Below are 57,396 nucleotides of genomic sequence, written 5' to 3' on the forward strand. Positions count from 1 at the left end.
GCGTGGGCTGACCCGGCGCGAGCCGCTCGGAGGTGGACATCGCTGCCGACGGCCGCTGCGCGTTCGGGCAGTTGTCGGTGTCCGGGGCGCGGTCGCGCACCGGTGGGACCCAGTTGCCAAACTCGTCAAAGTGGCCGGGGCCTGGGGTGAGCGCAGTCGTGGACGTCTCCTGCGCGACCGCCAGGTTCGGGGCGGCAGGCACCGCGATGGCTATCGACGCCACCGCCACGGCAGCGACACTTCTCCGTTGCACAAACACATCGCATGATCGTACGCGCTGCCTGCCACGGGCCCGCGGACGGACGCGCGGGCGGCGCTACTCGTCGTTCTGGGCGTAGCGGGCGGCGAGGCGCTCGATGAGCTCGTCGGTGAGCTTGTCGTCAGCGAGGATCGTATCGAGCATGTCGTTGTGCATTGCAATTGTGTCGGCGTCGGCGGGGCGGCGGTCCTCGGGGGCTGGGTCGTCGTCGTACGAGTCGCCGGCGAGGTCCACGCCCAGGCCGTCGAGGAGGCTCTCGGGTTCGGCGGGCTCAGTGGCGTCGCGAGGCGATTGCTCGGCCTTGTCCAGCATCGTCGGGTCGATGGCGGAGAATTCGTGGGTGAACTCCTGCAGGAAATCGTCCGCCTCCGTCTGCGCGGTGGCGCGGCGCTTGCCCTTGCGCACCTCGCTTTCGATGCGGCGCTGCAGCGCCTTCTCCATCTGGCGGTGGCGCCACGAGCGCACGCGGGTCGGCTCCAGCTCGCGGGCGACGGCGCGCGAGCGGTGCTCCGCCTTCTTGGCCAGGTGCGCCACCTGTACCGCGGTCTCATTCACCGGGGCGTACTCCGGGTTGGTGGACACGCGCCAATTCCCCCAGTAGCCGGCGAGGAACAGCGCGAAGCTGACGATCGGCCCCAGCACCATGCCCACGGCGAGGAACCCGGTCGCGTTGCCCAGCAGCATGATCAGCGCGCAGGCGACCGCCGGGATGACCGTCGGCTGGTTGTCGCCGAAAATGGACGGCTCGCGCCCGGTGACCACGTCGCGGATCATGCCGCCGCCCGTCGCCGTGAACACGCCCATCATGATCGTGGGCAGGATGGGGAGGCCGTACGTGATCGCCTTGCCCACGCCCGTGGCGGCCCACAGCGCCGAGACGAACGCGTCGCCGTGGCTTTGTAAGAGCTCCCAGGCCTTGCCCTTGAAGTAGGTGAAGCGGGCGATGAGCGCGCCCGTGAACGCCAAGATGAGGTACTCGGGTTGGTTCATGGCGGCGACGGTGCCCTGGTTGATCAGGACGTCGCGAAGCATGCCCCCGCCGAGGGCTGACAGCATGGCGATGAAGAAGAAACCGATGATGTCGTAGCCGCGGTGGCGGGCCAGGGTTCCGCCGATGATGCCCATGAGCAGCACACCGGAGACGTCGAACCAACGGTAGATAGTGGTGATAAGGGGATCGACCTGATCGGGGGTCATGGCGTGGGATGCCTGAAGCTTTCTAGAACTTGGAGAAGCGCTTGATCAGCTGGTTTTCCATCTCGGTCCAGGATTCCGCCTTATCCGTGAATGGGGCGGACGGGACGTAGCCTGCGGCCTCGGTGGAACCGAGCATGTAGGCCAGGTAGTCCTGGAAGCGCGGGTTGGCCAGCAGGAAGGAGTTGAGGGAGTCGTCCTTGGCCCAGTCGGCGGCGTCGGCAAGCAGCTCGTACGCCTTCGCCATCTGCTGGGTGTCCACGGTGTCGACACCCTTCGCGATGTCCTGCGCAAGCCCGTTGAACGAGTAGGAGTTGTCCGGGTGGACCTCCACCTTCAGGTCGCCGGCGTTGGCGGCGTTGACCAAGTCCGGCCAGGTGGACAGGGAGGCCAGGTCGTGCTCGTCGTTCTGCAAGATCCAGCGGCCGAGATGCTTCGTGGACGGGAACGTCATGATCTCGCCGTACTTGCCCATGAACACCGGGGCGGAGCCGAGGTAGGTGCGCAGGGTGTACACGCTCTTGCCCTGGATGGAGATCTTGACCGGGTCGATGCCGGCGTTGGCCCACACCGTGGCGTCGTACGGGTCCGCCGCGGCGGCCTGCTCCTTCGCCGCCGCCTCCTCGCGTTCCTTGTTCGCGGCGCGCGTTGCCTGGGCGGACTCGATCGCGGCGCGCGCATTATCGACGCTCGCAGCATCCAGCTCATCCGCCGACACCAAACGCACAGCGCCATCGAGCGACTCCACGACCCCCTTCCAGTTGGCCAGGATGACGTGGCCGAGCCCGGTCCACTCGTCCATGCCGTTCTCGCCCGCGTAGTGGTCGGCGCCGCGCGCCACGTTGCCCAGCACCGAGTGCGAGGCGAAGAAGATCTGCGCGTGCTCGGCGCTGGCCACGTCCGCCAGCGAGCGAGCAATCTGCAGCACGCCGCCCAGCGACGAGACGTTGACGTGGCTCGGGCGTCCCGCCAAGTACTCCGGCGCGCCGATGATGTCGAACGTGTGCTTCTCGTCCGGCACGACGCGGTCGTCGCCCTGGCCGCTAAAGTGCGCCCACTTCGGGTGGTCCGTCAGGTCGTGCTCGGCGTGGGTATTGATGTACGCCAGCAGCTCGGCCGGTGAATTAAACACCAGGATGGACTGGTCGTCTCCGAGGAACGCCTGCCACTCGGAGCCGTGCTCCTTCCAGGTCGGGGCCCACAGGGTGTAGAAATCGCCCAGGGTCAGTGAAATCTTGACGGGGAGGATCGCGCGCGTGCTCATGAACGCAAACTTTACTAAAGGTCGCCGCGCGCGACGCACCCAACCCGCTACCCCTCCCGGCTACGCCGTCGGACGCCAGAAGCCGCGGAACGGCATGCCGATGTTCTCGGTGCGCACCGGATTGAGCTGGACGGGGTCGCCCGCCTCGATCATCATCCCGTCGCCGGCGTACATGGCGACGTGGCCGTCCCACACCACCAGGTCGCCCTCCTGCAGGTCCTCGTACGCCACCTGCTGGCCGACGGCCTGCTCCGCTGCGGTGCGCGGGATGTCCACGCCGGCCTGCCCATACGCCCAGGAGGTGAGACCGGAGCAGTCGAAGCCGCCGGGCTGGCTGCCGCCCCAGGTGTACGGGGTGCCGATCTGCGACTTCGCCGCCTGCACCGCAGCGGACCCGGCCGTACTCGCAGGGCTTGCAGGGCTCACCGGCTTGCCGAGCTCCGGCGGGGTCGCCTCGCCCGCAGGGCCGGGTTCGCCGCCGCCGACGCTCGCCGCCATCGGCTGCGCCGCCGGGCGGGTTTCCGGCACCGGGGCGGTGGTGGGACGGATCGCGGCCAGGGGAGAGCGATCGACCAGCTCGCCGAGCGTGCGCTGCGCTTCCTGCGCGACCGGCGACGCCACCATCGCCTCCCGGGCTTGCATCGCCAGCGTCGTCTGGTTCAGCCGGTCGGCGAGGCCGTCGAGGTCATTGCCCAAGGTTTCCAGGATTGCGCCAGCCTTGAGCAGGCCGGTGATCACCACGGGCGCGGCGGCGGAGAGCTGCGCGAGCGGCCCGCCGACGGCAGCTGCGGCAGCAGCGGCGGACGCGTTGCGGACCATGGAGATGGCGGTGTCCACGAGCTCGCCCACCGCGGTGGCGACGAGCGTGGTGCCGGTGACGACGATGTCGCTGATCTCGTCGCGCTGCTCGGTCAGCGCGGTGACCGCGTCGCGGTAGCGCCCGGCATCCGCCCCGACGACGCTGGCGAGCGGGTCGAAGGCGGCGAACTGCGGGGTGGAAAACGGCGGGAGCGTCGGGAAAATCTCCGGGCAGGACGCGAAGATCTTCGTGGCCGCGTAAAGCGGGTCGATGCACGAGCCCCGCGCGGTATCGCGCACCGCGGTGAAGGTGGGATGTTGGGCGAACGCGGTCAGGGGCGATGGCGTTGCTGTGCTCATAGCGCGCCCTCCAGGGTGAGCCCCGTGGTCTCGTCCACACAGTGGGCTGCCTGCAGCGTGAGGTCCATGTTGCCCGCGATCCGGCGGGCGGCCTCCTGCAGCTCTTCGGCCTTGCCGTTGGAGCAGCGGATGGCGCCAGCGGTGGCGCGGGCGAAGTTTGCGAGCGGGCCGGTGGCGGGGATGGGCAGTTCGGACAGGGGCGCAAGCGATGCTGCGTCATTGCGCAGCGCATCGGTGTGGGTGCGGACATGTGTGGCGTCGAGTTCAAATACGTTCATGCAGTATTAGACGCAGCGAAGGCGCCCCCGGTTCCATCGAGAGCCAAAAAAGTGACAAATTTTTCGTCGCGCCCGCTGGACCTCGTTGTTTCGCGGTCGTTTCGCGCCAGTGGGTTAGCATGGAGAGTCATGGACATCACCGTTGTGAATCATCCCCTTGCCGCCTCCCGCCTGACCATCATGCGCGACGAGCGCAGCAACAACGCAGCCTTCCGCGCGGCGCTCGCGGACCTGGGCACCATGCTGATCTACGAGGCCTCCCGCGACCTCGAGGTGGAAACCTTCGACACCGTCACCCCGGTGGATACCGCCCAGGGGTCCCGGCTGAAGACGCCGCCAATCATCGTCCCCATCATCCGCGCCGGCCTCGGCATGATCGATCCCGCGCTGTCCATGATCCCGGACGCGCAGGTCGGCTTCATCGGCATGGCCCGCAATGAGGAGACGCACGAGCCGGTGCCGTACCTGGAGGCGCTGCCGAACGACCTGTCCGGCCAGCCCGTCTTCCTCGTCGACCCGATGCTGGCCACGGGCGGCTCGCTCATCCACGCGATCGACCTGTTGGTTGACCGCGGGGCGGACGATATTACCTGTGTGTGCATGGTGAGTGCGCAGCCGGGCGTCGATAAGCTGCAAGCTCACGGCGGTCCCATCCGGCTCATCACCGCGGCGATCGACCCGAGCTTGAACGAGCAGGCGTACATCGTGCCCGGGCTTGGCGACGCCGGCGATCGCCTCTACGGGCCGCGCAATATTGACTTTTAGCTCTGCGCTGGGCGTGCGCGCGTAGACTGTCAGGCTAAGCACACGCCACATCGAGAGAGCCGGAGGGACAATGGCAGACACGGCATCAATCGCGGCAGCCGTGGACACATGGGTCACGCAGCACCACGACGAGGTCATCGAGTGGCGCCGACATCTGCACTCCCACCCCGAGCTCTCCAACGAAGAGGTCCAGACGACCAGGTTCATCCACGATGTCCTCGTCGCGCACGGGCTGCAGCCCGTCCCCTTCCCGGGCACCGGGCTGTACGTGGACATCGGACCGGAGGGCGGCGAACGCCTCGCGTTCCGCGCAGACATTGATGCCCTGAAGGTCACCGAGCAGACCGGCCTCTCGTTCGCCTCCACTGAGCCGGGGGTCTCTCACGCGTGCGGCCACGATGTCCACACCACCGTTGCGCTGGCGCTCGCATGTGCGCTTGCCAAAGCACCCTTGCCCCACGGCGTACGCGTCATCTTCCAACCGGCCGAAGAGGTCATGGGCGGCGGCGCGCTCGACGTCATCAAATGGGGCGCGCTCGAAGGCGTGAGCACGATTTACGCGCTGCACACCGAGCCGAAGCTGCGGGTGGGGCAGGTCGGCGTGCGCACCGGGGCGATCACGTCTGCCTCAGACGTGCTGAGCGTGCGGGTGGAGGGGCCGGGCGGCCACACCTCGCGCCCGCAGCTGACCACGGACGTGGTCTACGCCCTTGGCGCGCTGGTGACGCAGCTGCCGGCGCTGCTGTCGCGCCGCGTGGACCCGCGCACCGGCACCGTGCTGGTGTTCGGCCACGTGGAGGCCGGCGACGCCCCGAACGCGATCCCAAAGGTCGGCGTGCTGGACGGGACGATCCGCACCGCGGACATCACCACCTGGCGCGGGCTGGAGGACCTGCTCACGGACCTGATCGACCTGGTCGTCGCGCCGACCGGCTGCACCTACCACCTGGATTACGTGCGCGGCGTGCCGCCAGTGCTGAACGACGACGCCGCCACCGCCCTCGCGGCCGCCGCCGGCCGCGCCGTGGACCCGCACGGGATCGTCACTGCCCCGCAGTCCTCGGGCGGAGAGGACTTCTCCTGGTACCTCGAGCACATCCCCGGCGCGATGGTCCGCCTCGGCGCGTGGAGCGGGAGCGGGGAGCAGTACGACCTGCACCAGGGCAACCTGAACATTGACGAGCGCGCCATCGCCGTCGGCGTGCGCTTCTTCGGCTCCGTGGTGGAGCAGTACTTCAACGCATCGAAGCCTTAGACGGGCCTGTACACTGGCGCACGAAAAATTCCGCTCGCATAAAAAAGGGGAGAGAAACTCGGTGTCGAAGAAGATCGTCATTGTTGGTGGAGGTCCGGCAGGGTACGAGGCCGCGCTGGTCGCGTCAAATTACGGCGCGGAGATTATCGTGGTGGAGGACCAGGGGGCTGGCGGATCGGCGATCCGGAAGGACGTGGTGCCGTCGAAAAGCTTCATTGCGGGCGCCAACATTAAGACGGACTTGCGTCGCGCCGACGACATGGGGCTCAACCACGGCCTGGGCGAGGCGCACCTGGCGCTGAGCGCGCTGAACAACCGCGTAGTGGCGCTGGCGGCCGAGCAGTCGCGCGACATTCGCGCCCAGCTGGACCGCGTGGGCGTGCGCTTTATCGACGGCCGCGCGCGCTTCACCGACGAACAGCACGGCCACACCACGCACAGCCTCGAAGTCGAGTGCGCCGACGGCACTACCGAGCACATCGACTGCGACATGGTGCTCGTCTGCACCGGCGCGAGCCCGCGCGTGCTCAAGGGCGCCGAGCCGGACGGGGAGCGCATCCTCAACTGGCGCCAGATGTACGACCTCATCGAGATGCCCACCCACCTCATCGTCGTCGGCTCCGGCGTCACCGGCGCGGAGTTCGTCTCCGCCTTCGCCGAGCTGGGCGTGAAGGTGACCATGGTGGCGTCGCGTAACCGCATCCTGCCGCACGACGATGCGGATGCCGCAGACGTGCTCGAGACCGTCCTGGGCAACCTGGGCGTGCAGCTGGAGAAGGACGCGCGCGTCGAGCGCGTGGAAAACACCGGCGGCGGCGTGGTCGTCCACACCACCGACGGGCGCGCCATCGAGGGCTCGCACGTGATGATGTCCATCGGTTCCATCCCGAACACCGCGGACCTGAACCTGGAGGCCGCCGGTGTGGAGACCACCCCGTCGGGCCACATCCACGTCGACCGCGTCTCCCGCACCAACGTCTCCGGCATCTACGCTGCGGGCGACTGCTCCGACCTCATGCCGCTGGCATCCGTGGCTGCGCAGCAGGGCCGCATCGCCGTGGACCACGCGCTCGGCGAGGGCGTGACCCCCCTGCGCATCAAGACCGTGGGCAACGCCGTGTTCACCCGCCCCGAGATCGCCGCGGTGGGCGTGACCGAGCAGCAGATCAAGGACGGGGAGGTGGCCGCCGAGGTGTACAAGCTGCCCCTGGCCACCAACGCGCGCGCCAAGATGCGCTCCCTGCAGCACGGCTTTGTCAAGATCTTTGCCCGCAAGGGCTCCGGCCAGGTCATCGGCGGCGTGATCGTCGCGCCGACCGCCTCCGAGCTCATTCACTCGCTCACCATCGCGGTGGCCAACAACCTCACCGTCGCGCAGCTGGCCAACTCCATGGCGGTCTACCCGTCGCTGTCCGGCTCCGTCACGGAGGCGGCGCGCCGCCTGGTGAAGAAGTCCGACCTGGATTAAACCTCACAGCGCCGGGAACGCCCGCTGCGGGCACCCGTGGCGCGGGCACGTCTCGCACCCCGGCCCGATCGGGGTGGCGGAGTCCGGCGACAGGTCGAGCCCGTCCGCGTAGACCATCCGGTCCGCGTGGGCGGCGTCGCACCCCAGCGCCACGGCGTTTTCCTTGCGCGGTTTCCCAAACTCCACCGCCGGGCCCTGCACCATCCGCGCCACCCACATGTACGTCCGCCCGTCGGGCATGACGGAGACCTGCCGGGTGACGCGGTTGGAGGTCTCAAACGCCCGATGTACCACCCACAGCGGGCAGGTCCCGCCGCGCTGGGAGAAGTGGAACGAGGTGGTGGACTGCCGCTTCGAGATGTTGCCCGCCCGGTCGGTGCGGATGAACACGAAGGGGATGGCGGTCGCGCCGGGCCGCTGCAGGGTGCCCAGCCGCTGGCAGGTGGACTCGAAGCCGGTGCCGAAGCGCGCGGAGATCACGTCCACGTCGTAGCGGGTTTCCTCCGCCGCCTCCAGGATGAGCGAATACGGCATGGTGGCGGCCGCGGCGAAGTACTGCGCCAGGCCGTGGCGCGCGAGTTGGCGGGCGCGGGGGTTGGCGATGGGGGAGGCGTGGGCGTCGAGAAGCTGCCCGTGCGCGATGCGCGCGTAGTGGTACGACAGCTCGAAGCACTGCTGGGCCTCGGAAAGGCCGGTGCGCAGGCGGATCTCGCGCGCGTCGGCGCTGGCGGCCGAGCGCTCGCCGCCGGTGTGCTGGTTGAAGCGGACGGTGTAGCCGAAGTCGCGGTCCAGCACGGCGGCGATGCGGGTGAGCCGCAGCTGGCGCGCGTGCAGCGGGGTGGCGAAGTCCTCTGCGGCCGTGTCCAGGTCGTGGAAGTAGTTGTTGTGCTGCTGGAAGAAGTCGCGCACGACGATGTGCGGGTTGCTGGCGGCGCCGGCGAGCATCCCGGGAAGGTCTTTGATGCCCTGCGCAACGGCGGGGTAGCGTAGCGCGATTTCCGCGAGCTCCGACTCCGGCGCGCCGGGCAGCAGCTCCGCGAGTTCGCCGGCGACGCGCTGCTCGGCGTCGGGGGAGAAGAACGTCGCGTCCAGCCCGAAGACCTGCGTGAGCTGCAGGAGCACGGTGACGGTGAGGGGCCGCTGGTCGTTTTCCAGCTGGTTGAGGTAGCTGGTGGAGATGCCGAGCTTGCGCGCCATGTCCACCTGCGTGAGCCCCTCGTTGGCGCGCAGCGTGTGGATTCTTGCCCCCGCGTAGTGCTTGGTCATTGGGCCTCCCCGCCGCTTCGGTGCGTTGAACTGTGGTTTTACAAAGTTTACAAAAACCGCGCACCCGTGACACTCCTTTTCACACAGCAAAATATGTCGTGCGACACATTCGCCCGCTTACTATGAGGTGCACCAAGTCGCTTATCGACGCCCACTCGCCCCCACACCAGCCGAGGAGTTGCACATCGAATGATCAACCACGAAGTCCGCACCCGGAAGTCCGCCGACGATTTCCCCATCGAGGAACACCTCGCCTACAAGGTGGCCAAAGTCGCCGCCGACCCGGTCGAGGTGCCGGCAGACACGCGCGAGATGATTATCAACCGCATCATCGACAACGCCTCCGTCGCCGTCGCCTCCTACGGCCGCCGCCCCGTCGCCACGGCGCGCGAGATGGCGCTGGCGCACCCGGTCGCCGAGGGCGGCGCGCAGGTTTTCGGCGCGGACGGCGCCTACTCCGCCGAGTGGGCCGCGTTTGCCAACGGCACGGCCGTGCGCGAGCTGGACTTCCACGACACCTTCCTCGCCGCCGAATACTCGCACCCGGGCGACAACATCCCGCCGATCCTGGCCGTCGCCCAGCACAAGGGGCTCGACGGCAAGGCGCTTATCCGCGGCATCGCCACCGGCTACGAGATCCAGGTCAACCTGGTCAAGGGCATCTGCCTGCACGAGTGGAAGATCGACCACGTCGCGCACCTCGGGCCGTCGGTGGCGGCCGGCATCGGCACCATGCTGGACCTGGACGTGGACACCATCTACCAGGCAGTCGGCCAGGCGCTGCACACCACTACCGCCACCCGCCAGTCCCGCAAGGGCCTGATCTCCTCGTGGAAGGCGTCCGCACCGGCGTTTGCCGGCAAGATGGGCATCGAGGCCGTCGACCGCACCATGCGCGGCGAGGGCGCGCCGGCCCCGATCTGGGAGGGCGAGGACGGCTTTATCGCCTGGATGCTGCACTCCCCGGAGCGCACCTACACCGTGCCGCTGCCTGCCGACGGCGAGGCCAAGCGCGCCATCCTGGAGACCTACACCAAGGAGCACTCCGCCGAGTACCAGGCCCAGGCGCCGATCGACCTGGCGCGCCGCATGAAGCAGACCATCGCTGATGCCGGCAAGTCCACCGCCGACATCGAATCCATCGTCCTGCACACCTCGCACCACACCCACTACGTCATCGGTACCGGCGCGAACGACCCGCAGAAGATGGACCCCACCGCATCCCGCGAAACCCTCGACCACTCCATCATGTACATGTTCGCCGTCGCGCTCGAGGACGGCACCTGGCACCACGTCAACTCCTACACCCCGGAGCGCGCCGGCCGCCCCGAGACCGTCGCCCTGTGGCACAAGATCTCCACGGTGGAGGACAAGGAGTGGACCCGCCGCTACCACTCGCAGGACCCGAACGAGAAGGCCTTCGGCGCGCGCGCCGTGATCACCTTCGCCGACGGCACCGCCATCGAGGACGAGATGGCTGTCGCCGACGCCCACCCGTTCGGCGCCCGCCCCTTCGAGCGCGACAACTACATCCAGAAATTCCGCACCCTCGCCGAGGGCATTGTCGCCCCGGAGGAGCAGGACCGCTTCCTGGCCGCGGTGCAGGACCTGGAACACCTCACTGACCTGTCCGCGCTCAACATCGCGGTCAATGACGACGCGAAGGCGGGCGCCCCCGAGATCCCAGGAGGCATCTTCTAAATGTTTGCACCAGAGAAGACACCGCGTGAGCGTCGGCAAGCATTGCGCGACTCGCTCACCTCGGAGACCATCACCACACTGCCGGGCGCGTTCAACCCGCTCACGGCGCGGTTGATCGAGGACATCGGCGCCTTCGAGGGCGTGTACGTCTCCGGCGCCGTGGTGGCCAACGACCTCGGCCTGCCCGACATCGGCCTGACCACCCTGTCCGAGGTAGCCAACCGCGGCGGCCAGATCGCCCGCGCCACCAACCTGCCAGTGCTTATCGACGCCGACACCGGCTTCGGCGAACCCATGTCCGCAGCCCGCACCGTCGCTGAATTCGAAGCCGCAGGACTCGCGGCGCTCCACCTGGAAGACCAGGTGAACCCGAAGCGCTGCGGCCACCTCGACGGCAAGGAGGTCGTGCCCCGCGACCTCATGGTGCGTCGCATCACCGCGGCGGTGCGCGAGCGGCAGGACGACAACTTCGTCATCTGCGCGCGCACCGACGCCGCCGGCATCGAAGGCATCGACGAGGCCATCGAGCGCGCGAAGGCGTACGCCGACGCGGGCGCGGACCTCATCTTCACCGAGGCGCTGTACTCGGAGGCAGACTTTTCCAAGTTCCGCGCCGCCGTGGACACCCCGCTGCTGGCCAACATGACGGAGTTCGGCAAAACCGAGCTGCTGTCCGCCGGCACGCTGGAAAACCTCGGCTACAACGCGGTGATCTGGCCGGTGACCACGTTCCGCATCGCCATGGGTCAGACCGAGGCGATGCTGCGCGACATCGCCGACACCGGCATCCAAACGCCGTGGCTGGACAAGATGCAGCACCGCTCGCGCCTCTACGAGCTCGTCCGCTACGACGAATACAACCAGTTCGACCAGTCCGTCTTCACCTACTCCAAGGACAGCTACTCGTCCACGTTCGAGTAGACCCCATCCCCATCCCCCCAAAGGAGCACATCATGTCTGATCAGGAAATTCGCAAGGGCCTCGCCGGCGTCGTCGCCGACTACACGGCCATCTCCAAAGTCAACCCCGAGACCAACTCGCTGCTGTACCAGGGCTACCCCGTGCAGGAGCTCGCCGAAAACTGCACCTTCGAGGAGGTCGCGTACCTGCTGTGGCACGGCGAGCTGCCGGACGAGCAGGGCCGCGAGGAGTTCCGCAACGGCTGCATGGCCAACCGCGACATCGACGAGGACCTCATCCAGGTCATCAACTTCCTGCCCAAGGACTGCCACCCGATGGACGTGCTGCGCACCGCCGTGTCCTTCCTGGGCACCCGCGACGAGCACAAGTTCACGCCGGACGCGGACCACATCCGCAAGATCGGCACCCAGCTGCTGGCCAAGCTGCCGACCGTCGTGGCCACCGACATCCGCCGCCGCCAGGGCAAGGACTACCTCGCGCCGTCGCACGACAAGAGCTTTGCCGAGAACTTCCTCTGGATGGTCTTCGGCGACGAGGAAGGCTCGCCGGCCACGATTCCGTCCGACATCGAGGCCTTTGAGAAGTCGCTCATCCTGTACGCGGAGCACTCCTTCAACGCCTCCACCTTCACCGCCCGCACGGTGACCTCCACGCAGTCCGACGCGTGGTCCGCCATCACCGCGGCGATCGGCGCGCTCAAGGGACCGCTGCACGGCGGCGCGAACGAGTTTGTCATGCACAACATGGTCGAGGTCGGCTCGCCGGACAACGCGGAGGCTTGGACGCTGAACAAGCTGAAAAACAAGGAGCTCGTCATGGGCTTCGGTCACCGCGTGTACAAGAAGGGCGACTCGCGCGTGCCCACGATGGAGGCCGCGTTTAAGAAGCTCGCCTCCGAGCACCCGGAGAAGGATTCCCAGAAGTGGGTGGACATCTACGACATCATGGAAACAACGATGTACGAGAACACCTCCATCCACATCAAGCCCAACCTGGACTTCCCGTCGGGCCCGGCCTACTACATCCTGGGCTTCGACATCGAGTTTTTCACCCCGCTGTTCGTCATGGCCCGCATCACCGGCTGGATCGCCCACATCATCGAGCAGCACGAGAACAACTCGCTCATCCGCCCGTTGTCCGCCTACAACGGCCCGGAGGAGCGCCACCTCTAGCAATTTGCTTATCGACGCCAGCCCGCCCCGTCGCACACAACGCGCTCGGCGGGCTGTTGCGCGCGCTGCCCGCCCCAAATGAGTTCATAAAATGTACATCTGGCGTCGTCGGACGCGGTAGAGTCGAGGTGCTCCGTTCGATATGCGAACCGTGCCTTGCACACAGCGAAAGGACAAAGTTCTCGTGGAACAACTCCCACTTAATGACCTCCCCGCCTTCAAGAAGATCCTCGTTGCCAACCGCGGCGAGATCGCGGTGCGCGCGTTCCGCGCAGCGTTTGAGACCGGTGCGAAAACCGTGGCGGTCTACCCGCGGGAGGACCGCAACTCCTTCCACCGCCCCTTTGCAAACGAGGCCGTGCAGATCGGCACGGAGGGCCAGCCCGTCAAGGCGTACCTGGACATAGACGAGATCATCCGCGCCGCCAAGGAAACCGGCGCGGACGCGATCTACCCGGGTTACGGCTTCCTCTCCGAGCGCGCCGACCTGGCCCGCGCCTGCGACGCCAACGGCATTAAGTTCATCGGCCCGTCCGCGGACACCCTGGACCTGACCGGCGACAAGTCCGCCGCCGTCCAGGCTGCCGAGCGCGCCGGGCTGCCCACGCTGAAGGACTCTGAGCCGTCCTCGGACGTCGCACAGCTTGCCGAGTACGCGAAGGAATTCCAGTTCCCCGTCTTCATCAAGGCCGTCGCGGGCGGCGGTGGGCGCGGCATGCGCTTCGTGGAAAAGCCAGAAGACCTGGAGGCGCTCGCCGCCGAGGCGTCGCGCGAGGCGGAGGCCGCCTTCGGCGACCCGAACGTCTACGTCGAGCGCGCCGTGATCAACCCGCAGCACATCGAGGTCCAGGTCATGGCGGACTCCTACGGCAACGTGGTCCACCTCTACGAGCGCGATTGTTCGCTGCAGCGCCGCCACCAGAAGGTCGTAGAGATCGCGCCTGCACAGCACATCACCGAGGAGCAGCGCCAGCGCATCTGCGAGGACGCGGTGAAGTTCTGCAAGGAGATCAACTACGAGGGCGCCGGCACCGTCGAGTTCCTCGTGGACGAAAAGGGCAACCACGTCTTCATCGAGATGAACCCGCGCGTGCAGGTCGAGCACACCGTGACCGAGGAGGTCACGGGCGTGGACATCGTGAAGAACCAGATGTACATCGCCGCCGGCGCCAAGCTGGAGGACGTCCACCTCGAGCAGGACCTCATCGAGGTCAACGGCGCCGCCCTGCAGTGCCGCATCACCACCGAGGACCCGAACAACGGCTTCCGCCCCGACTCCGGCACCGTCACCGGCTACCGCTCGCCGGGCGGCGCGGGCGTGCGTCTCGACGGCTCCGTGTCCGTCGGTACCGAGATCACCCCGAACTTCGACTCCCTGCTGGTCAAGATGACCTGCCGCGGCCGCAATTTCCAGGTCGCCGTGGACCGCGCCCTGCGCGCGCTCAACGAGTTCACCGTCAACGGCGTCTCCACCAACATCGGCTTCCTGCGCGTGCTGCTCTCCCAGGACGACTTCCAGCACGAGCGCATCAACACCGGCTACATCGCCGCGCACCCGTTCCTGCTCGAGGCCCCGCCGGCAGCTGACGACGCCGGCCGCATCCTCGACTACCTGGCCAACGTCACGGTGAATAAGCCGAACGGTCCGCGACCGACCACGATCCGGCCGTCGAAAAAGCTGCCCACCACCGAGTACTCCGACACGCCGCGCGGCTCCCGCGACGAGCTGCTCGAGCTCGGCCCGAAGAAGTGGGCGGAGAAGCTGCGTAACCAGACCGCGCTCGGCGTCACCGAGACGACGTTCCGCGACGCGCACCAGTCCCTCCTGGCCACCCGCATCCGCACCAACACGCTCGTCGCTGCGGCGAAGCACGTCGGCCACCTCACCCCGGAGCTGACCTCCGTGGAGGCTTGGGGCGGCGCGACCTACGACGTGGGCATGCGCTTCCTGCACGAATCGCCGTGGATGCGCCTGGACGAGATGCGCGAGGCGATGCCGAACGTGAACATCCAGATGCTGCTGCGCGGCCGCAATACGGTCGGCTACACCCCGTACCCGGACTCGGTGACCAAGGCGTTCGTGCAGGAGGCGGCCACCTCCGGCATCGACATCTTCCGTATCTTTGACGCGCTCAACGACGTCTCCCAGATGCGCCCCGCGATCGAGGCGGTCCTGGAGACCAACACCACCGTCGCCGAGGTCGCGATGGCGTACTCGGGCAACCTCATGGACCCGAACGAGGACCTCTACACGCTGGACTACTACCTGCGCCTCGCGGAGCAGATTGTCGACGCCGGCGCCCACGTCCTGGCCATCAAGGACATGGCGGGCCTCATGCGCCCGGCCGCCGCCGCGAAGCTGGTCTCCGCGCTGCGCGAGCGCTTCGACCTGCCGGTCCACGTGCACACCCACGACACCGCGGGCGGCCAGCTGGCCACCTACCTCGCAGCCGCCAACGCCGGCGCCGACGTCGTCGACGTGGCGTCCGCGCCGCTGGCCGGCACCACTTCGCAGCCGTCGATGTCCGCGCTCGTCGCCGCGTTTGCCAACACGGAGCGCGACACCGGCATCTCCCTGCAGGCCGTCTCCGACATGGAGCCGTACTGGGAGGCCGTGCGCCAGGTCTACGCCCCGTTCGAGTCCGGCATCCCCGGCCCGACCGGCCGCGTGTACAAGCACGAGATCCCGGGCGGCCAGCTGTCCAACCTGCGCACGCAGGCGAACGCGCTGGGCCTGGGCGACCGCTTCGAACTGATCGAGGACTACTACGCCGCGGTTAACGAGATCCTCGGCCGCCCGACCAAGGTCACCCCGTCCTCCAAGGTCGTCGGCGACCTCGCGCTGCACCTCGTGGGCGCCGGCGTGGACCCGAAGGACTTCGCGGAGAACCCGCGCAAGTACGACATTCCGGAGTCTGTCATCGGCTTCCTGCAGGGCGAGCTCGGCACGCCCCCGGGCGGCTGGCCGCTGCTTCGCGACGCCGCCCTGGCCGACCGCAGCCCCGTCGACCACACCGTCGAGGTCCCTGCTGAGCTCGAGGGCGACTTGGCGTCCGACGACCACGACGTCCGCCGCGTGGCCCTGGACAAGCTGCTGTTCCCGAAGCAGTACGCCGAGTTCCAGGAGCACCGCCGCACCTACGGCGTGACCGACCAGCTGTCGGACCGCACCTTCTTCTACGGCCTCGTCGAGGGCGAGGAGACCATGATCTGGTACGGCGAGATCGACGAGCAGCGCCCGCCGCTGTCCGTGCGCCTGGACGCCATCGGCGAGCCGGACGAGAAGGGCATGCGCCAGGTCATCCTTACCGTCAACGGCCAGGTCCGCCCGATGCTGGTGCGCGACGAGCACGCCGAGTCCACGGTCGCGGAGGCCGAGAAGGCGGACGCCTCGAACCCGGGCCACGTCGCCGCACCGTTCGCGGGCGTGGTGAACATCACAGCCAAGGTCGGCGACGAGGTCAAGGCCGGCGACCAGGTCGCCACCATCGAGGCCATGAAGATGGAGGCCGGCATCTCCGCCACCCAGGACGGCACAATCGAGCGTCTCGCGTTCTCGCAGCCGACCAAGGTTGAGGGCGGCGACCTGGTGGTCGTCATCTCCGAAAAGTAAGTTTTGCCCACCTGAGCAGTTGGGTACAATTGCTCGGGTGAGAATGCTTCCCGTGCCGATGGGCCGCAGCGTCGCGACAGCGGCTGCGGCCCTTTTCCTGGCTGCGCCCGCGGCGGGGGCGGTGACGGTGGGGCAGGGGGACGCTGTCGTCGTCAATGGCTCCGAGTGCACCGTCGGCTTCAACGGCGAGCGCGAAAGCTTCACCGCCGCGCACTGCGGCACCAGCGGCAACAGGGTGCGCAAAGTGCTTGACGACGGCACGTGGTCCCCCGCAATCGGCACCCTCGACACCTCGCCGCGCAGCGAGGAGACGACCAACGACTGGGCCCGCATCCGGTGGGACGCGGGCGTCGAGCTCGGGCCGAACGAGTACACCGGCGACGCGCAGATCCCGCTGGACTACATCCGGCGTGGCGAAACCGTCTGCTACTACGGCTGGGCCACCGGCGCCGCGACCTGCGGCACCTACTACGCGCGGGTGGGCAACTCGTTCCTCGTGGACGTCGAGCCCGGCGCCCCGGGCGACTCCGGCGGGCCGATGTGGATCCCGGGCCGCGGCTTCGTCGGCGTGCACTCGGCGTCGCTCGACGGGCGCGACAACCTGACGGGGCGCACGAAAGCGTTCACGCTCGGCGCGACGACGGCCGACGGCGGGCCGATCCGCGACGCGATCATCGACGTGTTCGTCAGCTACTTCAGCGACGACGCGCAGGCGGGCGCGCCGAAACCGCCGCCGCCCGAGCCGGCGGGCAGCAGTGATTCCTGGCTGCGCGCGGTGTTCAGCGGCGCGTTGCAGCTGCTCCTCGCCGTCCTATCCCTGATCTTCAACGGCTAGTCGGGTGGTCGGCCTTGGGCGGGGCCGCCGACGGGGGCGCGGTGCGGGGTGTAGCTCCGGCCGGTGAACTTGGGTGGGCTGTTGTTCGGCCCGACCCAGGCGATGCGGCCGTCGATGCGGGTCATGCGGCCGCGGCCCGGCTGGCCGTTGACGGCGTTGTGGTGCGGGCAGAGCCAGCACATGTTCGCCGGGGTGGTCTCGCCGCCCTGGATGTATTCGGTGAGGTGGTGGGCCTGGCACCCGCTGATTGGCGTGTTGCAGTCGGGCCAGCAGCAGGTCGGGGAGTCCGCTTCGAGCGCGAGCCGCTGCACTGGCGAGGCCAGGCGCATGCGGTGCGTGTTAATGGGGCCGAGGTGCCCGGAGGCGAGGGTGATGTAGCCGTCGGGGAGGATGTGGCGGTCGAGCACCTGGCTGGTGGTCATGCGGATCCCGGTGTTGGTCACCACGACCGGCTCGGTGTCCGGCTGGTCGTCGGTGCCAGCGAGGATGTGGTCGATCTGGTCGTCGGTGACAATGAGGTGGACGGCCGCTGGGGCCTGGGACAGCGAGCGGTTGTTCACCAGCCAATCGATCGCGTCGATCGTCGCGCCGTGCTCGTCGCGCGTCTCCAGGGTGGTGATGACGTCCTGCATCGCATTTGATGAGGCCGTGAACGTCACGCTGATCTTGTCGTGCGCCGTGCTGCGCCGGATGGTGGCGCCGTCCTTGGGAACGCGGGGCGCGAGGAACTTCTTGCGCAGCGTGGCGGCGCGCTTGGTCAGCGTCGCGGTGTCGCCGCGGGTGGCGCAGAGCTGCTCGGTGTAGTCCCAGCGGTCGGTGGGGTCGGTGATAGCGCGGCCCGTGCACACGATCATGTCGAGCGTTTCGACGCAGTGACTGTTGCGCCGCGCGGCGTCGCGGGCGCGCTGCTGATAGCGGGAGTGCGTGGTGGGCGCGAAAAATTTCGACGCCAGCTGGCACAGCGTCTCGGCGTAGTCATCGGCCGCGCCGAGGCCGGTCAGCGCTTCGGCGGAGTAGCCGGCGTCGTAGACGTGCTCGAGCGCCGCGATACCCCCGGATTTGAAGGCGAAAAAGGCCTTCAGTTGTGCTTCCCCCATGCGCACGACGCTAACCCACGCGCACGGACCCCGCAACCGGAACTCTAGAGGTCGAGGGCCATGACGTTGTCGAGGCCCTTGACGTCGTCAAAGCCGAACTGCTCGTAGCGGTGGCGCGCCCGCGGATTGTCCGGGTCGACCCAGAGGGCGAGGCGCTCGGCGCCCTGCTCGCGCCCCAGCTGCACGGCCTGCTCGAGGAGGAGCGCGCCGAGGCGCTGCCCGGCGAAGCGGCCCTCGATCGCGATGGCCAGCTCGGGGATGTCGGGGCCGAGGTTGGCGTGGCCCTTGGACGGGGCGTCCCAGTAGCGGAACCAGAGGCCGCCGGCGGGGGTGTGGAATTCGTCGGTGGCGATGATGCCGCCGTCGGAATCCGGGTCCCAGCCGTAGACGTAGTCGTCGACGCCGGAGACGATGCTGTCGCGGTGCTGCTCGTGCATCGGCGCGTCCTCGTCGCCGAACACCTCGGTGAGGTAGTTCAGGCGCTGGAGGTAGGTGCGATCGGCTTCGACGGCGCGTCGGAATTGAAATGTCATGCGCCCCACGATAGCAACTCGGAGCAGGGACGCTGCTGGTTGTAGGATCTGCCGTATGCGTAACCGAGTCGCCGTCGCCCTCACCGCCACGATCGCCGCCACCGCCGCCGTGGCCCCGCCCGCGCACGCGGCGACCGCGGTGGCGCAGGGCGCGCAGATCGTCATTGCTGACAGTTCCAGCTGCGCCGTCGCGTTCAACGACCACGCCGAGCACATCAGCTACACTTCCGCGCACTGCGGCCTTTCGGGGGACAGGGTGAGGGTCAAGCTTGTCGACGGCACGCTCACCCCAGAAATCGGCACCCTGTACCCCTCCTCGCGCTGGGGCGACAGCGTCACGGGCAACGACTGGGCGGCGATCCGCTGGGACGACGGGGTGCGCCTTGCGGGGAATGGGAGGAGTGGGGACGAGGTGGCGTCGATAAGCGAGATGCGTCCGGGGCAGCAAGTGTGCACCTATGGCGCGGCCTCGCGGCGCGTGATCTGCGGGAAGTACGCGGGGAGTGTGAACAAAAACGTGTACTTCGACGGCGAGACGGGGCAGCACGGCGATTCTGGCGGGCCGGTGTGGGCGCCCGGGCACGGGTTCCTCGGCGTGTACTCGGGGGTGAGCGTGATTGAGTCGAAGAGCGAGGGGGAGCACCAGCTGTCGCGCGCGTCGGCGGCGAAGAACGGCGGGCCGGTCGAGTCGGCCGACGAGATCGCGCTGATCTCGAAGTACTACAGCGTGCAGCAGCCGACTGTGCACAAGGCGGAGCTGCCTGATGACGCGCTCAGCGGCGCCGCCGCGGGCTCCGCCAAGCGCATCGAGGGCAGCACCGGTTTGGAAGAGGGCACGCTGCCGGTGATCGCGATCATCGTCGTCGGCGTGCTCGCGGCATCCGCGCCGGTCATCGGGCAGATCCTGCAGACCGTGGTGGAGTGGAGGGGCGAGGGGATCCTCGGGTAGGCCGCTACTTCAGCTCCATCAGCACGGCGGCCTTGTTCACCTGGGCGCCTTCCTCGGCGGCGAGGCCGGTGACGGTCCCGGCCTTGTGGGCCTTGACCGGGTTCTCCATCTTCATGGCCTCGAGGACCAGGAGGACGTCGCCCTCCTCCACGGCGTCTCCCTCGGCGACGTTGAGCTTGATCACGGTGCCCTGCATCGGGGAGGCCACGGCGTCGCCGGAGACGGCCGCCTTGGACCCGCCGGAGCGGCGTTTCTTCGGCTTCTTGCGCTGGGCGCCGCCGAGGACGAGGGAGGCGGGGAGCGCGACTTCGATGCGGCGGCCGTTGACCTCGACGGCGAACGTGCGCGTCTCGGCGTCGTCTGTAGCGTCGGCGTCGTCGGTGTTGTCGTCGCTGGTGAGCTCGTTGACCCACTCCTCCTCGATCCAGCGCGTGTACACGTCGAAGGAGTCCTCGGTGCCCACGAACGCGGGGTCGTTCACAATCGCCTTGTGGAAGGGGATGACGGTGGGGAAGCCGGTGACCACGTACTCGTCGAGGGCGCGGCGGGCGCGCTGCAGCGCCTCGGTGCGGTCCTCGCCGAAAACGATGAGCTTGGCCAGCATGGAGTCGAACTGCCCGCCGATGACGGAGCCCGCGCGCACGCCGGAGTCGACGCGCACGCCCGGGCCGGCCGGCTCGACGTACTCGGTGACCGTGCCCGGGGCGGGCATGAAGTTGGCCGTGGCGTCCTCGCCGTTGATGCGGAACTCGAAGGCATGGCCGCGCGGGGTCGGGTCCTCGGTGAAGCGCAGCTGCTCGCCGCGCGCGATGCGGAACTGCTCGCGCACCAGGTCCACGCCGGTGGTGGCCTCCGTGACGGGGTGCTCCACCTGCAGGCGCGTGTTGACCTCCAGGAACGAGATCAGCCCGTCGGAGCCGACGAGGTACTCCACGGTGCCGGCGCCGTAGTAGCCCGCCTCCCGGCAGATGGCCTTGGCAGAGGCGTGGATGCGCTCGCGCTGCTCGTCGGTGAGGAACGGCGCGGGCGCCTCCTCCACGAGCTTCTGAAAGCGGCGCTGCAGGGAGCAGTCGCGCGTACCCATCACGACAACGTTGCCGTGCATGTCCGCCAGCACCTGGGCCTCCACGTGGCGCGCCTTGTCCAGGTAGCGCTCGACGAAGCACTCGCCGCGGCCGAACGCGGCCGTCGCCTCGCGGGTGGCGGACTCGAACAGCTCCGGGATCTCCTCACGGGTGTACGCCACCTTCATGCCGCGGCCGCCGCCGCCGAACGCTGCCTTGATGGCCACCGGCAGCCCGTGCTGGTCCGCGAACGCTACGACTTCGTCCGCGTCCGCGACCGGGTCCTTGGTGCCCGGCGCCATGGGAGCGTTGGCCGCCTCGGCGATGTGGCGGGCAGTGACTTTGTCACCCAGCGCGGCGATGGACTCCGGCGACGGGCCGATCCAGGTCAGCCCCGCGTCGATCACGCGGCGGGCAAACTCGGCGTTCTCGGACAGGAAGCCGTATCCGGGGTGGATGGCGTCCGCGCCGGCCTTCGCGGCGGCGTCGAGGATCTTGGCCATGTCCAGGTAGGACTCTGCGGCGGTGGTGCCGCCGAGGGAGAAGGCTTCGTCGGCAAGCGCTGCGAACGGCGCGTCCCGGTCCGGGTCAGCGTACACGGCGACGGAGGCGATGCCCGCGTCTTTCGCGGCGCGGATCACGCGCACGGCGATTTCGCCGCGGTTGGCCACCAGGACTTTGGTGACTGGGTTCTGGCTGGTGCTCGGTTCAGTACGCACGAAAATCCCGTCTTTCTCGCAATCGATTAGTGTTGCCAAACTATATCGGTTTTCGGTGCCCAATGTTACAACCCGGAGGTCGCGGGGCGGAAGTTCCGCGCCCGAGCGCAAGATTCTAGGAGGCGCCGGAGCCCTGCTCCACCGGCACGCGCACCATGTTGCCCCACTCGGCCCAGGAGCCGTCGTACAGCGAGATGTTTTCAAAGCCGAGGATGTGGTTGAGCACGTACCAGGTGTGCGCGCTGCTCTCGCCGAGCTGGCAGTAGACCACGGTGCGGTCCTTCGGGTCGAAGTCCTCGTAGATCGCGGCGATGTTCGGCAGGTCCTTGAACAGGGCGTTCGGGAATAGGGAGCGGCCCCACGTCACGTTGACCGCGCCCGGGATGTGGCCGTGGCGTAGCGTGCTCGGGGACTTGCCAGGGGCGCGGTCCGCGGTCGGGTCCTCGGCGGTGCCGTCGTATTGGTCGGCCGGGCGGGCGTCGATAAGCTGCGCGGGCGTCTCCGCGAGCAAATCGGCGGCGAAGGTGCGGTACGGCGCGTCGTTGCGCTCGACCACGGGGTAGTCGGAGGCCGGGAACTCCGGCACGGCGAAGGAGGTGTCGCGCTCCTCGCCCATCCAGGCGTCGCGGCCGCCGTCGAGCAGGCGCACGTCCGGGTGGCCGAACAGCTCGAAGACCCAGGCGGTGTAGGCAGCCCACCAGTTGGACTTGTCGCCGTAGACCACGATCGTGTCGTCGCGGGTAATGCCGCGCTCGCTCATCAGCTTGGCAAACGCCTCTCCGTCGATGAAATCGCGCGTGACCGGGTCGTTGAGGTCGCGGTGCCAGTCAATGCGCACCGCGCCCGGGATGTGCCCGATGTCGTAGAGGTAAGCGTCCTCGTCGCTCTCCACGACGCGCAGCCCCGGCTTGCCCAGGCGCGCGGAGAGCCACGCGGCGGAGACGAACTTCTCGGGGTGCGCGAAGTCCTTGAATTTCGGGTTGTCGTCGAGCTCAATGCTCATAGTGGTTCCCCTTCGGTGCATGCTTATCGACGCTTCTTCGCCTCGATTTCACCGCTCACCCTACCGCGTGCCGTGCACCGCCGGAGCAAAACGGCGGATTGGACGCCCGTTTGAACTGGTCGCTGCGCTGCGCGCACCCAGCCAGTTGTGAAGTTGCACACCTGACGCCCGCTCGCGCGGTGGAACCGCAGCGCTGGCCTTAAAATTCCATGGGTAACACCTGCTCGGCAGCGCCTGCCACCGAGACTCTTGCCAACCAGGCCTACAGAAAGGGCATCCCGTGCACAAAGCAATCGTCGTCTTCGAGGTCGAGGGCGGATCTGACAAGCAGTTCAACGGCCACCGGAAAGACACCATGCCCATCGTCGACGCGATCAAGGCGGCCGGCTGGCACGCCGAGGTCGTCTTCTACCGCCCCGAGTGGTCGGAGAAGCTGTTCGAGTACGTCACCGAGCGCTTCGACGCCTACATTTCGCGCGTCAACCCCGGCAACATCCCGGGCGGGGAGAAAGGGTACTTCGAGCTGCTGACCAAGCTTGCCGACGCCGGCCTGGTCGGCATGTCCACCCCGGCCGAAATGATGGCGTACGGGGCGAAGGACGCGCTAGTCAAGCTCAACCAGACCGACCTCGTGCCCGCCGACACGGCCGCCTACTACGACGTCGCTTCTTTCCACGACACGTTCCCGACCTCCCTGTCCTACGGCGAGCGCGTGCTCAAGCAGAACCGCGGCTCCACCGGCTCCGGCATCTGGCGCGTCCGGCTGGCCGATAAGGCGCAGGCTGAGGCGTTGGAGCCGGGCACCGCCCTGCCGCTGGACACCAAGCTCAAGTGCACCGAGGCGGTGGACAACCACACCGAGGAGCGCGAGCTGGGCGAGTTCATGGATTTCTGCGACCAGTACATCATCGGCGACAACGGCATGCTCGTGGATATGCGCTTCATGCCGCGCATCACCGAGGGCGAGATCCGCATCCTGCTCGTCGGCCCGCACCCCGTCTTCGTGGTGCACAAGAAGCCGGCGGCCGGCGGCGATGCGTTCTCCGCGACCCTGTTCTCGGGCGCGACGTACACCTACCAGAAGCCGGAGGAGTGGCAGGAGCTGGTGGACATGTTCGCCGCGGCCCGCCCGGTGATAGCGGAGAAGCTCGGCGGCGACAACATTCCGCTGATCTGGACCGCGGACTTCATGCTTGCCGACGACGACGAGACCGGCCAGGACACCTACGTCCTCGGCGAGATCAACTGCTCCTGCGTCGGCTTCACCTCCGAGCTGGACATGGGCATCCAGGAGCTGGTGGCCAAGGAGGCCATCGGCCGCGTGGAGGCGAAGTTCGCCTGACGCGTTTCCGGTACATTGCAGAAAAGGTAATGCTTTAATGCAATTGGCCTTATTAATCAGTGAGGCTCAACCGGAAGGAAGACGTAGCGAATGGCAACTGTGTACGGGAAGACCCGCCCCGGCCAAGGCGGATGGGCCGACTTTGCGTCCGAGGTGGACAAGTACTTGGAAAGCGAGGTCGACGGCTACGCCGTGACTTTCGCGATGCGCGAGCACGCCGAAAAGTACGGGCTGGGCGAAAACGACGACCGTGCGAAGAAGGCGCGGAAGCGCACCCAGAGACGGCTCATCGCCATCGTCCTCTTCCCGGTCCTGTTTGTCCTGGGCATTATCGTTTCCCTCTTCAACAAGGGCCTCGGCGGCATCATGATGTTCGCGGGCGTGCTCGCACTGGTCTACCTGGGCCTGAGCGGTTTCCGCTCCATGGACCGCCGCATTAACAAGGATAAGGAAAACAAGGCGTATGTGAACAAGGGCCTGGAGAAGCAGGTCAATGAGAAACGCCGCGCCGAGGTCGAGCGCCTCGTCGGGCTGGCGCGCCAGGGCCGCCCGGAGGAAACCGGGCTGCCGGAGCCGCTGCAGCGCGTCTCCCGCGGTTACCTGGCGGAGGAACGGATCGGTGAGATGCTCGAGCAACAGCTGCCGGACTCCATCGAGGTTGCCCACGACGTGACGATCCGCACCGACTCCCGCTCCGGGCTGGCCAAGGCCGTCGACGGCTTCGACGACGCAACGTCCGAGATGTTCTACGGCACGACGCCGGAGACCCGTAAGTTCGGCCTCGCGATGGGCGTGATCGGCATGCTCGGCGAGCTGTCCCGCAAGAGCGCGGTGACCGCCAACGCGGACCACGTCCTGTCCACCGCGGCGGGCGTGATCATGGTGGACACGAAGCACTGGACCGGCGAGCTCAGCCTGGATGAGAACGGCCAGTTCACCGCAGGCCCGAACCACGCGGGCAGCCAGTACCGCGAGAAGGCGGCCAGGACGACGCGCTTCGAGGCATCGCGCCTCAACCGCGGCGACGTCGCCATGATCATCCTTGCCGTGGTCGGCGGCACCGTGCGGGGCGGCAGGATTGAGCAGCACGAGGATGGCCAGATCCCCATCATCGCCGTTCCTGCGGAGGACGTGCCGCGCGTCGTCACGGAGCTCCACAACGCCGGCCGCCTGCGCGAGCCGATCCCGATGAGCTCGGTGGCGGCGAACTCCCCGGGCACCGAGTGGTACCCGCAGAGCTAGGCGCCGTTAGGCGCCGTTAGTCGTAGGTGCCGAGCAGATAGTGGACCGGGTAGTTCCACCACCTGTTGAACTCGTTGATGTTGCCAGAGACGGGAACAACCGCGCCGCCGTCGTTGAGCAAATGCACCGTGTAGTGCGCGGTGATGCCCTCGGCGGTGGCGCCGGTGCGCTCGCCCCAGGCCAGGTCCACGCCGCCGTCGGGGGTGGGGGTGACGGACTCGATCTTGTCTACCGCCGCCATGTCCTGGGCGGGCGCGCCGTTGACGTACAGAGCGAGACCGTCGGCGATGGAGGCGCCGGTGCCGGCGGGGCGGTGCTCGTCGCCAAGCGAGCCGCGGAAGACGATCCAGCTCAGCGGCGCGCACGGGTCGTAGGCGTTGTCGATGTCCTCGATCCAGTAGTTGAAGTCGCTGCCGTCATCTGCCGGCATGCGGCCAGGGGCGGAGCCGGCGGGGTAGGCCTCGCGGGGGTCGTTGGGAGGGGTGTCGCACGACGGCGCGGGGTCATCGGATTGCGCGACAGGTTGTTCGGCGGGGCTGTCAAGCACGGTCTGCGTTTCAGTGACGGTGCTGGGGGCGGGGGCTGGCTCGTCGCCGTCGCACGCTGCGAGCGCGAGCAGCGCGGCGAGTGCGACGATTGGTGCGGGGCGTGTCATCGTGGCTCCTCGCCCGGATTAGAGCAGGGTGTCGACGCTTGCCGGGTCGGCGTCGGAAAGCATCTGGCGGCAGCGGTCGTACTCGGCGTCGTCGCCAATCGCCTTGGAAGCAAGCGCGAGCATGGCGATTGACTTAAGCACCGGCACGTTCGCCTCGTGGGAGGCCGGGACCGGGCCCCAGCCCTTCCAGCCGTTGGCTCGCAGGCGGTCGAGCGAGCGGTGGTAGCCGGTGCGCGCGTACGCGTAGGCGATCAGCTCGTCGCCGCCGTCGAGCTCCTTTTCGGCGCGGGCGGCCCACACTGCAGGCGAGTCGGGGTGCGCGAGCGCGGTCTCGCGGGCCAGGGGGTCCTTGCCCTTCGCTGGATCATCGGGCAGGTGGAGCGGCGGGGGTGCGAGCATGTCGTTGATTTCCATGCGGGCCAGGCTAGCAGTTTGGGCTTTTCAACGTGCCAGCGCGCACCAGTTGCCTTACAGTAGTACGCAACTGACACGAAGGAGACCACCATGGCAAGCCCGCTCTACGTTGCGAAGAAGGGAACGTACGAAGAGTTCTGCGAGGTCTTCGATCCCGCGAAAAACGATGTGACTGACATGTTGTTCGGGGCGCTGACCAACGGTGACCCGGAGGCGCGCGCGAAGATCTGCAACGACATGTTGGATCGTGGCGCGGATGCGTCGCGCGAGGAATACGGGCAGAACGCGCTGACGATCCTGCTCGGTCGGCATCGCCATCTCGGCGCGGGCGACGGGGCGCTGGTGCAAAGGCTCATCGACGGAGGTGCGGACGTCAACTTCCGCAACCGTAGCGGGGACCTGCCGATACGGTTGGCGATCACGGTGCGTGTAGCTGATGACGAGCAGCGCCGCGAAGTCTACGAGGCGCTGTTTGGGACGGGCGAGCTCGACCTGAGTCTGCCGTCGAGTGTGCGCAATCCGGTCAATACCATCGGCGGGTGGCTGCGTATGAACGTGGATGGGCGTCCCGGCAAGCTGGATGTGCTCGACGAGTTCCTCCAGGCCCGTGGCGAGTGAGTGAAGGAGGCCCCCATGGCAAGCCCGCTCTATGTTGCCGGGAATGGCACCTACGAGGAGTTCTGCGAGGTCTTCGACGCGGAAGAAAACGACGTGACCGACATGCTATTCGCGGCACTGACCAACGGTGACCCGGAGGCGCGCGCGAAGATCAGCAATGACATGTTGGGCGGTGGCGCTGACGCTGCGCGGGTCGACACTGGCCAGAACGCACTGACCCTGGTGTGCTCGCACGAAGCGCTGGGCGCAGGCGACGCCGCGCTGGTGCAAAGGCTTATCGACGGCGGCGCGGACGTGAATTTCCGTAACCGTAGCGGGGACGTGCCCATCAAGCTGGCCATTGACATGGGGATGGATGATGCACAGCGCCGCCCCGTCTACGAGGCGCTGTTCGGCACCGAGGAGCTCGACCTGAGCCTGCCGTCGAGCGTGCGCAACCCGAAAAACACGATCGGTGGTTGGCTACGCATGTGCGTGGACGCGAACCCCGAAGGCCTCGCTGTGCTCGACGAGTTCCTTTCTGCCCGCGGGTACTAGTCCCAGAAGTCGGAGGCGTTGAGGCCGAAGCGGTAGAGGCAGCGGCGAAGCAGCGGCATGGATAGGCCGATGACGCTGGTAGGGTCGCCGTCGATGGAGTCGATGAACCAGCTGCCCAGCGCTTCGAGCGTGAACGCGCCGGCGCATTCGAGCGGTTGGCCGGAGGCGGCGTAGGCCTCGATGTCGGCGTCCGAGACGTCGCCGAAGCGGATTGCGGTGGAAATGGTGTCCACGACCCACTCGCCCTTATGCGCAACGGCGTGGCCGGTCAGCAGGTGCGCGGTGCGGCCGCGCTGGGCTTTCCACCGCTCGATGGTGCGCTCCGGGGTGTGGGGTTTGCCCAGCAGTTCGCCGCCCAGAAGCAGCATGGAGTCGCAGCCCACGACGACATCGTCGGGGAAGTCGGCGGCCACGGTCTCAGCCTTCGTGCGCGCAAGCGTTTCGACGATCACGCGCGGCTCCGCCACGCCAAGCTCGGCGATGATCGCGTCCTCGTCGATGTGGGCGGGTCGCAACACTGGGGTGACGCCACCCTGCTCAAGCAGCATGCGGCGCGAGGGGGACTGGGAGGCGAGAACGAGGCGCATGGGGTTAGAAGTAGGTGACGTTGGCGAATGCGTGCGGGTTGAACAGCTGCTCCCCGTGGTGTGCCAGGGCGGGGGCGCCCCAGCGGTTCTGGTCTGCAGGCTGCTGCTTCGCCTTCGCGGCTGCCTGGAGGTCCGTAAGGACGGTTGCGAGCGCGGCGAGCTCGTCCTCGGTGGGGTTGCCCTTGGTCACCGTGAACCGGGTGGCAGTTGGTGCAGTCATAGCATTCCTTTCAGCGAGAAAGAATTTAGTGTAGCGAAAGTATATCGGCTACAGCGGGATGTTGCCGTGCTTTTTCTGCGCCGGATATGCAACCTTGCGCTCCAACAGGCGCAGGCCCTCCAGGACGTGGCGGCGAGTTGCCGACGGCGGGATGACCGCGTCGACGAGCCCACGCTCGGTGGCCGCGTACGGGTTGAGGTTCTCCTCGGCGTACTTCTCGGCATCGACGTTGAGGTGGCCGGCGGCGGTGGGGGCGTCGGCAAGCGCGATCTGCGCAGTAGGCCACGCGAACACCAAGTCGGCGCCCAGGCCCTTGGAGCCGAGCACCGTGTAGGCGGTGCCGAGCGCCTTGCGGGTAACCACGGTGATCGTGCCGACCTGCGCCTCGGCGAAAGCGTAGGCGAGCGCGGCGGCACCGGCGGGCGCGCCGGCGTGCTCCTCCTCGGTGGAGGGGACGAAGCCTGGGGAGTCCACGAACTGCACGATCGGTAGGTTGAACGCGTCGCAGGTGCGGATGAAGCGGGCAGCCTTGCGTGCGCCGGCCTCGGTGAGGCAGCCGGCGAGCACGCTTGGCTGGGTGGCCACAATGCCGACGGCGCGGCCGTGGATGTGCGCGAACCCGGTGAGTACGTTGCCGGCGAAGTCGGCGCCGAGCTCGTAGAAGTCGCCGTCGGTGACCGCGGCAACGATCTCGGCGACCTCGTAGGGCTGCGCGTCGTCGTCGGGGATTATGGTGTCCAGATCGGTGTCGGCGCCCTCTGTGCCCTCTGCGGTAGCGCGTTCTGCGTCCGCGCCGAGCGGGGAGGCAGCCAGGTTGTTCAGCGGCAGGTAGCTTACGATGCGCTTCACCGCATCGAGCGCTCCCGCCATGTCCGCGGCGGCGACGTGTGCCAGACCGGTGGTGGCGGCATGGACGCTCGCCCCGCCGAGCGCGTCTGCGGTCGTCGCGGTGCCGGAGACCTGGCTGACAATTCCGGTGTCGGACAGGTGGAGGCTCGCGCCTTCGACCATCACGGTGACGTCGGCAAGCGGCACTGTGGTCGCCGCGAGGGTGGCGACCTCGCCGGCCACCAGCGCAATCTGCGGCACGAGGCCGGAGGCGTGGGTGGCGGCGCGCAGCAGTTTGGCCTGCATGTGGGCGGTGACAATGCCTTCTTGCCAGCGCGGACCGACCGAGTCGTAGATGCCGATGACCGGTACGCCGGTCTTGGTTGCCAGATCAAAGAGTTTGAGCATTTTCTCGGCGTAGACCTCGCCGATGGCCCCGTCGAAGATGTCGGGATCCTGGCTGAAGATGCAGACCCGGCGGCCGTCGATAAGCCCATAGCCCGTGATGACGCCATCGGTGGCGGGCTTCGTGCGATCCATCTTGTACGCCTCGACGCGGTGGCGCGCGAGCGCGTCGGTTTCCACGAACGAACCGTCGTCGAGCAGCGCCTCCACGCGCGCGCGTGCCGTCATCGCGCCTTCGGTCGGCGCCTCCGCGCGATCAGCGGCCGGCGTGCGCGCCTCGTCCAGGCGGTTGCGCAGGTCCTGGATGCGGCCCGCGGTGGTCTTCAAATCGGGTTTTGCAGTCTTGTCGCCCATAAGCCCTCAGTCTATGCCCCTATCTGTTGTGCACCAAAGATAAAACCACACGTTGTATCGTCCGGTCGGGCATAAGCGTTTCTCTGCGAATGCTGTGTCAGCCTATACATGTTTTGCAAAAGCTTTACCCAGGCGTTGTGAAGCCGAAATCTGGGGGTGTTCCTATCTATGGCACGGGGGTCAACCCCTCCTGGGAAGAGACCCTGCTGATTGTCACCGCCGACCACGAGACCGGCTACCTCACCGGCGCCAACGATGTCCCGGGCTTCTCCCCGCTGGCCGGCGAAAGTCAGGCTGCACCGGGGCACAAGTACAACTCCGGCGACCACACCAACCAGCTCGTGCCGTTCTTCTTCAAGGGCGCTGGTTCCGAGGACATCCTCGCAGCTGCCGAGGGCGAGGATCCGGTGCGTGGCAAGTACATCGACAACACCACCATCGCCAAGCTGACCAAGGAAAACTGGTGGGCTGAGGCCAAGGCTGGTGACCAGGGCGATGCAGCCGAGGGTTCCTCCAAGGAGCAGAAGATCGCTGCCGGTGTCGCTGGCGGCCTGGCGCTGGTCCTCGCGCTGATTGCTGGCGCGTACCAGGCTGGCCTGCTGCCGAACATCCCGGGCCTGCCGAAGTTCTAATCACTTCTGGCTCACCCAAACACTGAGCGGGTGCCTCGAGTTGTTCGAGGCACCCGCCGTTTGCGTTTGGGTTTATCGCTTATCGACGCCCACGCTCAAACACCACCACCTGCGGCTTTTCGACCCCGGCGAAGATGAGCTCGAGGCGAGTCACCGGCTCGCCAAGCGCCTGCTCCAGGAACGTTGCGTAGATGTCCAGCTGCAGGAAGTAGCTGGTCACGGTCTCTGGTTTCGCGGTGACGTCGGTCTTCCAGTCGGCGATGACCCACCCGGAGGTATCGCTGTTGGTGTCGCGGTAGAGCAGGTCGATGAAGCCGTTGACGGCGGTGCCGTCGACGGTGCCAATGACCGGCAGCTCCCGCTGCGCCTGCGCGTCCGGCTCGAGGCTGCGCGCGTACGGTGCAGACTCGGCGAAGCTCGCGGCGACGCGCACCACGTCTTTCACGGCCGAGGTCGGCAGCTCGTAGAGCGAAGCCACTGTGGCGGCGACCTGCTCGAGCTCGTCGCCCTGGGGCAGGTGCTCCATCACGTCGTGGACTGCGGTGCCGAAGTCGGTGCCGGCGTTGTCCCGGTAGAGACCGCTGTTGATCTGGCGGGCCGGGAAGCCGGCCTCAGCGACCCGCTCGTCGAGGGAGTGGCGCAGGCGGGCGCCGGTGATCTGCGTGTGGCGAGGCAGGGCGTCGTCAGCTGGACGGGACTGCGCTGGCTGCGCGCTGGCAGGGTCGGCGGTGGGCTCGGGGTTGGCCTGGTCCTTAGCGTGAGCGATGGCGGTGACACCCATGCGTTGGGTGATGCCGGTCGCCTTGGCGAGTGCCTCGGCCCTCGTAGTGAAGCGCTCTGCGTTCGGCGCACTGCGGTCGGCGTCCTGTGCCTTGGGCGCCGCGATGGCATCGAAACCGGGCAGTTCCTCACGGGCGATGGGGGCGTATTGGGTGGAGTCGTCGATGACCTCGGCGAGCTTCGCGCCGCGCTGCGCTTTGGTGTACTCGCGTGGTCCGCCCTTCTTCTTGGGCCTGTTTTTCTTGAGTTGCAGCGGGATAGCCAGGACGGACTTGGCGCGCGTCATGGCGACGTAGAGCAGGCGGATCAGCTCGTTGGCGTCGGCTTCGTCGTCGAAGGCCTTGGCAACGAGGTAATTGGGGGTCTGCGCGTCCTTGAGCTTGAACTGCGCGATGCTATCTGCTCGGGAGAAGGATCGTACCGCGCGACTGTTCGAGGTGTGGCCGGACATGCCAGCGGCGATGACCATGGGGAACTCGCGACCTTTGGACTTGTGGATCGTCATGAAGCGAACTGCGTCGGTGCCGGTATCAAGCAGAGGCTCGGAGACGCCCTGGTTGGTTTCAGCTTGGGTGTCAGACCAGCGAACAAATTCGCGGAGGCCGAGCCCGGTTGTGGCAGAGAAGCGGTCAGCGAGCGTGAGCAACGTCTCCACGCGCGGGAGGTGGTCGGGGTGGCCACTTGCGGCGTAGGCCTCCGCGAGTCCGAACTCCGCGACGATGCGGCGCACCATGGTCGCCGCATCGGTGCGCTGTGCTTCCGCGGAAAGTCGGCGAAGCTGCTCGACGCAAGTGTCGACGCTCGCAGCAACCTCATCCTGCGTAATCGCGGCCTCGAGCGACTCCGGGGCTTCATGGAGGTGCTCGCGGCGTACCTGCGCCCACCGAGCGATGTCCGCATCCGAGCAGCCGAGAAGTGCGGTGCGCAGGGCAGCGATGCGGGTGAAGTCGTCAGCGGGGTCGGCCACTGCGCGCAGTACAGTGAACAGGTCGTTCAGCTCCGGGGTGGCAAAAAGCGCGCCGGAGCCCTCGGAAACCCAGGGGATGTCTGCGTCGCCGAGGATCTGCATCAGGCGCAGCGCATCGTTGTGGGTGGGCACGACGATGGCGATGTCGGAGTAGCGCAGGGGCGCTCCGGCTTGCGCACCGCTGTGGTGGACGAAGCGAGGGTCCGCACCGGCAACCGCCGCACGAATGAGCGCGACAACGTCGGCGGCTTCGCGTTCGCGCAGTTCGGCGGGCGGCAGGTCTTCCGCGTCTGCGTCCTGCAGCACGATGAACGCGCCCTCGCGGCCTTCCGCAGCGTCCTGGGGGAGCATGGGCACGTAGTGGGCTTGGGCGGGGCCGTCGTTGGAGCTCGCGTGGGCGTCGAAAAGCTGCCCGTAGAGCTCGTTGACAGCGGCGACGACCGCTTCCGAGGAACGGAAGTTTCGCGAGAGCTGCTTCACACCATGGTCGGCATCGCGTGCGGCGGCGCTGGTGCGTGCGGCGACGTAGGTGTCGATGTCGGCGTTGCGGAACTTGTAGATCGACTGCTTCGGGTCGCCGACCATGAACAGGCGGCCGGGCTGCGGGGTGTCGTGCGGCCCGCGGGCGATTGCGGTGACGATGTCGAGCTGCGCGGGGTCGGTGTCTTGGAATTCGTCGACGAAGATGACGCGGTATTGCTCATGCAGCTTTGCGCGCACCTCGTCGTCGACCACGAGCTGTTGCGTCAGGTAGATCATGTCGTGGAACTCGAGGACGCCGGTGCGGTGGCGCGCGTTGGCGGCTCTGAGCACGAGGGCCGCGAGTATGGGAGCGATTGTCGACGTCGCCGCGTACCCCGCGTAGCACCCAAGCTCATCGAGTCGCTCGAGGAAGTCCTTGTACTCCTCCTTGGCCAGCTTCGCTTCCGGCTTGCTGCCCCCGGTGTTGCCAGGTTTAGACAACTTGAGCTCGGCGAGGGAGTCCGCCGCGTCGAGCTCGGCCAGGCGGTCATCGAAGAAGGCGAGGAGTTTGTCGGAGACGCCCGAGGCGTAGGCGCGATCGCGGATCAGGCGCAGCTGCTTGCGCAGGCTGGCTCGTAGCTCGTCTTCGGGTGGGGCCTCGAAAGCGGACGCTTTGATCGTGGCGCCGAGCTCGCCCCAGTGCGCGTCCATCCACTCGACCAGCTCCTGCAGGTGCTTGAAGGTCACGCCCCCGCCCAGGAGGTACTGCAGTTGGGTGATGAATTCGGCTGCGGAGATGTTCGTCGGCAGGGCGTCGATAGTTGCTGTGGCTTCTTCGCTGCCCTCGAAGAGCGCGGTAATGGTCTCAATGATCGCCTCGCTGTGCTGGGCAGGGGAGAAATAAGTGGCGAGGTCATCGACAGCGTCGACTTTCGGTGGCAGGCCGGCCTCCAGTGGGTACTGCTTGAGCACGCGCAGGCAGAACGAGTGCAGTGTGCCGAGCGCGGCGCCGGGCAAACCTTCGAGCGCTTCTTGGGCGCGCTGCTTGGCCCGCTCCGGGTCGTGGAATGCGCGGGGCTGCCCATTGCCGAGCGTGTATGCCCCGGTGTCGCGCACCTGGATGAGCGCGCGGCGCAAGCGGGCGGTGAGCTCCGCGGCTGCGGCTTCGTTGAAGGTGATTGCGGCGATCTGATCAATGCGGGTGCCGCGCTCGATGATCAGCGTGAGCAGGCGCTGGATGAGCATGACGGTCTTGCCGGAGCCGGCACCCGCCTCGACGAAGCAGGAGAGCTCGACTTGGTTCTGGATGAATTCACGGTTGGCTTCGTCCTCGACGAGACGGTCGGCAAAATGTGTTTGAGTCATTGATTTTCCTCTCGCGGGGCTAGGCGTCGGCGGGCGCAGTGTACTCGGTGGTCAGGGGCTGCTCGAAGTCCAAAGGCGGCATAATCGCAGTTAGCGCGTTGTAGTTGGACACACCGAGGCGCAAGCGTTCGTCGCTGTCCCAGCGTTCCGGGATAGCGTGTGGCGGGAACGCACCGCGCTGGATGTGGCGGTAGACATTGCCTAGGTTGGTCTGCAGCGTTGCAACTGCGTCGTCGTCGACAGTGATTTTCACGTGCGAGTCGTCCGGGTCACGGAAGAACCAGTAGCGCGCCTGCACCTCGGTAACCTCGCCGGGCCACTCTGCGGGCCCGCCGGGGAAAAGCACGGCCGGATCACCCGTGGCGGCAAGCGCGCGCACGATGTAGCCGTACAAAGCCAGCTGGAAGTAGTAGTGCGGCGCGCCGTCTTTGACCTGCCCGGTCGGGGTCTTCTGCTCCACGTACGTGCTTGTCGTCTTGCCCTTGCCGGACTTGTAATCGGTCACGCGCAAGATGACGGTGCCGTCTTCCACCTTGTAATCAACGCGGTCGGCGTAGCCCTTCACGGGCAGTTCCACGCCGAGCGCCGGCAGCAGCAGGGATGCTGCCGGTTCCTCGGTGGTGTTGCCAAAGGCGAACTCGGTGGCAAGTGGCGTCCAGCCTTCTTCTGCCTCGTTGCGCTCCTGGGCGAGCCAGTCGTGTACGTCCTTGCGCGCCTGCTCGGCAAAGGTGTCCCACACGAGCGGGTTGATCTGGTCAGTGCGGTGCTGCGCCAGTTCCCGGTCTAGGGTGTGATCCATCACCTCGACGGCCTCGCCCTCCCAATCCAGGTCGGCGTAGTGCTCGGGGCGGTTGGGATTGTCCAGCCACACCTCGTTGGTCCAGCGCTCAAACACGGCGTGCAGGATCGTGCCGGTATCGGATGCGGCGACCTCCATCTCCGCGGCGTCGTCAGCCAGCACCCAGTTGCCGGTCACGCGCTGGATAAAGTACTCCAGCGGCGACTTGGTAAAGCCCTCCAGCGCGGAGCTGGAAATCGGTTTCTGCAGCGTGTGCAGGCCAAAGTCGGTGCCGGTGTAGCCGGTAAATTCGCCGGCGACGCCCGCATGCCGAGCCCGCATGATCTCCGCGTAGCGCGCCGCCCGGTTACTCGGGTGGCCGGTCAGCGCGTTTGCGAGCGCAAGCTCGGCCTGGCTCGTCGGCGTGCGCTCTCCGTTCGTCAGCCCCGGGTAGAGGGCACCCACGCGGGTTTCTTCCTGCTCAAGCCAGGTGGAGGGCTCGGTCAAGCCTCCGCCGGCGATCCCAGATCGGGCGCGTGTGAGCACAATGCTTCTCGACGCCCGCAGCGCCGCCGAAAGCGTCCGCTCCCGCCGTTCCAAGAACTGCTCTGGCGTGGTGTGCTGCTGCGCCTGCGTCAACGTCGCGCTGGGGGTGAGCGAGCCGGGCAGGGAAGCGTCGGTGGCGCCGGTGATGAACGCGAGCTGGAGGTTGCGCCCGTCCAGGCTCTCCAGCGGACCCACCGAGAGCACACCGGTGTTGGTAGCGTGCGCCGGGCGGGCGGCGAGTTCACGAGCGATCTCGAGGGCGCGCTCGCGCTGGAGTGCGCCTTGCTGCGCGGCGAGCTGGTCCACCAGCGGGTCCAGGTAGATCGCCTGCTGCGGCTTCCCAAGAGCGAGTACATCGAGTGCCGCGGCGCGGAACGCGGAGGCGAAGCCCTCCCAGCTCTCGGCCTCGGTCAGCGGTGCGAGTGTGGCTCGCAGGTCCACGACCCAACGGGCTGCGGTCACGCTGCGTTCGGGCACGCGCTCGCGCTCCGGGGTGCCGTCCTCGGCCTGGCGGGCGGCGGTGTCGAGCACGGCGTCCCAGTCGCTACCGGTAAGCGCTGTGCCGAGGCGGTCGCGCGAGCCGGCGTCGAAGGCGCGCAGGCCCAGTCCGTCCGCCACCTTGCCGGTGGAGAGCAGCTCCACGAGCTGGTGGCGGTGCATCTCGGCAGGGCGCAGCGTGAGCAGGGCGGTCAGGGCGCGGAACACGTTGTGCTGAGCCCACACGTCGCGCGCGGGCGCGTGGTAGGGGATGCCCGCCTCGTCGAGGGCGTGGGTGAGGAAAGGAAGCTCCGCGTCGTCGCAGTAGGCCACGGCGATTGCATGCAGCGGGGTGCCGGCGGCGACGGCGTCGAGGATGCGGCCGGTGACGTAGGTGGCCTCGTCCGGCTCGGCGATCAGCGAGATGCGTTCGGTGTGCTCACGCAGGTTCGGCAGCTCGACGGGCGTGGCCTGCGGGAACTGGGCCAGCGCCCACTCAGTGCGCGCGTCGTGGGCCAGCGCGCCGACGGTGATGAGCGCCCCGCGGTGGTCTTCGGCGACGGCACGGACCGCGTCCGGGAAGGTAAAGCGAGAGTCGCGGAACTCTTCGACGGCGCGCTGGGCGATCTCGGCGACGATGCTGGGCAGCTGCGCGCCGCCGTGGTTCGCGCGCCATTCGGCGGGGGAGTTGAGGAGGGTATACAGGGCGTCGATAAGCGCTGCATGCGTGGCCGCGGAAGTATGCAGCTTGGCCTCATGGAAGGGGGTTGGCTCGGCGCCGTCGGCAAGGGTGCGGGCGACGAAGGCGGCGACATCGGCGCGCTGCAGCAGCGTGCGGGACTCCTGATCACGCGCGGCGCGCTGCAGCAGCATGTCGAGTGTGACCACGTCCACCCCGAGGCGTGGGCCGCCGGTGGCGATGGCGGCGACCACATCGTCGAAGGCGGGCGTGGGGCACAGCACCGTGACCGGGGCGAGGGGGTCGCCAGCTTGCGCAGTATCGACGGCCGCGAGCAGCGCGGTGGCGTAGGGGGACGAGGGCGGGTGGGGCGTAGCTGTCATGTGGCCCACAGTAATTGGGCAGCCGAACATCGGCTGGGGAAGTATCGAACGTTTGGGCGAAAGTGGCTGCGGGGCGCAATCCTATGAGGCATGTTGCGTACGGACAAGCTTGACGCAGTCATTTACTCTGCTGGCAAGGTATTTGAAAATTTGCGGTCCGGGCGGCTCGCGACCGCGGCGACCATATGCCCCCGGCTTTGGATATGGACGCGCTGCAATTGCTTATCGACGACACCGTGACCGGGCCAAGCCCGACGCCCGCTGACGCAGCACGGCTTTTCGTCGTATTGGCCAGGGCTCAGCCGTTCGAGGACGGTAACAAGCGGACCGCGATTTTGGCTGCGAACGCGCTCCTGCCTGACGGCATCGTGTTGGTGGTCCCGCACGATCGGGAGGGGAGCGGGGCCGTAGAGGCGCAATTCCACGACCTCCTGGCTCGCGCCTACGTCCGTGGTGACGAAGACGGCCGCGCGATCGATGCCGTCGTCGAATTTATGCTGGCCCACCAAGCAGCCGAAGGGAAGTAGCAGCGAGCTGGCACGTGTTATTTCGCGCCCTGCTTATAGAGGTCCCACCCAGCACGGATCATCGGGATCTGCAGCGGGAGACGCGCGATGGCGCCGGCCTGCAGGTACCAGGGCTTGTTGCGCCACTGCCACGCCATGTTGAAGTTGGCCGGCCACACGGCGAGCAGGAGCGCTGCGGCGACGGCGCCGCCGGTCGCGCGAGTCTTCGCGTTGGCAAGCAGGGCTGCGGTGGCGATCTCGGCCGCGCCGGAGACGTAGGTGTAGGTCCGCGCGCTGCCGGGAAGCTGCTCGGGGACGATGCCGTCGAAAGGCTCCGGCTTGATGAAGTGGAGTACGCCCGCGCCACCGAAGACGGGGATGAGCGCTTTTTGCAATGTATTCATGCCTGCCACGGTACGCCGGCCACGCCCGCAGAGGGAAAGCCCTAGCTAGGGGAGGAGGGTCGGATCTGGGGGGGCGTGGTTGCCGCCGTGGGTTCCTTCTTCCCCTTCTAGTGCGTATCGGCTATCGTTGGCAGCATTCAACCCCCGCGTGTAGGGCTCCCCGGCGGGCGTTCCGGTCCCGGGAGACTGTAAGGAGGCAGCACCGTGAGGAATCGCCAACGCGGTGCAGCAGCACCGCCTATCGAAGCCACCGTGGAGATTGTGAATGGTCGCGGCACCTGTCCGGTATGTCGGAGGCGGGTCCAGGTGAACAAGGCAACCGGGCTTTTCCGACGCCACTGGCGCGAGGGCGGGGAGTGCCCGGGTGGGGCAAACATACGCATAGGGTTCGTCCCTGGTCGCAAAGGCGAAGTTATCCCGAGGCGAGCAGCAATGTCCCGCGAAGAACGCCGCACGGTTCGCGATGAATGGAACGCACGCCCCGTGACGCCAACCCGCGGAAAATCGGTCCTGGTGGAGTACACACCGCCGCCCGGCAGCGGCAAACGGCGGTAGCGGCGACGATACGTTATACATCGTCGAACTGTGCCTGTAATCTGCGGTGATAACTGAGACCATTACGCGCCAGGGGGGCAGTTGTCGAAGATCATCACTAAGCTAACAGCTCACCCTGACCCAGGAAGTCCACCACGTGGTCCCACTCTCACGCGGAGGAAGCCACGATTTCACCAACCTCATGGCCTTGTGCAAGCCCTGCCACTCACGAATCTCTGCTCTCGACGGGGATCGGGGAACATATCGTTACAGGTAGCCCTTAAGCCACTCGGGCATGCTCGGATCGTCAACGTCCCATGACTCGATAAGTTTTTCTTCGCGTTCCCAGTTGTTCTCATGACCGTCGAAGAACTTGAATCGGTTGCACTTGTACTTGTAGACAGTGTCGCCCTCGAGCCGATACTCGTTCCAGTAGTAGTTCTGCTTGCCGTAGCCCTTCCACTCATTGGTGGTGTAGATCGTTGACATGGATACTCTTTCGTTTCCTGCCGCGACAACAGCGTAACGCGACGCTTAATAATATCTAGCACTATACCGAAACCTCATCCTAACACCCCGGCTCCACCTTTTTCGTTTTCTGCCTGCCCAACACCCGGGCGGGCTTTCTTGTTGTTGTTCGCTTTTGTGAAAGGAGCCTTCGCGTGTCTGTAGTGCGAAGTGCTGATTCTGTGTGTATCGGCCATCTCGACAAGCGGTGCGATCTGATCGCAGACCACTTCCTCTCCCCTCGAATCGGTGGCACGCGTGGCCGTTGAGGTCATGGCTACGGGCAGGCGCACCACCACCATCCGGCCCCACTGCGCGCCTGCGCATGGGAAGCACTGCGTCGGGCCGGGTACAACCCGAACCGGTTCCTCATCTACGTGTGGGTGCGCCGCCAATCCGCCGACACCGGCGCAGGCGTCACCAGCTCTCTCGAGGCGCGTGAGGGTGATGAGTCGGTGTATGCGAGCCTCGGGGCTGGCGACCAGGGCACCGTCTACGGGTACGCCACGAACAAGACCAGTCAGCGCCTGCCGCTGACGCTCGTACTCGCCCACGAGATCTGCCGCCGACTCGATGCGGCCCGCACCGACGGCACGATCCGTGGGATCGGCCCCGACGGCAAATCCCAGGTCAGCGTGGTCTACGACGAGCTGGACACCCCCTCGGCATCGACACCGTGATTGTCTCGATCCAGCACGATGCGCACAAAGACACAGGCGTTCTTGAACGCGAGGTGCGCACACCGGTCTTCGCCCCGCGATCGAGGCCCACCTGCCCGAGGTCGCGGCTGAGCGCGTGCTGCTCAACTCGTCCGGTCGGTTCGTCACCGGTGGGCCCACCGTTGACATCGGGCTGACCGGACGCAAGCTCATGGTCGACACCTACGGTGGGCTCGGCCCGCACGGCGGTGGCGTGTTTTCGGGGGCTAGTTCATCATCGATCGGGGCCCTTTTGACCAGGCGGTCGAATGCGACTGACAGCGCACAGCATGCCACCTGCGCCGATGTGTGTGGTAGGGTTTTCTTCCAGCTCTGTCGCGCAGGACACTCCAGTAGGTTCGCCGGGCACTAGTCGAAGCTCACAACTTGACATGCACCTTCCTTCCAGAGCTCACACAGACCCCCAACTCGTCCAAGCCGGTTTGGTTAGTGCGCGTGATTTGCTCTATTTGTCAGTGCCGGACACGTTGTCTCAGCCGCTCCGAACCTGCTTCGTCCGACTGAACGCGCCAAGATCGCTGCGGCGAAGAAACACTTCAAAGCAATTAGTATTGATTACGCGAAGTCCTCGCCGAAGAATTGGAACGTGTAGGTACGCCGCACCCAACACACACCAACGGGGTGGGCCGGGGAAGTGGCCCACCCCGTTCGTGTGTGCAGTGGATATATCCCCTGCAAGACTGGGTGGCGTTACCGGCGGCACACACCGCCGGAAGTTCTACGGCGCGACCGGGTACACCCCGTCCTCGCCCAAGCGGGCGTCTGCGTCCAGCAGGAGCGCGATCTCGCTGTCGTGAGTGTGGCCCTCGGCGAAGCGGCGGTTGTGCACCTGCTCGAACAGGGCGGCGCGTCCGACCATGCCTGCCTCCAGGTGGCCGGCACCGGCGCGCAGGCGCTCGGTGGCGCGTGCACGCCAGGCCTCAACGTCGCGCCCCTCGGCGGCGAGTGCTGCCTCGAACACGCCCGGGTGGGCGAGCACGACGAGCGCGCCGACGTGGCCGAAGCCAAGCGAGGTCAGCGCCGCGGCCTTCACCGCGCCCTCGCCGAGGTCGAGGGTGTCACGTAGCCACACCAGGTTGGTGGCCTTCGGCGCAATGAGGGGGTCGACGCAGTCCAGCGACGCGTTCTGCGGCAGGCGACCGGTGCGCAGCACCTCGAGCAGCCCGCCGATCTGGAAGAGTGCCGCACCCGCCTTGGCGTGGCCGGTGAGCGACTTCTGCGAGATGACGTACATCGGCGCGTGCGGGTGGCGGCCGGCCGCGGGCCAGAGCAGGGAGTGCAGCTCTGACTCGTTCGGGTCGTTGGCATTGGTGGAGGTGTCGTGCTTGGAGATGACGTTGACGTCGTCAAGCGAAAGCCCGAGCGAGGTGATGCTGCGGGTCAGGCGCGAGCGCTCACCGCCGCGAGCCGCGGCGAGCACGCCCAGGCCAGGTGCCGGGATGGAGGTGTGCGCGCCATCGCCGAAGGAATCGGCGTAAGCCACCACCGCATGCACCGGCAGTCCCAGCTCCGCGGCGAGCGAGCCGCGCACCACCAGCAGGGTGCCGCCGCCCTCGCCCTCGAGGAAGCCGCCGCGACGGCGGTCGTTCGCGCGAGAGATGAAGCGGTCGTCGATGCCCTGCGCGGTCATCTTCGCTGTCTCGGCGGTGGCGTTCATGTCGCCGAAGCCTTGGAGCGACTCGACCTGGACATCGTCGATGCCGCCGGCGATGACGAAGTCGGCCTTGCCCAGAGTGATTTTGTCCACGGCCTCCTCCACGGACACCGCAGCGGTGGCGCAGGCGGCGACCGGGTGGATCATGGAGCCGTAGCCGCCCACCAGCGACTGCATCACGTGTGCGGCCACCACGTTCGGCAGGGCCTCCTGCAGGATGTCGGACTGGCGCTCCTCTCCGATGAAGCGGGAGACGAAGACCTGGTGCAGGGACTCCATGCCGCCGATGCCGGTGCCCTGGGTGGATGCCACGTCCGCCGGGTGGACCGCGCGCAGCAACTCAGCAGGGGTGAAGCCCGCGGAGATGAACGCGTCGACTGCTGTGACCAGGTTCCACACCGCGATGCGGTCCATGTTGTCCACCATCTGGGCGGGGATGCCCCACTTGGCGGGGTCGAAGCCCTCCGGCATCTGGCCGGCGACGGAGCGGCTCAGCGTCGCCTTGCGCGGCAGCTGCGCGGTGGCACCTGCCAGGCGGGTGACCTGCCACTCGCCGTCGGTGCAGGTGATGCGGGTCTTGTCCGGGGCGGCCTTGGCGAACTCGCGAGCTTCTGCCTCGTTCGCCACGGTGAAGGTGACGTCGCGGTCTAAGAAGACCTCGGTGAGATCGATGGAGCCGCCGTCGGTGAGGAAGTACTTATCGCTCAGGCGGCGCACGCCGGCGCGCGCGATGACCTCGTCGCGGAAGCGGTCCGCGATATCCTCCTCGGCCACCTCCTGGCCGTCGGCGTCGTACCAGCCCGGGGTGGGGTCTTCCGCCCAGCGGACAAGGCCCGTCATCCAGGCGAGCTCGAGCACGCCAGCGGCGGTGAGCTCGACCGCGCCGTCGCGCTGGATGCCGTACTCGGCCTCCGTGCGCGTGCGGCCAGAGCCCCAGGAGGAAACCTCGCCGATACCGGCGATGACGATCATGTCGTCCAGCGGGCAGGTGACCTTGCCGAGCTGGCCGATCGCCGAGCCGTCCGGCTGGGCGGGGTTGGCCACGTTCGGCAGCGCCTTGATGCGCGGGGCGTCGGATGCAGTGCTGGTCTCCTGCGCCGGGGCAGTCTCGATGTTCGCCCCGCGGGCGAGCTCCGCGATGGACACGCCCGAGTCCGCGAGTCCACCGGTGAGGTCCAGGTCCAGCGGGCGCTCCTGCGCCTTCGCGCGCGACTCGGTGCTGGCCAGACCCATGAGCTTGGAGGAAATCTCCTCCGGGGCCCAGACGTGGATGCCGGCTTCGCGGGCGGCGGGGATGAGCACGTCGTTGCCGCCCATGAGGTGCGTGCCAGCAACCCAGCCGATGCGCGCCTGGGCGAGGGTAACCCCCTCGGGCCAGCCGGTCTCGGCGTTCCACTTGTTCACGATCGCATCGAGCGCGGCCTTGACCTCGCCGTACGCGCCGTCACCGCCGAAGGTACCGCGGTTCGGCGAGCCCGGCAGCACGATGTGCGCGCGGGTGGGCACGTCCGCACCCTGCGCGAGGCGCGCAAGGCCGGCGATAGTGCGCTCCAGCGACCAGAGCAACAGCCTTGCCTGCGTCTCGGTGTTTCCTCCGACCTCTGCCAGCGAACCCGAGACACCAGGCGCGGCAAACGGGAAGGCGAGTGTGGGGACTAGGGGCGGCTTGATCAGCTTGACCTCGTTGCCCACGGTCTCGCGCTGGGCAGAGCCGATCCAGTCGATGAGCGCATCGACGTCGCGGTAGGACGACAGGTTCGCCGGTACCAACCAGAGGGCCGCGCCGGGCGTGCCGTGGTCGCGGAAGAGTATGCGCGCGAACTCCTTGCGCGCCTGGGTGACCCGCGATGCCGTCATGATCACGGTCGCGCCTCCCTCGAGTAGGCGCTCGACCAGGGCAGTGGCGATAGAGCCAGGCGCGGCGCCGGTGACAAGCGCGACGTCGTCTGCGTACTCGAGCTGTGGGGTGGAAAGCGCGTTGGTCGCGATCTTCTCCAGGGTCTTGCGCGTTTCACCTTCGCTGCGCGCGGCGTACCAGCGGGCCTGATCGGCGATCGTCTGGCCGGTACCGGTGAAGCGCGTGGGCGCGAAGCGGGAAGTGTTTTCGCCGGTGTCGCCGGTGGCGATGCGGGCGAGGTCCTCGCGGGCCTGGGCCCAGCGGTCGTCGAAGAGGATGGCGCGACGCGCGTCGAAGACGGGGGAGACCTGCGAGATCCAGTTCGTGCCGAGCTCGGCCTCAATGGTGTCGAGCACGGTGCGGGCCTCGGCGGCTGCCTCGGCGTCGGCGGAGGTGTCCGCGGGGGCCGTGTCCACGCCGAGCTTGTCCAGCAGGGTTCGCGCGGTGGCCACCAGCGTGTCGGCAACCTCCTCGCGATAGGCGTCGAGCGCTGCGGAGTCGACGACCCCGCCACCGGAGGACGCCGCGGCAGAGGCCTTGGCGACTTCTTGGTTGTGGTTGGCGGCGACGAGTTCGACGGCGGCGTCGAGAAGCGTGGCGACCTCCGCCTTGGAGCTGGCCTGCGGCAGGGTGGCAAGGGTGCCGCCGCGGACCGAATCTTCCTCGCGGGTGCCCAGCAGGACGGTGGCCTCGACGTGCGGGACCCAGCTTGCGGGCAGCGCCCAGGTGCCGGTGACGTAGTCGGCGACGTGGGAAGGCGCCAGGCTCGCGGCACCGAGGACCTGGCGCAGGCGCGCGCCGATCGCCTCGGTGAGCACGGAGCCGAAGGGGGCGTAGCCGGGTGCTGCGGTGTTCACGCGCTCGCGCAGGGTGACCACGTCGGCTTCGGCGGCACCGTCGATGGCGGGCACACCGAGCTCCGCGGACATATCCATGAGCAGCTGGTTACGGCGCGAGGAGACGCCACCGGTGAGCTCCTCGATGGTGTCTGCGTCCGTGATCTGCTCGGGGCGGATCTTGTTCTGGAAGGCAAACAGCACGCCAATCGCGTCGGCGGCGCTAAACGGTAGGTCGGAGGCGGGGTGGGCAGGGGCGGCTGCCGGTGCCGCGGCAGGTGCCGTAGGCGCAGCCTGTGCCGGCTCGGCAGGCGCGGTGTCGGCCGGTGCTTCCGCCTCCGCTTCTGCTGCTTCCTCCGCTGCCTCCGGCTCCGGGGCTGCGACGGTGTCGCTGAGCGTGACCTGCTCCCAGTTCGCCTCCGCGTTGACCACGGGGATGTGGTGGCCGGTCACTGCCATCTCGCGCTTGGCCAGGTTGGTCAAAGTCGGTGCGGACGCCAGGCCGATCTCGATGGCCTGCTCGACGCGGGCGAAGATGAGGTCCTGGGTCTCAATCCAGCGCACTGGCGAGGCGAACTGCCAGGCCAACAGTTGGATCAGCAGGACGCGGGCGACGTCGGAGCGGTCCATCGTCGCTGGGTTTAGCGCGGCGAGTGCGTCCTGGGAGGTGCGGTCGTCGGCAGGCACTTCGGCGCGCACGGCGTCGATGAAGTCCTGCGTGAGCTCGAAGGGGCGCGCGACCAGGTTGGGCACGTAGCGGTGCTCGAGGGCGTCGACGTCGATACGCGCGGGCAGAAGCTCGTCGAGCTTGGCGGCGAAGTCAGCCACCCCGGAGCGCAGCACGCGCGAGTGGAAGGGCACGTCGATGCCCGGCACGGGCACGTAGGCGCGCTCGCGCACAGCGTTGGCGCGCTCGGCCAGGGCGGCAAGCCCGCGCTTCGTGCCGGCAACCGAGTACTGCTGGCCCTTGATGTTGTAGTTGACAATCTCGAGGAACTCGCCGGTATCGGCCGCCACCTGGGCGACGTAGTCGGCGACTTCCTCATCGGACACTCCGATCATGTTGGGGCGCAGCGCGCCCATGCCGTAGTCGGAGTTGCCCTCTGCATCGCGCGGCACCAGCGAGCCCATGGAAGAGCCGCGGGAGTAGACCACGTCAATGACGGATTCCAGGTCGAAGATGTTGCCCAGCGAGGCGAGCGCGGTGTACTCGCCCAGCGAGTGGCCCGCGTACATCGCACCGATGGCCAGCGCGCCCGCATCCCGCAGGCGGGTGGTCTGCGCGTACGCGACCACGGCGAGCGCTACCTGCGTGAACTGCGTCAGGTGCAGCACGCCGTCGGGGTGCTTGAACACTTCGCCGCGCACGGTGAGCTCGGTCGGGTTGACGTCCACGATTCGCTGGATGGAAAAGCCCAGGTTTTCGCGGGTGTGCGCGTCGGCGCGTCGCCAGATTTCGCGGGCGGCGGGGCTGGCCGCGCGGTCGTCGGCGCCCATGCCCTCGGACTGGATGCCCTGGCCCGGGTAGAGGTAGGCAGTGGCCGGCTGCGCGAGTAGTGCCTGGCCGCGCGAGACAACCTCGCCGCCGATACGGCAGGTCACCTCAAGCGCGGGCTGGATGCCGGCGCGTCCGACGCGCTCGACGGTCAGCTCCACCTCATCACCAAGCTGCACCATGCCGTACATGGAGTAGGTCCAGCCGGTCACGCGCCCGTGGCGCCCCGCGAGGTGCTGCGCGGTGGCAGACAGCCACATGCCGTGCACCAACGGTGCGCTCAGGCCGACGAGCCCGGAGGCGTTGTAGGAGGAGTGGATCGGGTTGTAGTCGCCCGAGACCAGGGCGAAAGGCGTCATGTCGGAAGGTGCGGTGACGGTCGCGCGGTCGACGAAGGAGCGCGGGGTCGACTCGATGTGTGCGTCCACGCCGCCGTACTCCGGTCCGGCGCTCGGCGGGGTGGTTGTCGTCGCCCGGCCGCGGATGGCAAAGCGGTGCATTTGCTTCACGACGGCGCGCTCACCGTCCTCAATGCGCAGCTCAACCGTGACGATGCGCCCGGAGACCGACTCTTCGATGCCGCTGCACCAGGAGGTGACGGAAAGCTCGCGGCCGTCGGCAAGCGCGTGCAGGTCTGTGCCCGGTGCAAGGGAGATGAGGTGGTCGAGGTGGACGGCGTTGAGCAGGCCCTCGATGACCGGGAAGCCGTCGGGCAGGGTGGCGGAGCCGAGCGCGGTGTAGATCGCCGGCCAACACGGGCCGACCAGCGCGTCGGGCGTGCCGTCGGGGACATCGGTGCCCAGAGCCGCGCCGGTGACTGCGGTGTGTGCCTTGAGCAGGGAAGCGGGCAGGTGGAATCTGGTGCGCGCAAGGCCGAAGGGGTGCGCCTCGTCCGCGGATCCCGCGATGATCGACGGCAGCTCGGTGATCGCATCGCCGGCCTCGGACACCGAGCCCACGCCGGCCAGGCCCGCGAGCAGGTCGAAGACGGCCTTCGGTAGGCGCGCGTCGTCGACCACGGGGGAGGCGCCGGTGTGCACGCCCTCGGGCAGGTTGACCGGGATGGTCACATCGCGCACGTAGAAGGGGCGCTGGTTCTCTGGCAGATCGTCCCAGTAGGAATCGGTGTGGATGCGGATGGCCAGCCCGCCTTCACCGGCCTCGTCCTCGGAGAAATCGTGGAAGATCTCGAAGCTGGTGTCGTCCATGGTGTAGGCCGGGTTGTCCATCAGGTGCCCGTGCCAGAACAAGGTTGGGGCTGCGCGCAGGTACTCCTCGACGCTGGTGGCGTCGGCGAGGCGGGCGAAGCGGTCGGTGGGGGTGACGTCGGCGTCGAGAAGCGCCTGCGTCGTGGCGGCCTCGAAGCGGTCGAGCAGCTCTGCGACCGGCTCGTTCTTGCGGGTAATGCCCGCGACGGCGACCGGGCCGGGGATAATGCGGACCTCGTCGGCGGTGTAGCGCGGGTCCTGGGCCTGCCAGAGCGTGTCCTTGCCAAACCACATCTGCAGGTCACCGTCGATCGCCGGGACCCACGGCATGGGCTTGGGGTACGCGTAGTGCAGGGAGATCCACCAGGCGGCATCGCGCGGGGAGACGTGGATCTCGCGGGCCTGCGGGTAGGCCTCGATGAGGCGGGCAAACGCCTCGTGCGGATCCTGCGGGCCGTCGGCGAATTGGCTTTCAATCTCGCCGCTATCCTGCGGTGCAAGGCGCGCTTCGATGCGGCGCAGCGTGGAAACGAAGCGGGCGTCCCACGAGGTGTCGATGAACGGGTGCGCCAGCTCGATGAAGCGCTCGACCCACTCGGCGTAGGTCATGTCCTCGATGTCGCCGAAGAACGGCTTGGAGGTCTTGGCGAGTGCGGCGATGATCTCCTCGCGACGCTGGTGGTACTCCTCGGCCGGCATGTTGGTGATCAGGCGGGAGGCCTTGGCAAAGGAGTTGTCCAGGTCGTGAATGTCGGCGAGCAAGTGGCTTTGCGACGACGCCACGCCGTTGCGCGCCGAACCACGCGACACCCAACCACCGTTGTCCGCGGGGCTGAGCCCCTTCGTGTTGACCAGCAGGTCCTTGACGGAATCGGTGGCCTTCGCCTCTTTGGTGGCCATCGCGACGGTGCCCAAGAAGACGGCGTCGACGGGCATGTGCGGCATCTCGAATCTCTGCGCCCACGCACCGGTGAGCAGCTCTGCGGCGCGCTCGGGCGAGTACACCCCACCCCCGACGGTGAGGATGGCGTTGTCGTGCTCGCGGACCTGCGCGTACGTTTCCACCAGCATGTCGTCCAGGTCCACCCAGGAGTGGTGGCCGCCGGCATGCCCGTCCTCGACCATGAGGATCACCGGAATGTCGGGGTTGGCCGCGGCAATGGCGACCGCGTCGCGGACCTGGGTGGGCGTGCCCGGCTTGAACGCGATGTAGGGGAAGCCGTCGCCACGCAAGCCATCGATGATCTCGGTGGCCTCGTCAACCTCCGGAATGCCCGCGGAGATGCACACGCCGTTCAAGGGTGCGCCGGCGGCGCGTGCCTTGGGCACCATGCGGGTCTGGCCGAAGTGCATGTTCCACAAGAAACGGTCGAAGAACATGGTGTTGAACTGGGCGGTACGGCCCGGCGTGAGGTGCTCGGCGAGCGTGTCGCGGTGCTCGTTGAACACCTCCTCGGAGTACATGCCACCGCCGGCCAGTTCGGTCCAGTAGCCGGCGTTGGCGGCCGCGGCGACGATTTCGCCGTCGGCCGAGGTGGGCGTCATGCCGCCCAAGATGATGGGGGACAGGCCGGTGACCTGGGAGAAACGGGTCTGGGTGTAGACCTTGCCATCCGGCAGGCGCACTAGGCGCGGGGCGAACTTCTCGTACGAGACCGCCTCGGGGATCTCGGTGCCCGGGGTGGCAAGCGCGTCGCGGGAGCGCGCGGAATCGGCGGTGATGACGGGCAGACCGGAGCCGGCGACGAGCTTCGAAGTCATGCCGCTGAGCGCCGAGTCGAGCGAGACGACGTGCGTGGCCCCGCCCTCGAGCAGGCCGCGCACGGTGGCGGGCCAGTCGTGGCGGTCGACCAGGATGGCCTGCGCGAGCGCGCGTGGGGTGTCCTCGCCCACATCCAGGCCGCACTCTTCGGCCCACTCGGCAGCCAGGTCGACGGCGCGGGTGTTGGCGTCGCTGTCGTGGTGGAAGGGGTAGGCCACCGGCAGCTCGTCGAAGATGGGGGTGAGCTCGGAGCCGCCGAACTCGGCCGCTTCCAGCTTGGCGTTGAAGGAAGTGGCGTGGTGCTCGACGGCCTCGCGGGTGCTTGCCAGCTCGGCGGGCTCGCCGGCGAGCACCGCGTGGCGCGGGCCGTTGACCACGGACAGGAGCTTTTGCGCGCCGTGCTCGGCGAGCAGGTCGGTGAGCACGGGCACCGGGATGCCTCGCACGCTGAGCATCCGCGGGGCCGTGTCGCGCGCGCCGTAGGCGGTCGAGGCGGCAGCGCCAAGGATGAGTGCGAAGGCGAGCGCGTGCTCCGGGTGCTTGACCGCGGCCACGCCGAGCGCGCCCTGGGAGTGCCCGGCGAGGTGGACGTTGTCGTTGTCTACCTCCAAGCCGAGGTCGCGCAGGTGCTGCACCGCCGCGAGCTGGGCGAGCACAATGCCGGGCACCGAGACCGCCGGGTGCGTGTCCACGGACAGTGGCGCCACGTCTTCGTCGGAGTGAAGGAGCGCGCCGAGTCGGTCGACCGTGCCCGGCACGGCAGAGGCGAGGGGGCGGGCGACGGGGCCGGTGAGGGTAAGCGCGGCGTCGAGAAGCGAGCGCAGCGTCCCGCGCGCGGTGGGGGAGGCGGCATCGTGCAGGGCGCGCTGCCAGTCGCTTCCCTGGCCCTGGAAGATCAGTGCGGGGCGGGCGGAATTGAGTGTGGCAATGGGGTGAATCGTCATGAATTTTCCTTGAGTGCTGGGAGGCGGGGTTACAGTGGCATGTTGCCGTGCTTGCGGGCGGGGCGGGCGACAGTCTTGCCGCGGTAGAGACGCAGGTTGGCGGCGATCGCATCGCGGGTCTCCGAAGGCAGGATCACCGCGTCGATGAGCCCGCGCTCGGCGGCGTTATACGGGTTGAGAATGGTGTCCTCGTACTCGCGCTCGAAACTGGCGATCAGCTCGGCGATCTCCTGCTCTTCCATCCCAGACTCGCGCGCGGCCTTGATCTCCTTTCGGTTGATAAACCCGACGGCACCGGCCGCGCCCATCACCGCGATCTGAGCCGTGGGCCAGGCGAGGTTCACATCCGCGCCCAGGCCCTTCGAACCCATAACGCAGTACGCGCCGCCGTAAGCCTTGCGCATGGTCACGGTGATTTTCGGCACGGTCGCCTCGCCGTAGGCATACAGCAGCTTCGCGCCGCGGCGCAGGATGCCGCCGTACTCCTGGCCCGCGCCGGGGAGGAACCCGGGCACGTCCACCAGCATGACGATGGGGATGTTGAAGGCGTCGCAGGTGCGCACGAAGCGGGCGGCCTTCTCGGAGGAATCGATGTCCAGGCAGCCGGCGAAGACCTGCGGCTGGTTCGCCACAAAGCCGACGACCTGGTCGTCGATGTGCCCGAACGCGGTGACGACGTTTTCGGCGCGCTGCTCCATGATTTCGAGGTATTCGCCGTCGTCGGCGAGCTCGGCGATGACCTCGCGCACGTCATACGGGGTGTTGGGAGAGTCGGGGATGATCGTATCCAGCGCCTCCTTGGGCTCATTGCTTATCGACGACTCCGTGCCCGCCTTCTCCCGACTATTGGCGGGCAGGTAGCCCACCAGATCCATCACCCAGTCGAGCGCCTCCTGGTCGGTTTTGGCGACGTAGTGGCAGTTGCCCGCGGTGGCCATGTGCGTCCACGCCCCGCCGAGCTCCTCCTGGCTGATCTCCTCGCCAGTGACGGTCTTGATCACGTCCGGGCCGGTGACAAACATTTTGGAGGTCTGATCCACCATCACCACGAAGTCGGTGAGCGCGGGTGAGTACGCGTTGCCGCCGGCGCAGGCGCCCAGGATCACGGAGATCTGAGGCACCACGCCACTGGCCTGCACGTTCTGGTAGAAGGTTTGCGCGATCCAGTCGAGCGAGACCACGCCGTCCTGGATGCGCGCGCCCGCGCCCTCGTAGAGGCCAATCAGTGGGCGGCCGGTGGTGACGGCCAGCTTCTGGATCTTGATCATCTTTTCGCCGTAGACCTCGCCGAGTGCGCCGCCGAAGACGGTGCCGTCCTGGGAGAAGATGCAGACCTCGCGGCCGTCGATGGTGCCCCAGCCGGTGACGATGCCGTCGGTGACCGGGCGCTTGGCGTGCATCCCGAAGTCGTGGGTGCGGTGACGGGCGAGCATGTCGGTTTCCACGAACGATCCCTCGTCCAGGATGTAGTCGAGCCGCTCGCGAGCGGTGAGCCTTCCGGCGTCGCGCACCTTCGCGTGCGCCTGCTCGCCCATGGGGGCGAGCGCTTCGGCGCGGCGGGCGCGCAGGTCGTCGAGTTTTTCTGCGGTGGTTTGTGTCGTGTGCGACATCTTCGCTGAAACTGTCATGCGGGGTAGCATAAACTTTTGTGTTAATAATTAGCTATGCAAAACATGAATAACCTACACTCCGGTAGGTTTTGGGATGTTGGTCCGCCCGTTGAGGTGGGGGAACGCCCGCTTGTGAGTTTCATCACGTCCCCGTCGTGTAAGGAGTCAACGCGTGCACATCGGCACCGATCTCGTCCACATCCCCACGTTCCGCACGCAGCTCGCCACCCCAGGCACCACTTTCACCCGCGCGTTCACCGACTGCGAGCTGCGCGACTGCGCCGCCAAACCCGACCGCGACGCCTCACTCGCCGCCCGCTGGGCCGCCAAAGAGGCCTACATCAAGGCGTGGGGTTCCAGCCGTTTCGGCCGCCCGCCCGCGCTCGCCACCCTCGACCTTCGTCAGCTCGAAGTGCTTATCGACGCCCACTCGCGCCCCACCCTTGCGCTGCACCCACAGCTCGCTGACGCCGGTGCCCCGAAGGTCGCGTCGCTGTCACTGAGCCACGACGGCGACTACGCCACTGCCACGTGCTTGGTGGACACCGCTTAAACACCGCTTAAACTCGGTGGCATGACAGTACAGGACCTCGCCCGCATCCAAGACGCCGTCGCCGACTTCTGGCCGAAGGTGCGCTACGTCGAGACCACCGGCTCCACCAACGCCGACATGGTCAAAGAGGGCGAGGCGGGCATGGTGCTTATTGCCAACGAGCAGACCGCGTCCAAAGGGCGCCTCAACCGCACCTGGGTCACGCCGAAGGGGGCGCAGCTGGCCATGAGCATGGTCATTGACGCAGGCCGAGACCCGAACCACTTCGGCCTGCTGTCCATCGCCCCGGGAGTGGCGGTGACCGACGTCGTGCCGCAGGCGCGCCTGAAGTGGCCGAACGACGTGCAGATCGGTGGCAAGAAGATCGCGGGCATCCTGTCCAACCTTGCGCTGCCGAACGTGGTCGTGGGCATCGGCATCAACGTCAACTTCCGTGAAGAGCAGCTGCCCGTCGACACCGCGACCGCGCTCAACCTCGAGGGCATTGATGTGGATTTCGACGACTTCACCATCGAGATCCTCCGCGCCATGGGCCACCGCCTCGGCCAGTGGCAGGACCGCGACCCGCAGCTGCTCGCCGATTACCGTAAGGTCTGCTCCACGATCGGCCAGACGGTGCGCATGGAGCTGCACGACCGCGATGTGCACGGCCGCGTCGACGGCGTCAATGACAATGGCGAGGTCATCATCGACGGCACCGCGTACTCGGTCGGCGATGTGCATCACCTGCGCCCGAAACAGTAGCCTGGTCGCATGTCAAGAAAGGTGCGATTTCAGACAAACCAAGACGAGCAAGTGCTTGTCGACGTCTGCGCCCCCCTTTCCACCCTCACCTTCCCCCTGATGGAACTCATCGTGATTACAGGCGTGGCCTGGATCGCGATCGGTTGGATGGACGTAACACCCAACGTAGACCCGGCGCTGCGCAACCTGGTCGTCCTCGCGTGGGCGCTGTTGGCGCTGTGGCGCTTCGTTGCGCCGCTGGTGAGTTCCCGTCGGCGCCGCTTCATCCTCACGGACCGCCGCATCCTCGCGCGCGGGCGGCGTGGCGCGGTCGACTCCATCCCCCTGGAACAGGTCCACTCCGCCCGCCGCGTCAAGGGTTCGATCTCGGTGGCGGTCTATGGCTACGACCGCCCGCTTGTTTTCGAGCAGGTGGGCAAGGCGCGCGCCGTCGACAAGGCGCTGCAAAAAGCGCTTGCCGGCGAGCTGCGTTAGCCGTTGATCTGCGCGCCCTTGATCTCGGTGTCGTGCAGCTGGCTGTCCAGGTCCTCCGGAGTGAGGTCGCTCTGCTGGAACTCGGCGGTGACCGGCAGGTGGAGGTCCATGTCGGTGCCGGGGCACAGTTCGATGCGGGCTTCGCGCACGGTGTAGTCGAGGACGTGGCCGCCGGAGGTGCGCTCGTCGTCGATGAAGTGGACGTGGCAGCCCGGCACGCTGATGCCCTTGGCGTAGGCGGGGGTGCGGAAGCCGCCGATGACGCCGGTGACGTTTTCGAAGCGGTGCTCGGCGTCGTCGTTAATTGCTTCGGTCATGGGGCGGTAGGGCTTTTCCTGCTTGCTCACGGTGCGGGTGACCACCTTGTCGAAGGTGCCGGTGATGCGCACGGCGTAGAAGAAGTTGCGGCTGGGCTCCAGGCTGTCCACGAAGGCGGACAGTTCGCCGCGGCGCATGCCCTGGGGCGCGTCGACGGCGATGCGCGGCACGAAGTTCGTCACCACCGTAAACGGGGTGCGCTGGTCGAGGTCGGCGATGCGCGCCTTGCCGTCGCTGGTGAGCTGGTAGCAGACTCCGTCGAGGATAATCATCTCGCCGTCGAGCGCATCGAAGGTGCCGAGGCCGAAGTTGCCTTTGGACAGGATGTCGCTGATGGTCAGCTCGCCGTCGTAAATGCCGTCGAGGAGAGCGGTCATAAGCGAGTTCTGGAAGATGGTGTGGCGGGAAAGCGCCTGATATTTCGAAGCCATAGCACCAGGGTAAGGTGAAGTGCGTGAAGGACGCACAACTTATGCCAACTGTCGTGGTCGTCGGTGACGGCCAACTTGCCCGCATGATGCACACCGAGGCCATCGAGCTCGGCCTGCACACGCGCCTGCTCGCGGGAAGTGAGGATTCTTCGGCCGCGCAGGTCTTCGGCGATGTGCGCCTCGGCGATTACACCAACCTGGAGGATCTCCAGGAGGTGTCGCGCGGTGCGGCCGCGGTCACCTTCGACCACGAGCATGTGCCCAATGAGCATTTGGAGCAGCTTATCGACGCCAACGTGGCCGTCGAACCACGCCCCGAAGCCCTCATCTACGCCCAGGACAAGCTGGAGCAGCGCCGCAAGCTGGAATCGCTCGGGGTGCCGGTGCCGGACTACGCGCCGATCGACTCGGTGGATGCGGCGAAATCGTTCTGGGAGCGCCACGAGCACCGCGTATGCCTGAAGACCACCCGCGGCGGCTACGACGGCAAGGGCGTGTGGTTCCCGGACTCGCTCGACGAATTCGTGGAGCTGGTGGACGACATGCTGGGCCAAGACATCGTGCTTTACGCCGAGGAGAAGGTCGACTTTGTCCGCGAGCTGTCCGCAATGGTGGCGCGCACCCGCTCCGGCGAGATGCGCGTGTGGCCGGTCGTGGAGTCGCGCCAGACCGACGGCATCTGCCACGTCGCGATCGCCCCGGCCCCGGACCTGTCGACGCAGCTGGCGCGCGAGTGCCAGAACCTGGCCAAGCTCATCGCCCGCAAGCTCGACGTCACCGGCGTGATGGCGGTGGAGCTGTTCGAGTACGAGACGGAGACCGGCACCGCCGTGTCCGTCAATGAGCTGGCCATGCGTCCCCACAACACGGGCCACTGGACGCAGGACGGCTGCCTGACCTCCCAGTTTGAGCAGCACATGCGCGCCGTGCTGGACTTCCCGCTCGGCGAGACCGAAATGGTCGCCCCCGTCACTGTCATGGTCAACGTCCTCGGCGGCGAGGAGGACCCGGAGATGCCGATGGAGCGCCGCGTCAAGGAAGTCATGCTGCGCTACCCGGAGGCGAAGGTCCACCTCTACGGCAAGGACTGGCGCCCGGGTCGCAAGATCGGGCACGTCAACGTCACCGGCTACGACGTGGTGACCACGCGCAAGCTCGCCGAGCACGCCGCGCAGTTCCTGGTGACGGCAAGCTGGACGTAGGCTGGCGTCGAAAAGCGCTGCAACAAGAAAGGTTGAACCGATGACCGCACAGCAACCCCTCGTTGGCCTGATCATGGGCTCCGATTCCGACTGGGACACCGTGGCACCCGCCGCCGAGGTGCTCGCCGAGTTCGGCGTGCCCTTCGAAGTTGGCGTGGTGTCCGCGCACCGCACGCCCGAGAAGATGCTCGCGTACGCGAAGTCGGCGCACGAGCGGGGCCTGCGCGCGATCATCGCCTGCGCTGGCGGTGCCGCCCACCTGCCCGGCATGGTCGCGGCTGCGACGCCGCTGCCGGTCATTGGCATCCCGCGCGCGCTGGACACGCTCGACGGCATGGATTCGTTGCTGTCCATCGTGCAGATGCCGGCGGGCGTGCCCGTGGCTACCGTCTCCATCGGCGGGGCGAAGAACGCCGGTCTGCTCGCGGCGCGCATCCTCGGCGCAGCCGACGCCGAGCTGCAGTCGAAGATGGTGCGCTACCAGGAGGACATGGCCGCCGCCGTGGAGAAGAAGGACGAGGCGCTGCGCAGCCGGTTGCTGGGTGAGTAGCAGCCCCATCGTGGTGCTCGGGGCACGCATTATCGACGGTCGCCCCTCCCGCATGCTCCGCGCCCGTCTCGTCGCCGCGCTCGTGCGCTGGCGTATCGACGCCCGCGCCGGGGCAGAGCGGACCATCGTCGTCACCGGCCGCGGCGAGTCGGGCGTGATGGCGCGCTGGCTCGCCGAGCGAGGCGTGCCCCGCGAGCTGATTGTGGAGGAGCCTCGCGCGACGTCGACGAACGAGAACCTGGAGAACTCCCGCGCGCTCTTCCCGCACGCATCGCGCCTGATCGTGGTGACCAGCAACTTCCACGTCCGCCGCACGCGCGTGTGGGCCTGGCACCTGGGCATTCCGGTGGAGATGGTGCCGGCGCGCACCCCGCGGCGCTCGCGGGCGAAGAACTATGCCCGTGAGGTCGTCGCGCTGCCGCACTCCGCCGCGCGCGTTGCTTGGCGACGCCTCGCGCACAAACTGGGTATCCCGCCTAGATAGGGCGAGCGCTGGCCCCCTTCGGCGTGGTGTGAGCGCTCTGCGATACCCTAAGGGGGTATACCCATTCTGGGTATGGCGCAGATACTTCGGTCTGAGGAGGGCCCTTTCATGACACACACACCACTACGACGACGCATCATCGGCCTGGCTGCCGTTGCACTACTGGGGGTCAGTGCAGTCTCATGCGCCGGAGAAAACGCCACCCAGACCGACAAGGACGGTGTCGAGGTGACATCCGGGGCCAACCAACCCGCAGAAGTCAACGGGGTGGACCTGCACTTTCTCGGGATGATGACACCGCACCACCAGCAAGCCGTGGACATGAGCGACATCATCCTGGCCGCGGACGGCACCAGCGAAGCCACAGCGGACTTAGCTGAACGGATTAAAGTCGGGCAAGAGGAAGAGATCGACACCATGGTCGACTGGGCCGAGCAATGGGACCAAGGCGACCTGATGGCACAGCACGCCCCGCACGTCGCCAACGGCATGCTGATGCCAGAGCAGATGGAGCAGCTGGAAAAACTTGATGGCGAGGACGCAGACACCCTGTTCCTCCAGCTGATGCACTCCCACCACGAGGGTGCCGTTGCCATGACCCAAGACCAGATCGACAACGGCGGCTACCAGCCCCTCGTGGACCTGGCCCAGCAAATGCTCGACGTCCAAACCGCCGAGATGGACGAGATGGAACAGCTCCTCGAGGCCCGAGGCGAAAGCACTCTGACTGAGTAACCTGCACGGCGCGGCGGCTAGAGCCCGCCCGGCAGGCTGCGCAGCGTGACTCCGCGCTCCGCGGCGGCCTCGCCGAAGCGCTCCACAAAGTCCGCGGACCGCTTCCCGGAGGCGCAGTACACCACGACGTCGCCCGCACCGCGCAGCTCGTCGAGCAGCGCGATCGCCGCGTCCGGGTCCTCGCGCCACGCGGACGTGGGCAGGTGCGCGGATTCCTGCGGCAGGTCCTTGATCGCCTTCTCACCGAGTTCGCGCACGTCGAGCGCGGTCGCTTCGCCGTCCGCGATCTGCGCGAGTAGCCGCGCTTTCTCGCCGTCGCCGTGCTGTGGCACCGCGCACGAGGCGGCCGGCGCGGCGTGGGCGTCCAGGCTCGTCACCAGCTCGCGCTCCGGGTCGGCCGCGACCTGGAAGCGCTTGAGCGTGCCGGCGAGCGCCTCGTAGACGGTGAGCACGCCGATCTCCGCCTCGTCCATCCCGGCGAGGAGCTTGACGGCCTCGGTGGCCATGAGCCCGCCGACGACGGAGGTGGTCACGCCGAGCACGCCTGCGGTGGCGCAGTCCGGGGTGTCCTCGGGCGCGGGGTGGGTGGGGTAGAGGTCGCGCAGGCCCACGCCGCGCATGTCCGGGCCGGAGTGCCAGACCGCGATCTCGCCGTGGAAGCGCAGCACCGAGCCCCACACCAGCGGGGTGCCGGTGAGTTCGGCGGCGTCGGCTGCGAGGAACTTCGTGGTGAACGTGTCGGAGCCGTCGATGACCAGGTCCGCGTCGCGGAAGTACTCGGCGGCGTTGGACGCGTCGAGTCGTTCGTTCAGGGCGTTGATGTGCACGTCGTCGCGGTGCCGTCGCAGCTGCTCGGCCGCCACCTCGACTTTGGGCCGGCCGACATCGGCGGCGCTAAACAGGATCTGGCGGTGGATGTTGGTGTCACCCACGACGTCGTCGTCGATGACCGTGATCGTGCCGACGCCCGTCGCCACCAGCGACTGCATCACCGGACACCCGAGCCCGCCCGCGCCGATGACCAGCACGTGCGCGCGATTGAGC

The 57,396-nt window shown here is 67.5% G+C and carries 47 protein-coding genes and 1 pseudogene (2 of these 48 running past the window's edge); 25 read left to right on the forward strand and 23 right to left on the reverse strand.

Going from position 1 to position 57,396, the window contains the following annotated elements:
* The 5 genes from OVO38_RS01670 to OVO38_RS01690 all read right to left on the reverse strand — a co-directional run.
* On the reverse strand, positions 1 to 253 hold the 5' portion of the coding sequence (locus tag OVO38_RS01670; protein ID WP_267207591.1) for a D-alanyl-D-alanine carboxypeptidase family protein. Its footprint begins 1,043 nt before the window's first position; 253 of the gene's 1,296 nt are visible here — the first part of the coding sequence; it begins with the start codon at positions 251 to 253; its stop codon lies off the left edge, out of view.
* A gap of 63 nt (positions 254 to 316) precedes the next feature.
* Positions 317 to 1,456, reverse strand: coding sequence for a trimeric intracellular cation channel family protein (locus OVO38_RS01675; protein ID WP_267207592.1), 1,140 nt, complete (start codon positions 1,454 to 1,456; stop codon positions 317 to 319).
* Between the two features lie 22 nt (positions 1,457 to 1,478).
* A complete protein-coding gene (locus OVO38_RS01680; protein ID WP_267207593.1) occupies positions 1,479 to 2,717 on the reverse strand; it encodes a hypothetical protein in 1,239 nt (412 codons plus the stop codon).
* Positions 2,718 to 2,777: 60 nt separating this feature from the next.
* Positions 2,778 to 3,875, reverse strand: coding sequence for a C40 family peptidase (locus OVO38_RS01685; RefSeq protein ID WP_267207594.1), 1,098 nt, complete (start codon positions 3,873 to 3,875; stop codon positions 2,778 to 2,780).
* Positions 3,872 to 4,153 (reverse strand): hypothetical protein, encoded by a 282-nt coding sequence (locus tag OVO38_RS01690; protein WP_267207595.1) that lies wholly within the window; start codon positions 4,151 to 4,153, stop codon positions 3,872 to 3,874. Before OVO38_RS01690 ends, OVO38_RS01685 begins: the two co-directional genes overlap by 4 nt.
* A 129-nt stretch (positions 4,154 to 4,282) precedes the next feature.
* Here OVO38_RS01690 and upp point away from each other — a divergent pair, with 129 nt between their 5' ends.
* The 3 genes from upp (at position 4,283) to OVO38_RS01705 (ending at position 7,641) form a co-directional block, all read left to right on the forward strand.
* Entirely contained in the window at positions 4,283 to 4,918 is a 636-nt protein-coding gene (gene upp, locus OVO38_RS01695; RefSeq protein WP_267207596.1) for a uracil phosphoribosyltransferase, read from the forward strand.
* A 70-nt stretch (positions 4,919 to 4,988) separates the two neighbouring features.
* Positions 4,989 to 6,173 carry an amidohydrolase gene (locus OVO38_RS01700; RefSeq protein WP_267207597.1) on the forward strand — a complete coding sequence of 395 codons (1,185 nt, stop codon included), beginning with the start codon at positions 4,989 to 4,991 and terminating at the stop codon, positions 6,171 to 6,173.
* A gap of 61 nt (positions 6,174 to 6,234) precedes the next feature.
* Positions 6,235 to 7,641, forward strand: a complete 1,407-nt coding sequence (locus OVO38_RS01705) for an NAD(P)H-quinone dehydrogenase (RefSeq protein WP_267207598.1) — start codon at positions 6,235 to 6,237, stop codon at positions 7,639 to 7,641.
* A 3-nt stretch (positions 7,642 to 7,644) separates the two neighbouring features.
* Here the strand turns inward: OVO38_RS01705 and OVO38_RS01710 are convergent, their stop codons facing one another.
* The gene (locus tag OVO38_RS01710) at positions 7,645 to 8,907 is read right to left on the reverse strand and encodes a short-chain fatty acyl-CoA regulator family protein (protein WP_267207599.1); all 1,263 of its coding nucleotides are present in this window, start codon (positions 8,905 to 8,907) and stop codon (positions 7,645 to 7,647) included.
* A gap of 189 nt (positions 8,908 to 9,096) precedes the next feature.
* Between OVO38_RS01710 and prpD the strand changes: the two genes are divergently transcribed.
* From prpD to OVO38_RS01735, 5 genes are all read left to right on the forward strand, one after another.
* On the forward strand, positions 9,097 to 10,608 hold the full coding sequence (prpD, locus tag OVO38_RS01715) for a 2-methylcitrate dehydratase PrpD (protein WP_267207600.1): 1,512 nt from the start codon (positions 9,097 to 9,099) through the stop codon (positions 10,606 to 10,608).
* Positions 10,609 to 11,529: a methylisocitrate lyase gene (prpB, locus tag OVO38_RS01720; protein ID WP_267207601.1), complete on the forward strand. Its 921-nt coding sequence runs from the start codon at positions 10,609 to 10,611 to the stop codon at positions 11,527 to 11,529.
* A gap of 32 nt (positions 11,530 to 11,561) precedes the next feature.
* Positions 11,562 to 12,701, forward strand: coding sequence for a bifunctional 2-methylcitrate synthase/citrate synthase (locus tag OVO38_RS01725; protein ID WP_239215078.1), 1,140 nt, complete (start codon positions 11,562 to 11,564; stop codon positions 12,699 to 12,701).
* Positions 12,702 to 12,885: 184 nt separating this feature from the next.
* Entirely contained in the window at positions 12,886 to 16,314 is a 3,429-nt protein-coding gene (locus OVO38_RS01730; protein ID WP_267207602.1) for a pyruvate carboxylase, read from the forward strand.
* Between the two features lie 37 nt (positions 16,315 to 16,351).
* The gene (locus OVO38_RS01735) at positions 16,352 to 17,149 is read left to right on the forward strand and encodes a hypothetical protein (protein ID WP_267207603.1); all 798 of its coding nucleotides are present in this window, start codon (positions 16,352 to 16,354) and stop codon (positions 17,147 to 17,149) included.
* On the opposite strand, the gene OVO38_RS01740 is transcribed toward OVO38_RS01735, so the two are convergent.
* On the reverse strand, positions 17,146 to 18,246 hold the full coding sequence (locus OVO38_RS01740) for an HNH endonuclease signature motif containing protein (RefSeq protein ID WP_267207604.1): 1,101 nt from the start codon (positions 18,244 to 18,246) through the stop codon (positions 17,146 to 17,148). The two genes, OVO38_RS01735 and OVO38_RS01740, sit on opposite strands and share 4 nt — an antisense overlap.
* Positions 18,247 to 18,290: 44 nt before the next feature.
* Positions 18,291 to 18,779, reverse strand: coding sequence for a GNAT family N-acetyltransferase (locus OVO38_RS01745; protein WP_267207605.1), 489 nt, complete (start codon positions 18,777 to 18,779; stop codon positions 18,291 to 18,293).
* Positions 18,780 to 18,834: 55 nt separating this feature from the next.
* Here OVO38_RS01745 and OVO38_RS01750 point away from each other — a divergent pair, with 55 nt between their 5' ends.
* Complete coding sequence (locus OVO38_RS01750; RefSeq protein ID WP_267207606.1) at positions 18,835 to 19,728, forward strand: hypothetical protein; 894 nt, start codon at positions 18,835 to 18,837, stop codon at positions 19,726 to 19,728.
* A gap of 4 nt (positions 19,729 to 19,732) precedes the next feature.
* Here the strand turns inward: OVO38_RS01750 and OVO38_RS01755 are convergent, their stop codons facing one another.
* Both OVO38_RS01755 and OVO38_RS01760 read right to left on the reverse strand, forming a co-directional pair.
* On the reverse strand, positions 19,733 to 21,511 hold the full coding sequence (locus OVO38_RS01755) for an acetyl/propionyl/methylcrotonyl-CoA carboxylase subunit alpha (protein ID WP_267207607.1): 1,779 nt from the start codon (positions 21,509 to 21,511) through the stop codon (positions 19,733 to 19,735).
* A 115-nt stretch (positions 21,512 to 21,626) separates the two neighbouring features.
* Entirely contained in the window at positions 21,627 to 22,514 is an 888-nt protein-coding gene (locus OVO38_RS01760) for a sulfurtransferase (RefSeq protein WP_267207608.1), read from the reverse strand.
* Positions 22,515 to 22,794: 280 nt separating this feature from the next.
* Between OVO38_RS01760 and OVO38_RS01765 the strand changes: the two genes are divergently transcribed.
* Together OVO38_RS01765 and OVO38_RS01770 are read left to right on the forward strand one after the other, a co-directional pair.
* The gene (locus OVO38_RS01765) at positions 22,795 to 23,856 is read left to right on the forward strand and encodes a Cj0069 family protein (protein ID WP_095537166.1); all 1,062 of its coding nucleotides are present in this window, start codon (positions 22,795 to 22,797) and stop codon (positions 23,854 to 23,856) included.
* 90 nt (positions 23,857 to 23,946) lie between these two features.
* The gene (locus OVO38_RS01770; protein ID WP_095277627.1) at positions 23,947 to 25,098 is read left to right on the forward strand and encodes a nuclease-related domain-containing protein; all 1,152 of its coding nucleotides are present in this window, start codon (positions 23,947 to 23,949) and stop codon (positions 25,096 to 25,098) included.
* A 16-nt stretch (positions 25,099 to 25,114) separates the two neighbouring features.
* Here OVO38_RS01770 and OVO38_RS01775 read toward each other — a convergent pair whose 3' ends face one another.
* On the reverse strand, positions 25,115 to 25,753 hold the full coding sequence (locus OVO38_RS01775) for a hypothetical protein (protein WP_267207609.1): 639 nt from the start codon (positions 25,751 to 25,753) through the stop codon (positions 25,115 to 25,117).
* 18 nt (positions 25,754 to 25,771) lie between these two features.
* The gene (locus tag OVO38_RS01780) at positions 25,772 to 26,167 is read right to left on the reverse strand and encodes a DUF3151 domain-containing protein (RefSeq protein ID WP_267207610.1); all 396 of its coding nucleotides are present in this window, start codon (positions 26,165 to 26,167) and stop codon (positions 25,772 to 25,774) included.
* 90 nt (positions 26,168 to 26,257) lie between these two features.
* Here OVO38_RS01780 and OVO38_RS01785 point away from each other — a divergent pair, with 90 nt between their 5' ends.
* Both OVO38_RS01785 and OVO38_RS01790 read left to right on the forward strand, forming a co-directional pair.
* The gene (locus tag OVO38_RS01785) at positions 26,258 to 26,785 is read left to right on the forward strand and encodes a hypothetical protein (protein WP_267207611.1); all 528 of its coding nucleotides are present in this window, start codon (positions 26,258 to 26,260) and stop codon (positions 26,783 to 26,785) included.
* Positions 26,786 to 26,800: 15 nt separating this feature from the next.
* Entirely contained in the window at positions 26,801 to 27,322 is a 522-nt protein-coding gene (locus OVO38_RS01790; protein WP_095278773.1) for an ankyrin repeat domain-containing protein, read from the forward strand.
* Here OVO38_RS01790 and OVO38_RS01795 read toward each other — a convergent pair.
* The 3 genes from OVO38_RS01795 to OVO38_RS01805 are packed head-to-tail and all read right to left on the reverse strand — an operon-like array spanning position 27,319 to position 29,716.
* Positions 27,319 to 27,909 carry a Maf family protein gene (locus tag OVO38_RS01795; protein WP_267207612.1) on the reverse strand — a complete coding sequence of 197 codons (591 nt, stop codon included), beginning with the start codon at positions 27,907 to 27,909 and terminating at the stop codon, positions 27,319 to 27,321. The genes OVO38_RS01790 and OVO38_RS01795 overlap by 4 nt on opposite strands.
* 4 nt (positions 27,910 to 27,913) lie before the next feature.
* Entirely contained in the window at positions 27,914 to 28,129 is a 216-nt protein-coding gene (locus OVO38_RS01800; RefSeq protein WP_095278771.1) for an acyl-CoA carboxylase subunit epsilon, read from the reverse strand.
* Positions 28,130 to 28,177: 48 nt separating this feature from the next.
* Complete coding sequence (locus OVO38_RS01805) at positions 28,178 to 29,716, reverse strand: acyl-CoA carboxylase subunit beta (protein WP_267207613.1); 1,539 nt, start codon at positions 29,714 to 29,716, stop codon at positions 28,178 to 28,180.
* Positions 29,717 to 29,853: 137 nt separating this feature from the next.
* On the opposite strand from OVO38_RS01805, the gene OVO38_RS01810 reads away from it, so the two are divergent.
* Entirely contained in the window at positions 29,854 to 30,348 is a 495-nt protein-coding gene (locus OVO38_RS01810; RefSeq protein ID WP_267207614.1) for a hypothetical protein, read from the forward strand.
* A gap of 79 nt (positions 30,349 to 30,427) precedes the next feature.
* On the opposite strand, the gene OVO38_RS01815 is transcribed toward OVO38_RS01810, so the two are convergent.
* Positions 30,428 to 33,922 (reverse strand): UvrD-helicase domain-containing protein, encoded by a 3,495-nt coding sequence (locus OVO38_RS01815; RefSeq protein WP_267207615.1) that lies wholly within the window; start codon positions 33,920 to 33,922, stop codon positions 30,428 to 30,430.
* Between the two features lie 19 nt (positions 33,923 to 33,941).
* Positions 33,942 to 36,785, reverse strand: coding sequence for a PD-(D/E)XK nuclease family protein (locus OVO38_RS01820; protein WP_267207616.1), 2,844 nt, complete (start codon positions 36,783 to 36,785; stop codon positions 33,942 to 33,944).
* A gap of 185 nt (positions 36,786 to 36,970) precedes the next feature.
* On the opposite strand from OVO38_RS01820, the gene OVO38_RS01825 reads away from it, so the two are divergent.
* A complete protein-coding gene (locus tag OVO38_RS01825; protein WP_416358556.1) occupies positions 36,971 to 37,312 on the forward strand; it encodes a Fic family protein in 342 nt (113 codons plus the stop codon).
* Between the two features lie 17 nt (positions 37,313 to 37,329).
* Here OVO38_RS01825 and OVO38_RS01830 read toward each other — a convergent pair whose 3' ends face one another.
* A complete protein-coding gene (locus OVO38_RS01830) occupies positions 37,330 to 37,695 on the reverse strand; it encodes a hypothetical protein (RefSeq protein ID WP_095536437.1) in 366 nt (121 codons plus the stop codon).
* 667 nt (positions 37,696 to 38,362) lie between these two features.
* Between OVO38_RS01830 and OVO38_RS01835 the strand changes: the two are divergent.
* Positions 38,363 to 38,506, forward strand: a pseudogene (locus OVO38_RS01835) (HNH endonuclease); the annotation flags it as partial.
* On the opposite strand, the gene OVO38_RS01840 reads toward OVO38_RS01835, so the two are convergent.
* On the reverse strand, positions 38,497 to 38,718 hold the full coding sequence (locus OVO38_RS01840) for a hypothetical protein (RefSeq protein WP_095536436.1): 222 nt from the start codon (positions 38,716 to 38,718) through the stop codon (positions 38,497 to 38,499). The pseudogene OVO38_RS01835 and the gene OVO38_RS01840 sit on opposite strands and share 10 nt — an antisense overlap.
* 401 nt (positions 38,719 to 39,119) lie before the next feature.
* Here OVO38_RS01840 and OVO38_RS01845 point away from each other — a divergent pair, with 401 nt between their 5' ends.
* Positions 39,120 to 39,416, forward strand: coding sequence for a hypothetical protein (locus OVO38_RS01845; RefSeq protein ID WP_233125495.1), 297 nt, complete (start codon positions 39,120 to 39,122; stop codon positions 39,414 to 39,416).
* A gap of 190 nt (positions 39,417 to 39,606) precedes the next feature.
* A complete protein-coding gene (locus OVO38_RS12435) occupies positions 39,607 to 39,807 on the forward strand; it encodes a hypothetical protein (RefSeq protein ID WP_240511780.1) in 201 nt (66 codons plus the stop codon).
* Between the two features lie 366 nt (positions 39,808 to 40,173).
* Here the strand turns inward: OVO38_RS12435 and OVO38_RS01855 are convergent, their stop codons facing one another.
* Positions 40,174 to 49,251, reverse strand: a complete 9,078-nt coding sequence (locus OVO38_RS01855; protein ID WP_267207618.1) for a type I polyketide synthase — start codon at positions 49,249 to 49,251, stop codon at positions 40,174 to 40,176.
* A 29-nt stretch (positions 49,252 to 49,280) separates the two neighbouring features.
* On the reverse strand, positions 49,281 to 50,879 hold the full coding sequence (locus OVO38_RS01860; RefSeq protein ID WP_267207619.1) for an acyl-CoA carboxylase subunit beta: 1,599 nt from the start codon (positions 50,877 to 50,879) through the stop codon (positions 49,281 to 49,283).
* A 154-nt stretch (positions 50,880 to 51,033) separates the two neighbouring features.
* Between OVO38_RS01860 and OVO38_RS01865 the strand changes: the two genes are divergently transcribed.
* The 3 genes from OVO38_RS01865 to OVO38_RS01875 are packed head-to-tail and all read left to right on the forward strand — an operon-like array spanning position 51,034 to position 52,632.
* A complete protein-coding gene (locus OVO38_RS01865) occupies positions 51,034 to 51,414 on the forward strand; it encodes a holo-ACP synthase (RefSeq protein WP_267207620.1) in 381 nt (126 codons plus the stop codon).
* 21 nt (positions 51,415 to 51,435) lie between these two features.
* Positions 51,436 to 52,158, forward strand: a complete 723-nt coding sequence (locus tag OVO38_RS01870; protein ID WP_267207621.1) for a biotin--[acetyl-CoA-carboxylase] ligase — start codon at positions 51,436 to 51,438, stop codon at positions 52,156 to 52,158.
* A 21-nt stretch (positions 52,159 to 52,179) separates the two neighbouring features.
* Positions 52,180 to 52,632: a hypothetical protein gene (locus OVO38_RS01875; RefSeq protein WP_323746814.1), complete on the forward strand. Its 453-nt coding sequence runs from the start codon at positions 52,180 to 52,182 to the stop codon at positions 52,630 to 52,632.
* Here the strand turns inward: OVO38_RS01875 and budA are convergent.
* Positions 52,629 to 53,381 carry an acetolactate decarboxylase gene (budA, locus tag OVO38_RS01880; RefSeq protein ID WP_267207622.1) on the reverse strand — a complete coding sequence of 251 codons (753 nt, stop codon included), beginning with the start codon at positions 53,379 to 53,381 and terminating at the stop codon, positions 52,629 to 52,631. The two genes, OVO38_RS01875 and budA, sit on opposite strands and share 4 nt — an antisense overlap.
* Before the next feature lie 41 nt (positions 53,382 to 53,422).
* Between budA and OVO38_RS01885 the strand changes: the two genes are divergently transcribed.
* From OVO38_RS01885 to OVO38_RS01900, 4 genes are all read left to right on the forward strand, one after another.
* Positions 53,423 to 54,583 carry a 5-(carboxyamino)imidazole ribonucleotide synthase gene (locus tag OVO38_RS01885; RefSeq protein ID WP_416358560.1) on the forward strand — a complete coding sequence of 387 codons (1,161 nt, stop codon included), beginning with the start codon at positions 53,423 to 53,425 and terminating at the stop codon, positions 54,581 to 54,583.
* Positions 54,584 to 54,623: 40 nt separating this feature from the next.
* Positions 54,624 to 55,133, forward strand: a complete 510-nt coding sequence (gene purE / locus OVO38_RS01890) for a 5-(carboxyamino)imidazole ribonucleotide mutase (RefSeq protein WP_267207624.1) — start codon at positions 54,624 to 54,626, stop codon at positions 55,131 to 55,133.
* Positions 55,126 to 55,617: a YdcF family protein gene (locus tag OVO38_RS01895; RefSeq protein ID WP_267207625.1), complete on the forward strand. Its 492-nt coding sequence runs from the start codon at positions 55,126 to 55,128 to the stop codon at positions 55,615 to 55,617. Before purE ends, OVO38_RS01895 begins: the two co-directional genes overlap by 8 nt.
* A gap of 108 nt (positions 55,618 to 55,725) precedes the next feature.
* Positions 55,726 to 56,352, forward strand: coding sequence for a DUF305 domain-containing protein (locus tag OVO38_RS01900; protein WP_165765843.1), 627 nt, complete (start codon positions 55,726 to 55,728; stop codon positions 56,350 to 56,352).
* A 17-nt stretch (positions 56,353 to 56,369) separates the two neighbouring features.
* Here OVO38_RS01900 and OVO38_RS01905 read toward each other — a convergent pair whose 3' ends face one another.
* Positions 56,370 to 57,396 carry the 3' portion of a ThiF family adenylyltransferase gene (locus OVO38_RS01905; RefSeq protein ID WP_267207626.1) on the reverse strand. 80 nt of this gene lie beyond the right edge of the window, so the window shows 1,027 of its 1,107 coding nt (coding positions 81-1,107); the start codon falls outside the window, past its right edge — the gene reads right to left on this strand; it ends in the stop codon at positions 56,370 to 56,372.

Origin of the sequence: Corynebacterium sp. Marseille-P8863 (genome assembly GCF_946902955.1) — a bacterium.
GTDB lineage: Bacteria > Actinomycetota > Actinomycetes > Mycobacteriales > Mycobacteriaceae > Corynebacterium > Corynebacterium gottingense.

Coding starts and splice junctions, on each gene's coding strand:
- OVO38_RS01675 (WP_267207592.1), bottom strand. CDS start 1,456: ATGACCCCCGATCAGGTCGATCCCCTTATCACCACTATCTACCGTTGG.
- OVO38_RS01680 (WP_267207593.1), bottom strand. CDS start 2,717: ATGAGCACGCGCGCGATCCTCCCCGTCAAGATTTCACTGACCCTGGGC.
- OVO38_RS01685 (WP_267207594.1), bottom strand. CDS start 3,875: ATGAGCACAGCAACGCCATCGCCCCTGACCGCGTTCGCCCAACATCCC.
- OVO38_RS01690 (WP_267207595.1), bottom strand. CDS start 4,153: ATGAACGTATTTGAACTCGACGCCACACATGTCCGCACCCACACCGAT.
- upp (WP_267207596.1), top strand. CDS start 4,283: ATGGACATCACCGTTGTGAATCATCCCCTTGCCGCCTCCCGCCTGACC.
- OVO38_RS01700 (WP_267207597.1), top strand. CDS start 4,989: ATGGCAGACACGGCATCAATCGCGGCAGCCGTGGACACATGGGTCACG.
- OVO38_RS01710 (WP_267207599.1), bottom strand. CDS start 8,907: ATGACCAAGCACTACGCGGGGGCAAGAATCCACACGCTGCGCGCCAAC.
- prpD (WP_267207600.1), top strand. CDS start 9,097: ATGATCAACCACGAAGTCCGCACCCGGAAGTCCGCCGACGATTTCCCC.
- prpB (WP_267207601.1), top strand. CDS start 10,609: ATGTTTGCACCAGAGAAGACACCGCGTGAGCGTCGGCAAGCATTGCGC.
- OVO38_RS01725 (WP_239215078.1), top strand. CDS start 11,562: ATGTCTGATCAGGAAATTCGCAAGGGCCTCGCCGGCGTCGTCGCCGAC.
- OVO38_RS01740 (WP_267207604.1), bottom strand. CDS start 18,246: ATGGGGGAAGCACAACTGAAGGCCTTTTTCGCCTTCAAATCCGGGGGT.
- OVO38_RS01745 (WP_267207605.1), bottom strand. CDS start 18,779: ATGACATTTCAATTCCGACGCGCCGTCGAAGCCGATCGCACCTACCTC.
- OVO38_RS01750 (WP_267207606.1), top strand. CDS start 18,835: ATGCGTAACCGAGTCGCCGTCGCCCTCACCGCCACGATCGCCGCCACC.
- OVO38_RS01760 (WP_267207608.1), bottom strand. CDS start 22,514: ATGAGCATTGAGCTCGACGACAACCCGAAATTCAAGGACTTCGCGCAC.
- OVO38_RS01770 (WP_095277627.1), top strand. CDS start 23,947: ATGGCAACTGTGTACGGGAAGACCCGCCCCGGCCAAGGCGGATGGGCC.
- OVO38_RS01775 (WP_267207609.1), bottom strand. CDS start 25,753: ATGACACGCCCCGCACCAATCGTCGCACTCGCCGCGCTGCTCGCGCTC.
- OVO38_RS01780 (WP_267207610.1), bottom strand. CDS start 26,167: ATGGAAATCAACGACATGCTCGCACCCCCGCCGCTCCACCTGCCCGAT.
- OVO38_RS01785 (WP_267207611.1), top strand. CDS start 26,258: ATGGCAAGCCCGCTCTACGTTGCGAAGAAGGGAACGTACGAAGAGTTC.
- OVO38_RS01790 (WP_095278773.1), top strand. CDS start 26,801: ATGGCAAGCCCGCTCTATGTTGCCGGGAATGGCACCTACGAGGAGTTC.
- OVO38_RS01795 (WP_267207612.1), bottom strand. CDS start 27,909: ATGCGCCTCGTTCTCGCCTCCCAGTCCCCCTCGCGCCGCATGCTGCTT.
- OVO38_RS01800 (WP_095278771.1), bottom strand. CDS start 28,129: ATGACTGCACCAACTGCCACCCGGTTCACGGTGACCAAGGGCAACCCC.
- OVO38_RS01805 (WP_267207613.1), bottom strand. CDS start 29,716: ATGGGCGACAAGACTGCAAAACCCGATTTGAAGACCACCGCGGGCCGC.
- OVO38_RS01815 (WP_267207615.1), bottom strand. CDS start 33,922: ATGACTCAAACACATTTTGCCGACCGTCTCGTCGAGGACGAAGCCAAC.
- OVO38_RS01820 (WP_267207616.1), bottom strand. CDS start 36,785: ATGACAGCTACGCCCCACCCGCCCTCGTCCCCCTACGCCACCGCGCTG.
- OVO38_RS01825 (WP_416358556.1), top strand. CDS start 36,971: ATGCCCCCGGCTTTGGATATGGACGCGCTGCAATTGCTTATCGACGAC.
- OVO38_RS01830 (WP_095536437.1), bottom strand. CDS start 37,695: ATGAATACATTGCAAAAAGCGCTCATCCCCGTCTTCGGTGGCGCGGGC.
- OVO38_RS01840 (WP_095536436.1), bottom strand. CDS start 38,718: ATGTCAACGATCTACACCACCAATGAGTGGAAGGGCTACGGCAAGCAG.
- OVO38_RS12435 (WP_240511780.1), top strand. CDS start 39,607: ATGGTCGACACCTACGGTGGGCTCGGCCCGCACGGCGGTGGCGTGTTT.
- OVO38_RS01855 (WP_267207618.1), bottom strand. CDS start 49,251: ATGACGATTCACCCCATTGCCACACTCAATTCCGCCCGCCCCGCACTG.
- OVO38_RS01860 (WP_267207619.1), bottom strand. CDS start 50,879: ATGACAGTTTCAGCGAAGATGTCGCACACGACACAAACCACCGCAGAA.
- OVO38_RS01870 (WP_267207621.1), top strand. CDS start 51,436: ATGACAGTACAGGACCTCGCCCGCATCCAAGACGCCGTCGCCGACTTC.
- budA (WP_267207622.1), bottom strand. CDS start 53,381: ATGGCTTCGAAATATCAGGCGCTTTCCCGCCACACCATCTTCCAGAAC.
- OVO38_RS01885 (WP_416358560.1), top strand. CDS start 53,423: ATGCCAACTGTCGTGGTCGTCGGTGACGGCCAACTTGCCCGCATGATG.
- purE (WP_267207624.1), top strand. CDS start 54,624: ATGACCGCACAGCAACCCCTCGTTGGCCTGATCATGGGCTCCGATTCC.
- OVO38_RS01900 (WP_165765843.1), top strand. CDS start 55,726: ATGACACACACACCACTACGACGACGCATCATCGGCCTGGCTGCCGTT.